53 protein-coding genes and 2 tRNA genes (2 of these 55 only partly in view) are annotated in these 56,796 nt (G+C 73.7%); 36 read left to right on the top strand and 19 right to left on the bottom strand.

Going from position 1 to position 56,796, the window contains the following annotated elements:
• Positions 1-389: the 3' end of a uroporphyrinogen-III C-methyltransferase gene (cobA, locus tag O7628_RS05735; RefSeq protein ID WP_278128878.1), read on the top strand. It extends 856 nt beyond the left edge of the window; only the last 389 of its 1,245 coding nucleotides appear in the window; its start codon lies beyond the left edge, outside the window; its stop codon occupies positions 387-389.
• 198 nt (positions 390-587) lie between these two features.
• Here cobA and otsB read toward each other — a convergent pair whose 3' ends face one another.
• The 4 genes from otsB to O7628_RS05715 form a co-directional block, all read right to left on the bottom strand.
• Positions 588-3,194 (bottom strand): trehalose-phosphatase, encoded by a 2,607-nt coding sequence (gene otsB / locus O7628_RS05730; protein WP_178066158.1) that lies wholly within the window; start codon positions 3,192-3,194, stop codon positions 588-590.
• Positions 3,191-4,591 (bottom strand): trehalose-6-phosphate synthase, encoded by a 1,401-nt coding sequence (locus O7628_RS05725; protein ID WP_074477581.1) that lies wholly within the window; start codon positions 4,589-4,591, stop codon positions 3,191-3,193. Before O7628_RS05725 ends, otsB begins: the two co-directional genes overlap by 4 nt.
• Positions 4,592-4,731: 140 nt before the next feature.
• Entirely contained in the window at positions 4,732-5,118 is a 387-nt protein-coding gene (locus O7628_RS05720; protein WP_278128873.1) for a hypothetical protein, read from the bottom strand.
• A complete protein-coding gene (locus tag O7628_RS05715; protein ID WP_278128872.1) occupies positions 5,115-5,393 on the bottom strand; it encodes a hypothetical protein in 279 nt (92 codons plus the stop codon). Before O7628_RS05715 ends, O7628_RS05720 begins: the two co-directional genes overlap by 4 nt.
• Before the next feature lie 207 nt (positions 5,394-5,600).
• Between O7628_RS05715 and ettA the strand changes: the two genes are divergently transcribed.
• From ettA to O7628_RS05695, 4 genes are all read left to right on the top strand, one after another.
• The gene (ettA, locus tag O7628_RS05710) at positions 5,601-7,277 is read left to right on the top strand and encodes an energy-dependent translational throttle protein EttA (RefSeq protein ID WP_074477584.1); all 1,677 of its coding nucleotides are present in this window, start codon (positions 5,601-5,603) and stop codon (positions 7,275-7,277) included.
• Positions 7,278-7,279: 2 nt separating this feature from the next.
• Positions 7,280-7,735 (top strand): thioesterase family protein, encoded by a 456-nt coding sequence (locus tag O7628_RS05705; protein ID WP_278128869.1) that lies wholly within the window; start codon positions 7,280-7,282, stop codon positions 7,733-7,735.
• Between the two features lie 71 nt (positions 7,736-7,806).
• Positions 7,807-8,544, top strand: coding sequence for a hypothetical protein (locus O7628_RS05700; RefSeq protein ID WP_278136232.1), 738 nt, complete (start codon positions 7,807-7,809; stop codon positions 8,542-8,544).
• 131 nt (positions 8,545-8,675) lie between these two features.
• The gene (locus tag O7628_RS05695; protein WP_074477590.1) at positions 8,676-9,260 is read left to right on the top strand and encodes a YbjN domain-containing protein; all 585 of its coding nucleotides are present in this window, start codon (positions 8,676-8,678) and stop codon (positions 9,258-9,260) included.
• Between the two features lie 58 nt (positions 9,261-9,318).
• Here the strand turns inward: O7628_RS05695 and O7628_RS05690 are convergent, their stop codons facing one another.
• From O7628_RS05690 to O7628_RS05680, 3 genes are all read right to left on the bottom strand, one after another.
• Positions 9,319-9,738: a globin gene (locus tag O7628_RS05690; protein WP_178066154.1), complete on the bottom strand. Its 420-nt coding sequence runs from the start codon at positions 9,736-9,738 to the stop codon at positions 9,319-9,321.
• 136 nt (positions 9,739-9,874) lie between these two features.
• On the bottom strand, positions 9,875-11,266 hold the full coding sequence (locus tag O7628_RS05685; RefSeq protein WP_278128866.1) for an MFS transporter: 1,392 nt from the start codon (positions 11,264-11,266) through the stop codon (positions 9,875-9,877).
• A 320-nt stretch (positions 11,267-11,586) separates the two neighbouring features.
• Positions 11,587-12,678: a mechanosensitive ion channel family protein gene (locus O7628_RS05680; RefSeq protein WP_278128865.1), complete on the bottom strand. Its 1,092-nt coding sequence runs from the start codon at positions 12,676-12,678 to the stop codon at positions 11,587-11,589.
• Positions 12,679-12,941: 263 nt separating this feature from the next.
• Here O7628_RS05680 and O7628_RS05675 point away from each other — a divergent pair, with 263 nt between their 5' ends.
• Positions 12,942-13,484, top strand: a complete 543-nt coding sequence (locus tag O7628_RS05675; protein WP_278128863.1) for an HNH endonuclease — start codon at positions 12,942-12,944, stop codon at positions 13,482-13,484.
• Positions 13,485-13,514: 30 nt separating this feature from the next.
• Here O7628_RS05675 and O7628_RS05670 read toward each other — a convergent pair whose 3' ends face one another.
• From O7628_RS05670 to O7628_RS05660, 3 genes are all read right to left on the bottom strand, one after another.
• Positions 13,515-14,405 carry a class F sortase gene (locus O7628_RS05670; RefSeq protein WP_278128862.1) on the bottom strand — a complete coding sequence of 297 codons (891 nt, stop codon included), beginning with the start codon at positions 14,403-14,405 and terminating at the stop codon, positions 13,515-13,517.
• A 12-nt stretch (positions 14,406-14,417) separates the two neighbouring features.
• Positions 14,418-14,894 carry a hypothetical protein gene (locus tag O7628_RS05665; RefSeq protein ID WP_278136231.1) on the bottom strand — a complete coding sequence of 159 codons (477 nt, stop codon included), beginning with the start codon at positions 14,892-14,894 and terminating at the stop codon, positions 14,418-14,420.
• Positions 14,895-15,235: 341 nt separating this feature from the next.
• Positions 15,236-15,670, bottom strand: a complete 435-nt coding sequence (locus O7628_RS05660) for an Lrp/AsnC family transcriptional regulator (RefSeq protein ID WP_043966285.1) — start codon at positions 15,668-15,670, stop codon at positions 15,236-15,238.
• 145 nt (positions 15,671-15,815) lie between these two features.
• Here O7628_RS05660 and O7628_RS05655 point away from each other — a divergent pair, with 145 nt between their 5' ends.
• The 12 genes from O7628_RS05655 to O7628_RS05600 all read left to right on the top strand — a co-directional run bounded on the left by O7628_RS05655 (position 15,816) and on the right by O7628_RS05600 (position 26,831).
• Positions 15,816-16,784: a tryptophan 2,3-dioxygenase family protein gene (locus O7628_RS05655; protein WP_278128859.1), complete on the top strand. Its 969-nt coding sequence runs from the start codon at positions 15,816-15,818 to the stop codon at positions 16,782-16,784.
• A 14-nt stretch (positions 16,785-16,798) separates the two neighbouring features.
• The gene (gene kynU, locus O7628_RS05650) at positions 16,799-18,079 is read left to right on the top strand and encodes a kynureninase (protein ID WP_278128857.1); all 1,281 of its coding nucleotides are present in this window, start codon (positions 16,799-16,801) and stop codon (positions 18,077-18,079) included.
• A complete protein-coding gene (locus O7628_RS05645) occupies positions 18,076-19,413 on the top strand; it encodes an NAD(P)/FAD-dependent oxidoreductase (protein WP_278128854.1) in 1,338 nt (445 codons plus the stop codon). Before kynU ends, O7628_RS05645 begins: the two co-directional genes overlap by 4 nt.
• Before the next feature lie 23 nt (positions 19,414-19,436).
• Positions 19,437-20,918 (top strand): 2-hydroxymuconic semialdehyde dehydrogenase, encoded by a 1,482-nt coding sequence (locus O7628_RS05640; RefSeq protein WP_278136230.1) that lies wholly within the window; start codon positions 19,437-19,439, stop codon positions 20,916-20,918.
• The gene (locus O7628_RS05635) at positions 20,915-21,709 is read left to right on the top strand and encodes a fumarylacetoacetate hydrolase family protein (RefSeq protein WP_278128853.1); all 795 of its coding nucleotides are present in this window, start codon (positions 20,915-20,917) and stop codon (positions 21,707-21,709) included. Before O7628_RS05640 ends, O7628_RS05635 begins: the two co-directional genes overlap by 4 nt.
• Positions 21,706-22,494, top strand: a complete 789-nt coding sequence (locus O7628_RS05630) for a fumarylacetoacetate hydrolase family protein (RefSeq protein ID WP_278128851.1) — start codon at positions 21,706-21,708, stop codon at positions 22,492-22,494. Before O7628_RS05635 ends, O7628_RS05630 begins: the two co-directional genes overlap by 4 nt.
• Positions 22,491-22,919, top strand: coding sequence for a RidA family protein (locus O7628_RS05625; protein WP_278128849.1), 429 nt, complete (start codon positions 22,491-22,493; stop codon positions 22,917-22,919). Before O7628_RS05630 ends, O7628_RS05625 begins: the two co-directional genes overlap by 4 nt.
• A gap of 56 nt (positions 22,920-22,975) precedes the next feature.
• Positions 22,976-23,500, top strand: a complete 525-nt coding sequence (locus tag O7628_RS05620; RefSeq protein WP_043966295.1) for a 3-hydroxyanthranilate 3,4-dioxygenase — start codon at positions 22,976-22,978, stop codon at positions 23,498-23,500.
• Positions 23,500-24,561, top strand: a complete 1,062-nt coding sequence (locus O7628_RS05615) for an amidohydrolase family protein (protein ID WP_278128847.1) — start codon at positions 23,500-23,502, stop codon at positions 24,559-24,561. Before O7628_RS05620 ends, O7628_RS05615 begins: the two co-directional genes overlap by 1 nt.
• A gap of 54 nt (positions 24,562-24,615) precedes the next feature.
• Entirely contained in the window at positions 24,616-26,079 is a 1,464-nt protein-coding gene (locus O7628_RS05610; protein WP_278128846.1) for an amidase, read from the top strand.
• A 73-nt stretch (positions 26,080-26,152) separates the two neighbouring features.
• The gene (locus O7628_RS05605; RefSeq protein ID WP_278136229.1) at positions 26,153-26,437 is read left to right on the top strand and encodes a hypothetical protein; all 285 of its coding nucleotides are present in this window, start codon (positions 26,153-26,155) and stop codon (positions 26,435-26,437) included.
• On the top strand, positions 26,424-26,831 hold the full coding sequence (locus O7628_RS05600) for a DUF5130 family protein (protein ID WP_278128844.1): 408 nt from the start codon (positions 26,424-26,426) through the stop codon (positions 26,829-26,831). Before O7628_RS05605 ends, O7628_RS05600 begins: the two co-directional genes overlap by 14 nt.
• 59 nt (positions 26,832-26,890) lie before the next feature.
• On the opposite strand, the gene O7628_RS05595 is transcribed toward O7628_RS05600, so the two are convergent.
• Both O7628_RS05595 and pepN read right to left on the bottom strand, forming a co-directional pair.
• On the bottom strand, positions 26,891-27,454 hold the full coding sequence (locus O7628_RS05595; RefSeq protein ID WP_278128842.1) for a Uma2 family endonuclease: 564 nt from the start codon (positions 27,452-27,454) through the stop codon (positions 26,891-26,893).
• A 90-nt stretch (positions 27,455-27,544) separates the two neighbouring features.
• Positions 27,545-30,100 (bottom strand): aminopeptidase N, encoded by a 2,556-nt coding sequence (pepN, locus tag O7628_RS05590; RefSeq protein WP_278128840.1) that lies wholly within the window; start codon positions 30,098-30,100, stop codon positions 27,545-27,547.
• Between the two features lie 222 nt (positions 30,101-30,322).
• Here pepN and O7628_RS05585 point away from each other — a divergent pair, with 222 nt between their 5' ends.
• The 3 genes from O7628_RS05585 to O7628_RS05575 all read left to right on the top strand — a co-directional run bounded on the left by O7628_RS05585 (position 30,323) and on the right by O7628_RS05575 (position 32,858).
• Complete coding sequence (locus O7628_RS05585; RefSeq protein WP_074477615.1) at positions 30,323-30,946, top strand: disulfide bond formation protein DsbA; 624 nt, start codon at positions 30,323-30,325, stop codon at positions 30,944-30,946.
• A 165-nt stretch (positions 30,947-31,111) separates the two neighbouring features.
• Positions 31,112-32,311: a DUF1015 family protein gene (locus O7628_RS05580; protein ID WP_278128839.1), complete on the top strand. Its 1,200-nt coding sequence runs from the start codon at positions 31,112-31,114 to the stop codon at positions 32,309-32,311.
• 79 nt (positions 32,312-32,390) lie between these two features.
• Positions 32,391-32,858 carry a ribose-5-phosphate isomerase gene (locus O7628_RS05575; RefSeq protein WP_074477619.1) on the top strand — a complete coding sequence of 156 codons (468 nt, stop codon included), beginning with the start codon at positions 32,391-32,393 and terminating at the stop codon, positions 32,856-32,858.
• 33 nt (positions 32,859-32,891) lie between these two features.
• Here O7628_RS05575 and O7628_RS05570 read toward each other — a convergent pair whose 3' ends face one another.
• Positions 32,892-33,215, bottom strand: a complete 324-nt coding sequence (locus O7628_RS05570; RefSeq protein WP_278128836.1) for a hypothetical protein — start codon at positions 33,213-33,215, stop codon at positions 32,892-32,894.
• 137 nt (positions 33,216-33,352) lie between these two features.
• The gene (locus O7628_RS05565) at positions 33,353-34,585 is read right to left on the bottom strand and encodes a GNAT family N-acetyltransferase (protein ID WP_278128835.1); all 1,233 of its coding nucleotides are present in this window, start codon (positions 34,583-34,585) and stop codon (positions 33,353-33,355) included.
• 109 nt (positions 34,586-34,694) lie between these two features.
• Between O7628_RS05565 and O7628_RS05560 the strand changes: the two genes are divergently transcribed.
• Together O7628_RS05560 and O7628_RS05555 are read left to right on the top strand one after the other, a co-directional pair.
• Entirely contained in the window at positions 34,695-35,249 is a 555-nt protein-coding gene (locus tag O7628_RS05560) for a hypothetical protein (protein ID WP_074477624.1), read from the top strand.
• A 282-nt stretch (positions 35,250-35,531) separates the two neighbouring features.
• Complete coding sequence (locus tag O7628_RS05555; RefSeq protein ID WP_278128833.1) at positions 35,532-37,412, top strand: propionyl-CoA synthetase; 1,881 nt, start codon at positions 35,532-35,534, stop codon at positions 37,410-37,412.
• Positions 37,413-37,554: 142 nt separating this feature from the next.
• Here the strand turns inward: O7628_RS05555 and O7628_RS05550 are convergent, their stop codons facing one another.
• The 3 genes from O7628_RS05550 to O7628_RS05540 all read right to left on the bottom strand — a co-directional run bounded on the left by O7628_RS05550 (position 37,555) and on the right by O7628_RS05540 (position 41,343).
• Positions 37,555-40,284, bottom strand: coding sequence for an Hsp70 family protein (locus tag O7628_RS05550; protein ID WP_278128832.1), 2,730 nt, complete (start codon positions 40,282-40,284; stop codon positions 37,555-37,557).
• Between the two features lie 89 nt (positions 40,285-40,373).
• Complete coding sequence (locus tag O7628_RS05545) at positions 40,374-40,736, bottom strand: pirin family protein (RefSeq protein WP_278128831.1); 363 nt, start codon at positions 40,734-40,736, stop codon at positions 40,374-40,376.
• Between the two features lie 43 nt (positions 40,737-40,779).
• Positions 40,780-41,343, bottom strand: a complete 564-nt coding sequence (locus tag O7628_RS05540; protein WP_278128830.1) for a YceI family protein — start codon at positions 41,341-41,343, stop codon at positions 40,780-40,782.
• Positions 41,344-41,453: 110 nt separating this feature from the next.
• On the opposite strand from O7628_RS05540, the gene O7628_RS05535 reads away from it, so the two are divergent.
• From O7628_RS05535 to O7628_RS05510, 6 genes are all read left to right on the top strand, one after another.
• Entirely contained in the window at positions 41,454-41,924 is a 471-nt protein-coding gene (locus O7628_RS05535) for a MarR family winged helix-turn-helix transcriptional regulator (RefSeq protein ID WP_278128828.1), read from the top strand.
• Between the two features lie 246 nt (positions 41,925-42,170).
• Complete coding sequence (locus tag O7628_RS05530) at positions 42,171-42,920, top strand: cellulose binding domain-containing protein (protein WP_278128826.1); 750 nt, start codon at positions 42,171-42,173, stop codon at positions 42,918-42,920.
• A gap of 272 nt (positions 42,921-43,192) precedes the next feature.
• Positions 43,193-44,632: an RICIN domain-containing protein gene (locus tag O7628_RS05525; protein ID WP_278128824.1), complete on the top strand. Its 1,440-nt coding sequence runs from the start codon at positions 43,193-43,195 to the stop codon at positions 44,630-44,632.
• Between the two features lie 46 nt (positions 44,633-44,678).
• A complete protein-coding gene (locus O7628_RS05520; RefSeq protein ID WP_278128823.1) occupies positions 44,679-44,900 on the top strand; it encodes a hypothetical protein in 222 nt (73 codons plus the stop codon).
• A gap of 66 nt (positions 44,901-44,966) precedes the next feature.
• Entirely contained in the window at positions 44,967-45,320 is a 354-nt protein-coding gene (locus O7628_RS05515; protein ID WP_278128822.1) for a hypothetical protein, read from the top strand.
• Positions 45,321-45,423: 103 nt separating this feature from the next.
• Positions 45,424-46,245, top strand: a complete 822-nt coding sequence (locus O7628_RS05510; RefSeq protein ID WP_278128820.1) for a helix-turn-helix transcriptional regulator — start codon at positions 45,424-45,426, stop codon at positions 46,243-46,245.
• A 43-nt stretch (positions 46,246-46,288) separates the two neighbouring features.
• On the opposite strand, the gene O7628_RS05505 is transcribed toward O7628_RS05510, so the two are convergent.
• Positions 46,289-47,929: a glycosyltransferase family 4 protein gene (locus tag O7628_RS05505; protein ID WP_278128818.1), complete on the bottom strand. Its 1,641-nt coding sequence runs from the start codon at positions 47,927-47,929 to the stop codon at positions 46,289-46,291.
• Positions 47,930-47,978: 49 nt separating this feature from the next.
• Between O7628_RS05505 and O7628_RS05500 the strand changes: the two genes are divergently transcribed.
• Positions 47,979-50,495, top strand: a complete 2,517-nt coding sequence (locus O7628_RS05500) for a CHAT domain-containing protein (RefSeq protein WP_278128816.1) — start codon at positions 47,979-47,981, stop codon at positions 50,493-50,495.
• A 693-nt stretch (positions 50,496-51,188) separates the two neighbouring features.
• On the opposite strand, the gene O7628_RS05495 is transcribed toward O7628_RS05500, so the two are convergent.
• Positions 51,189-51,262: transfer RNA gene (locus tag O7628_RS05495), tRNA-Gly, on the bottom strand.
• 254 nt (positions 51,263-51,516) lie between these two features.
• Here O7628_RS05495 and O7628_RS05490 point away from each other — a divergent pair.
• The 6 genes from O7628_RS05490 to O7628_RS05465 all read left to right on the top strand — a co-directional run.
• Positions 51,517-51,590 (top strand) — tRNA-Pro (locus O7628_RS05490).
• A 144-nt stretch (positions 51,591-51,734) separates the two neighbouring features.
• Complete coding sequence (gene tig, locus O7628_RS05485) at positions 51,735-53,087, top strand: trigger factor (RefSeq protein WP_278128814.1); 1,353 nt, start codon at positions 51,735-51,737, stop codon at positions 53,085-53,087.
• Between the two features lie 171 nt (positions 53,088-53,258).
• Complete coding sequence (locus tag O7628_RS05480) at positions 53,259-53,900, top strand: ATP-dependent Clp protease proteolytic subunit (RefSeq protein ID WP_074477688.1); 642 nt, start codon at positions 53,259-53,261, stop codon at positions 53,898-53,900.
• 14 nt (positions 53,901-53,914) lie between these two features.
• Positions 53,915-54,577, top strand: coding sequence for an ATP-dependent Clp protease proteolytic subunit (locus tag O7628_RS05475; protein WP_074477690.1), 663 nt, complete (start codon positions 53,915-53,917; stop codon positions 54,575-54,577).
• A gap of 209 nt (positions 54,578-54,786) precedes the next feature.
• Positions 54,787-56,082: an ATP-dependent Clp protease ATP-binding subunit ClpX gene (gene clpX / locus O7628_RS05470; RefSeq protein ID WP_043966350.1), complete on the top strand. Its 1,296-nt coding sequence runs from the start codon at positions 54,787-54,789 to the stop codon at positions 56,080-56,082.
• Between the two features lie 88 nt (positions 56,083-56,170).
• Positions 56,171-56,796 carry the 5' portion of a carbon-nitrogen hydrolase family protein gene (locus O7628_RS05465; protein WP_278128810.1) on the top strand. Its footprint extends 172 nt past the window's final position, so the window shows 626 of its 798 coding nt (coding positions 1-626); it begins with the start codon at positions 56,171-56,173; the stop codon falls past the right edge of the window.

Below are 56,796 nucleotides of genomic sequence, written 5' to 3'. Positions count from 1 at the left end.
TCCCCGGGGTGACCAGCTCGATCGCCGCCCCGGCGGCGGCGGGCGTCCCGGTGACCCACCGGGCGGTGGCGCACGAGTTCACCGTGGTCTCCGGGCACGTCGCGCCCGACTCGCCGGCATCCCTGGTGCGCTGGGAGGCCCTCGCGGGGCTGCGCGGCACACTGGTGATCATGATGGGGCTGAAGAACCTCGCCGCGATCGCCGGGACGCTGATCGGGCACGGGCGGCCGGCGGACACGCCGGTCGCGGTGGTGCAGGAGGGCACGACCGGCGACCAGCGCAGCCTGCGCTCGACGCTCGGGACGGTGGCCGCCGACGTGGCCGAGGCGGGCCTGCGGCCCCCGGCAGTCGTGGTGGTCGGCGACGTGGTGACCGCACTGGACGCCTGACCGACGCCGCCCGATGCCTGAGGCGGCCGTGCGCCGGCTCCCGCCCGGCGCTACCCGTGCCGGGCCCACGGTCGGGCGCGGGCGTGCGGTCGGGCGTGGGCGTGCGGTCGGGCGCGGGCGTGCGGTCGGGCGTGGGCGTTAAGAAGGGCCCCCTGCTATGCGGAAAGCGTTAACAGGGGGCCCTTCCTTACACCTCGGTCACTGCTTGAGCATGTTGTCCAGCAGCAGGGCGCAGCGGATCAGGCCGAGGTGGCTGTACGCCTGCGGGTGGTTGCCCAGCCCGCGCTCGGCCAGCGGGTCGTACTGCTCGGGGAGCAGCCCCGTCGGGCCCGCCGTGTCGACCATCTGGGCGAACAGCTCCTCCGCGTCGGTGCGGCGGCCGGTGCGCAGGTACGCCTCGATCAGCCACGCCGTGCAGATGTGGAAGCCGCCCTCGCGCCCGGGCAGGCCGTCGTCCCAGTGGTAGCGGTAGACGACCGGGCCGCTGCGCAGGTCCGCCTCGATCCGCAGCACGGTGGACAGGAAGCGCGGGTCGTCGCCGGGGAGCAGCCCCGACAGGCCGATCCACAGCGAGGACGCGTCCATGTCCTCGTCGCCGTACGCGACGCTGTACGCCTCGACGTCGGCGTGCCAGCCGTACTCCAGCACGTTGGCGCCGATCCGGTCGCGCAGCTCCACCCACTCGGGCCGGTCCTCGCCGCCGTGCTGCCGCACCACGTGCAGCGCCCGGTCGACGGTCATCCAGCACATCACCTTCGAGAAGATGTGGTGCCGCGGGGGGAGGCGGGCCTCCCAGATGCCGTGGTCGGGCTCGTGCCAGCGGCGGCGGACCGCCTCGACCATGTTCTCCAGCACCCGCCACTCGTCCTCGCGTACGGTGCCCCGGGCGTCGGCGACGGCGGCGATGAGGTCGGCGATCGGGCCGAACACGTCGAGCTGGAGCTGGTGGTTGGCGAGGTTGCCGACCCGCACCGGCCGGGAGCCGGCGTAGCCGGGCAGGGTGTCGATGACCGCCTCGGCGCCCAGCTCGTACCCGTCGACGGTGTAGAGCGGGTGCAGCCGCTCGGGGTGCCCGCCGGTGCGCTCGATGCAGCCGTCCACCCAGCGCAGCAGCGCCTCGGCCTCCTCGGTGGAGCCGAGGTCGACCAGCGCCCGTGCGGTCATCGCCGCGTCGCGCAGCCAGCAGTAGCGGTAGTCCCAGTTGCGCACGCCGCCCAGCTCCTCGGGCAGCGACGTGGTCGCCGCCGCGAGGATCGAGCCGGTGGCCTCGTGGCAGAGGCCGCGCAGGGTGAGCGCGCTGCGGGCGACCAGGTCCCGGGCGGTGGTGGGCAGCCGCAGCGAGGCCACCCAGTCCTTCCACGGCTGCTCGGCGGCGGCCTGCCGCTCGTGGACCGTCAGCCGGTGGTGCTCCAGGCTGTGCGTGCCGAAGCGCAGCTCCAGCACCACCTGACCGCCGGCGGCGGACAGGTCGACGACGGCCTTCGCCGTCTCGTAGCCGCCGTCGTTGTCGACCTGCCACTGCACCCCGGGGGAGTAGAGCGCGATCGGCTCGTTGGAGCCGAGCACCAGCAGCCCGTCGCCGACCGGCTGGAGCTGCGTGGCGACCTGGCCGAACTCGGGCCGGGGGGCGAACTCCACCCGCACCGTCCCGGAGCCGGTGAGCACCCGCACCAGGGCGGAGTCGCCGGTGACGACCGCCGGGCCGTCGGGGGTGGTCTCCCGGGCCGGCTTGTCCAGCCAGTCGGTGACGGTGAGGCCCGACCAGCGGGTCTCCACGGTCATCGTGCCGGAGCGGTAGCGCTGGCCGAGCGGGATGCCGCCGCGCTCGGGGGCGACGCTGAAGTGCCCGGCCGGGCTGCCGCCGACCAGGTCGGCGAAGATCGCCGCCGAGTCCGGCTTGGGGTGGCAGAGCCAGGTGACCTTGGCCTCGGGGGTGAGCAGCGCGACCGTACGCCCGTTGGCGAGCATCGAGTGCCGCTCGATCGGGACGGCCCGCTCCCCGAACAGCCAGTGCCGCCGGGTCTCCAGCAGCAGGCCCAGCGCGCGGGCGGCCTCGATCGGCTCGCCGACGCGGTAGTCGGCCTTCGTCTCGCCGAGGCCGATCTTGATGCCCATGTCGGGGCCGTGCAGGTTGCCGAACGCGTTCTCGTCGGTGACGTCGTCGCCGATGAACAGCACGGCGCTGGCCGAGAGCTGGGTGCGGAGCTGGTCGACGGCGGTGCCCTTGTGGGTCGCCACCACGGACAGCTCGATGACCTCCTTGCCCTGGGTGACGGTGACGCCGTCCCAGGTGGCGGGGCCGGCGCGGACCGCGTCGACGGCGGCGGCGGCGACCTGCGGGTCCACCCCGCGGGTGTGCACGGCGACGCTGGCGGGCTTGCGCTCCAGCCGGACGCCCGGGTGGGCGTTGGCGATCTCGCGCAGCTCGTCGCGCAGCCGGGTGCGCACGGCGATCAGCTCGGGGGAGAGCCGCTCGACGAAGCCGATGTCGAACTCGGAGCCGTGGCTGCCGACGAGGTGGACCTCGCTGGGCAGCCGGGAGAGCGCAGCCAGGTCGCGCAGCGCCCGGCCGGAGACCACGGCGACGGTGGTCTGCGGCAGCGCCGCGAGCGCGCGGACGGCGGCGACCGACTCGGGCAGCGGCACGGCCTTGCTCGGGTCCTCCACGATCGGCGCGAGGGTGCCGTCGTAGTCACAGGCGACGAGGAGCTGCGGGACCCGGGCTATCCGCCCGATGGCCGCCCGCAGCTCCGGATCCAGCACTCCCGCGGCCGGGGCCGCCCCGTCGTGGACGGACGTGTTCACGCAACCTCCGTATCAGGCACACCGAGCTCGGTGAGGAACGACTTCGCCCAGTGCCCCACGTCGTGGGTACGCAGGTGGCGCTGCATGACCCGCATGCGACGGCGGGCCTCGGGCTTCTCCACGTGCACGGCCTTGAGCAACGCGTCCTTGACCGCGTCCGGGTCGTGCGGGTTACACAGGAACGCCTGGCGCAGCTCTGTCGCGGCGCCGGCGAACTCACTGAGCACGAGCGCGCCGCCCTGGTCGGCGCGCGATGCCACGTACTCCTTGGCCACCAGATTCATTCCGTCTCGCAGCGGGGTCACCATCATCACGTCGGCGGCCACGTACATCGCCGCCAACTCACTGCGACTGTACGACTGATGCAGATAATGCACCGCCGGCACGCCGACCCTGCCGAATTCCCCATTAATCCGGCCAACCTCGCGCTCGACCTTGACCCGTAGGGCCTGGTAGTGCTCCACCCGTTCCCGGCTCGGCGTGGCCACCTGCACCATAACCGCGTCCGGAACTGTCAACTTTCCGTCAGCGAGAAGTTCGCGGAAAGCCTTGAGTCGGAGCTCGATGCCCTTCGTGTAGTCGAGCCGGTCGACGCCCAGGATGATCGTCCGGGGGTTGCCCAGCTCCTCGCGGATCTGCTTGGCCCGGGACTGGATCGCCGGGTCCTCGGCCAGCCGCTCCATCTCCCTGGTGTCGATGGAGATGGGGAACGCGCCCGCCTTCACCTGGCGGCCGTCGACCTGGATCATCTGCCCCTCGTAGCGCAGCCCGAGCAGGTGCCGGGCCAGCCGGACGAAGTTCTGCGCCGCCAGCCGCTGCTGGAAGCCGATCAGGTCCGCGCCGAGCAGCCCGCGCAGGATCTCGGTGCGGAACGGCATCTGCATGAACAGCTCGATCGGCGGGAACGGGATGTGCAGGAAGAACCCGATCCGCAGGTCGGGGCGCAGCTCGCGGAGCATCGCGGGCACGAGCTGGAGCTGGTAGTCCTGCACCCAGACCGTCGCGCCGTCGGCCGCGACCTCCGCCGCGGCCTCCGCGAACCGCGCGTTGACCAGCCGGTACGCCTCGCGCCAACGCCGCTTGTACGCCGGTGTCTCCACCGCGTCGTGATAGAGCGGCCAGATTGTCGCGTTCGACTGGCCCTCGTAGTAGCGCTCCAGCTCGTCGGCGCTCAGCGGCACCGGGTGCAGCCGGATGCCCTCCAGGTCGAACGGCTCGGGGGCGGGGCCGGTGCCGCCGGCCCAGCCGACCCACGTGCCCTGGTGTTCGGCGAGGACGGGGTGCAGGGCGGTGACGAGGCCACCGGGGCTGCGTCGCCACTGCCGCCCCTCGGGGGTGTTCACCTCGTCGACCGGTAGTCGGTTCGCCACGACGACAAAGGAACTACGGACGGTCACGTTCGGCCACCTCCGGGTGCTGACGGGTCCACCGCGCTGAGCGTACTGAGCGTAGCTGCGGCGTCTGGAGCCCCGTGCCGGAGTTACCTACCCGTCCCACGCTGGCCGAACCGTGAAGACGATCACGTCGCCCGCCCGGCTCACAGATCGATGATCGGCCATTCCTTCGGCAGCACTTCGCCCAGCACCTCGCGCCGGTCCGTCATGAGCGGCGTCGTCGCCCGGGCGGCCTCCATCGCCGCCTGCGCCAGGTCCGTGCTGCCCAGGGCCCGCGACCAGCCACCGAGGATCGCGCACATGTCGTGCTCGACGGGGGTGACGACCACCTGTTCGAGGTCGCCGAGGATGTCCAGGAGGGGCCAGCCGTCGCTGCTCACCTGCCGGTACGCGGCGGCCAGGCAGAGGGCGGGGACGACCACGACCTGGAGTTTGTCCGCGACCTTGGCGATCTGCTCGCCGACCGCCTCGGCCCCTTCGGAATAGGCGAGCAGGCAGGAGGTGTCGAGCACCAGGCCGGCCTCGTTCACGAGGCCAGCCGTCCGCGCGACGCCTCGCCCAGCAGCGCCGCCGCCTTAGCCCGCAGCTCGGGCGTGATCCTCGCCTGCGCCTCGTCGAGCCGCTGCCCGGCTTCGGTGAGACCCGCCTCGGTCAACCGGAAGCCGACCTGCCGCAGGGCCCGACGGGTGCGTTCCCCGGCCATCCGTTGCCGGACGCTCTCGGTGATGAACGCCGAGACGTTCGGCTCCTCGGCCAGCCGCTCCGCCACGTCGTCGGGAACGCTGATGGCGATCTTCTTGGTCATACCGCGAAAGCTATCCGGTTATACCGGGTGCGGCAAGGAGGCGCGCCGGGGTGGTCGCCGGGCGGGGTGATGTGGGCGCAGCTCGGCGTACCTGTCAGGATTGACGACGGCGTGCGTTGTGGCCGGCCCCCGGCCGGCGGTGGCGAGCGGCCCACCGAGCCCGCGCCCGTTCGTCGAGACCAGCAACCAACGGAGGTAGCCCGCACCGTGGCCCAGTACATCTACGTCCTGGAAAAGGCGCGCAAGGCGCACGGCGACAAGGTCGTGCTCGACAACGTGACGCTGAGCTTCCTGCCGGGGGCCAAGATCGGTGTGGTCGGCCCCAACGGCGCGGGCAAGTCCAGCCTCCTCAAGATCATGGCAGGGCTGGACAAGCCGAGCAACGGCGAGGCCCGGTTGATGCCCGGCTACACCGTCGGCATGCTCGCCCAGGAGCCCCCGCTCAACGACGCCAAGACCGTGCTCGGCAACGTCGAGGAGGCGGTCGCCGAGACCAAGGCCAAGCTGGAGCGGTTCAACAAGATCGCCGAGCAGATGGCGACCGACTACTCCGACGAGCTGATGGAGGAGATGGGCAAGCTCCAGGAGGAGCTCGACCACGCCGATGCGTGGGACATCGACTCCAAGCTCGAACTGGCCATGGACGCGCTGCGCTGCCCGCCGCCGGACGCCGACGTCACCCAGCTCTCCGGTGGCGAGCGCCGCCGGGTCGCCCTGTGCAAGCTGCTGCTGGAGGCGCCCGACCTGCTGCTGCTCGACGAGCCCACCAACCACCTGGACGCGGAGAGCGTCTCCTGGCTGGAGCAGCACCTGGCCAAGTACGCCGGCACCGTCATGGCGATCACCCACGACCGGTACTTCCTGGACAAGGTGGCCGGCTGGATCCTGGAGCTGGACCGCGGCCGGGCCATCGGCTACGAGGGCAACTACTCCACCTACCTGGAGAAGAAGGCCGCCCGGCTCTCCGTCGAGGGGCGCCGCGACGCCAAGATGAAGAAGCGCCTCTCCGAGGAGCTGGAGTGGGTCCGCTCCAACGCCAAGGCCCGGCAGACCAAGTCCAAGGCCCGCCTCGACCGCTACGACGAGATGGCCACCGAGGCGGAGAAGACCCGCAAGCTGGACTTCGAGGAGATCCAGATCCCGCCGGGCCCGCGCCTGGGCAGCACGGTGATCGAGGCCAACCACCTCAGCAAGGGCTTCGGCGACCGGCTGCTGATCGACGACCTGTCGTTCTCGCTGCCGCGCAACGGCATCGTCGGCATCATCGGCCCCAACGGCGTCGGCAAGACCACCCTGTTCAAGACCATCGTCGGGCTGGAGCAGCCCACCGGCGGCGAGGTCCGGGTGGGCCCCACCGTCTCGCTGTCCTACGTCGACCAGAACCGGCAGGGCCTGGACGGCGACAAGACGGTCTGGGAGGTCGTCTCCGACGGGCTCGACTACCTGATGGTCGGCAAGGTCGAGATGCCGTCGCGGGCGTACATCGCGGCGTTCGGGTTCAAGGGGCCCGACCAGCAGAAGCCGACCAAGGTGCTCTCCGGCGGCGAGCGCAACCGGCTCAACCTGGCGCTGACGCTGAAGATCGGCGGCAACGTCATCCTGCTCGACGAGCCGACCAACGACCTTGACGTCGAGACCCTCTCCAGCCTGGAGAACGCGCTGCTGGAGTTCCCCGGCTGCGCCGTGGTCATCTCCCACGACCGGATGTTCCTCGACCGGGTCGCCACGCACATCCTGGCCTGGGAGGGCGACGAGGCGAACCCGGCGAAGTGGTTCTGGTTCGAGGGCAACTTCGAGGCGTACGAGAAGAACAAGGTCGACCGGCTCGGCGCGGAGGCGGCCCGCCCGCACCGGGTCACCTACCGCAAGCTCACCCGCGACTGAGCATGGCGGACCGCTTCGTCTACCACTGCACCCTGCGCTGGTCCGACCTGGACGCGTACGGCCACGTCAACAACTCGCGCTTCCTCACCCTCTACGAGGAGGCGCGGGTGGCGCTGATGTTCGCCGGCGGCAAGGCGTGGGGGGTCGGCTCGTTCGCCGACGGGGTCGTCATCCGCCGGCACGAGGTCGACTACCTGCGCCCGGTCGACTACGCGCTGGGCCGGGCCACGGCCGAGGCCGCCCCCACCGTCCGGATCGAGCTGTGGGTGGAGGAGATCCGGGCCGCCCGGTTCACCGTCGCCTACGAGCTGTACGACGGCGACACCCTCGCCAGCACCGCCCGCTCGGTGCTGGTCCCGTTCGACCTGGCCGCCCAGCGGCCCCGGCGGGTCACCGACGAGGAGCGGGCCTTCCTGCTGTCGTACGCCCCCGGCGGCGCGGCCGGGCGGCCGGCGTGAGCGACGCACCGGCGCGCCCGCAGCGGCCCGGCCCGGCTGGCACGGACCCCGGCCCGGCCGGCGGGCACGGGCTGACCGGGGTGGCCGACGCGGGCGCGTTCCTGGCCCGGCTGGTCCGGCTCGACCCGGCCGCGCCGGTCCGGCTGCGCCCGGCCGCGCCGGTCCGGCTGCGCCCGGCCGCGCCGGCCGGTGGGCCGGACGCGGCGGGCGGCCGGACGGCGCTCTGGGCCCGGCTGCCGTGGGGCGTGCTGGCCGTCCGCACGGTGGCCGGGCCGGGGTGCGGTGACGTCACGGTGGCCGCCGGGGAACTGCTGGACACGCTGTCGTCCGGCGTGGGCGGCCTGCCCGTGCGGCGGGACGCGCAGTGGCGCTGGCCGCTGCCGCCGCCGGCCAGCCGGTCGGTGGAGCTGTTGCCGGCCGGGGAGCTGTGGCGGATCGCCGAGGCGGCCGCCGGCACGCTGCGGGAGGCCGCCGCGCACGGGGTGGCCGGCCGGGCGGTGGGTCAGCGGGTGCTGCGGGACGCCCTGCTCGACCACGTCGCGGTGGTGGTCACCCCGGACGACCCGCCCGGGCCCCCCGTCGAGATCGCCCAGCGGCTGGTGCAGGGGCTGGTGCGGATGGGCTTCCTGGGCCGCCCCGGCGACGGCGACACGGCCGCCGCGGGCCCTGGTGCGGGGGCCGGGGGCGGCGACGTTCAGGTGAGGACGGCCGGCCGGTGGGTCGGTCTGGTGGGACCATACGGAGCCGTGTGGTCGCAGAAGGTCGTGGATCTTGCCGTCATGCCGCTCGGGACTCATCCGAAAGTATGACCGGCGGTCGTTCTTCTGGCCTGGGGCTGCCGTTGGGGGGATGCCACAACCCGGCTGTCCGGGTACCGTCCATCCTCGGATCCAACGCACCGTAGGCGGCTGGATCCGCTGGGGAGTGAGGTGCGCGAGCGATGCCGTGGTGGTCATGGCGCCCCGGTCCCGCCATTGGCGGCGAACCGGAAACTCGAAGCGGGATCACAGTGGACAGCACCGTCCGGGTCGGACCACCGGCCCCACGTCAACCGGGCGACGACTGCCCGTCCGTCGATCGGCCGATGATCGCCGACATGTCGGCCACCATCGCGCCGGTCACCCTCCGCCGGGTCTGCGACGCGCTCGACCTGCTGGACGTGCGCTACCTGGCCGACGGCGACGGCAACCTGCTGGCCATGTGGGAGCGGCACGCGGTGCTGGTCACCCTGGAGGGGCCCGAGGACGAGATCCTGGTGATGCGGGCCCGCCCGCACGCCACGGTGCCACCGGACTGGGCCGACCGGGCCTACCGGGTGGTCAACGAGTGGAACCACACCCGACGGTTCTGCAAGGCATACATCGGTGACCCCACCGAGCGGGGGCAGCTGCCCATCTACGCGGAGCTCCAGGTGCCGCTCGGCGCCGGCGCGCACGACGCGCTGCTGGTGGAGATGCTCGACTGCGGGGCCGCGGTGGCCACCACCTTCGTGGACTGGCTGCACGACGAGGGTGCCCTGCTCTGATCCGCACGGTCCCGTCCGGGCCGCCGCCGACGGCGGCCCGGACGGGACCGCGGCAGGCTCAGGCCGGCCCGGCCGGGTCCTCCATGACGTTGACCATGAAGTAGGCGGCCCGCTCCAGATAGTCCCAGAGCGCCGTGGCGATCTCCGGCGGCAGCTCCAGCCGGTCGACGGCCCGTCGCATATGGTGCAGCCAGGCGTCGCGCTCGGCGGCGCCGATCCGGAACGGGGCGTGCCGCATCCGCAGCCGGGGGTGCCCCCGCTGGGCGGAGTAGGTGTTGGGGCCGCCCCAGTACTGCATGAGGAACAGCGTCAGCCGGTCGGCGGCGGGGCCCAGATCCTCCTCCGGATACATCGGCCGCAGCAGCGGATCGGCGGCGACGCCGACGTAGAACTCGTCCACCAGCTTGCGGAAGGTGGGTTCGCCGCCGACCGCTTCGAAGAGGGTCGCGGCACGCTCGGACTCACCGGTGGGATTCACCGTTCCATCCTGCCAGGTGCTGCCGGACCCGGCGGGGGCCTACCGGCCCGGCCACTGCCGACCTCGTCACAGCGGGATCACGGCGGCCCGGCGCGGCGGGAAGGCCGGGCGGCCCGCGACGGCAGCCCCCGGGTGGTCAGCTCACCGCCTGGCTGGCCCGGCCACGCTCGCCCGGCGCGCCGCCCTCGCGCCCGTCGCCCGGGGCGACGGGCCGGGGCCGGGGCTCGCCGGCACCGGCCGGTGCCGGCGTTGCGGCGTTGCCGGCGGCCTCCACCGCCGCGTCGATCGCCGTCCGCGTCGGCCACGCCGCCGCGGTGAGCAGCATCAGCAGCACGCCGGCCGCGCTCCACCCCCCGACCACCACCGGGATCGGGAAACGCTCGGCGAGCAGGCCGGTGACCAGCACGGCGAGGCCCTGGATCACCTGGACGCCGGTGGCCATCACGCCGAACGCCCGGGCCCGGTAGCCGTTGGGCAGCGCGCGGACGAAGAGACCGTTGGCGACCGGGAGCAGCCCGGCGACCGCGAAGCCGCACAGGCCGGCGAGCAGCGCCACCACCAGCGGCGGCGGGTCGAGCAGCGACGGCACCAGGACGAGCGGGGCGAGCACCGCCAGCGGCCGGATCAGCACGAGCCGGCGGGCCGGGGCGACCGCCCGGCTGACCAGCAGCCCGCCCAGGATGAAGCCGACCGGGTTGGCGGCCATGATCACGGCCTGGGCGACGCCGCTGTCCATGCCGTCGTCGACGCCCTCGCGGGCCCAGGCGGCGGCCAGCCCCTCCGGCACGATGGAGAAGAGCATGGCGCTGAAGACCAGCAGGGCGATCGCCCGCAGCACCGGGGTGCCGAACACGATCCGGAAGCCGTCGCCGGTCTCCCGCAGCAGGTGGCTGCGGTGGGCGCTGGTCATCGCCGGCGGCCGGTCCTGCACGCCGAAGCGGACCAGGGCCGCCGACAGGGCGAAGGTGGCCGCGTTGACCAGCAGGGCGAGGGTCGGGTCGAACGCGGCGAGGGCCGCGCCGATGAGATAGCCGAGCACCTGGGCGGCCTGGCCGGTGCTGCTGTTGAGCGAGAGCCCGACGACCAGCCGGTCGCCGGTCAGGATGAGCGGCATCAGCGCGGACCGGGCGGCCTGGCTGGGCGGGTTGGCCAGGGTGGTCGCGAAGAGCAGGCAGAGGATCAGCCACGGCTCGTTGCCCGGGAGGGCGACCAGCACCATCAGGGCCATCCGGATCAGGTCGCACGCCACCATCACCGAGCGGTAGCGGTAGCGCTCGGCCAGCGTGGCCAGCAGCGGGCCGCCGATCAACCAGGGCAGGAAGCTGACCGCGAACGCGGCAGCCGAATAGGCCACGGACTGCGTCTCGCGGTAGACCAGCACCGTGACGGCGGCCTTGGCGATGAAGTCGCCGATCCAGGAGAGCGCGCTGGCGGTGAAGACCGCCCTGTACTCCCGCTGGGCGAACACCTCGCGGAAGGTGGCCGGCCCTTCCTGGGAGGGTCGCTCGTCGGACACCGTGGCCTCCATCGTTCCCACGGTGGGCCACTCGTGATGGCCTGACCGGGAACCGTCGTCAGATCTACGGATCAGCGAGACGTGATCACGCTCCGGCAGGTGGCGTGCGTACCGGATTCTGCCCGATCGTCTGACAACTAGCTAGGGCGAACGGATTGATCGTCGCATCTCCGACTGAACGAACGGACGATACCCGAGGGGCCGCGAGGTCCGCGACCCCTGTATTCTCGGCCAACATATCCGCAGGTCATCGACGTTTCTCGGTGGCTCTGGCGGGTGGTGGCCCGCCCGCGGCGGTGGCGGCGGAGCCGGATCGGGGGCGGTGGGCCCGCTCAGGTGGCCCCGCCCTGGCCGGTCGCCGTGTCGTCCGGGGCCCGCAGCGGGACGCCCGGATAGAGGCGGGCGGCGGCGATCCTGGCGGTGATGCCCGAGTTCTCCAGCGCCTCGGCGAGCCGCCGGCGCAACTCCCGGCCCACCGCGAACTGCCCGTCCGCGGTGGTCTTCACCACCGTGCGGATCACCGCGCCGTCCACCGTCATCTGCTCGACGCCCAGCACGTCGGGCTGCTCCACGATCTCCGGGGCCAGGTCCGGGTCCAGGGCCACCGACGCGGCGGCCGTGCGCAGCACCGCCGTCGCCTCCTCGGTGCCGGCGAACCCGATCGGCAGGTCCACCACGACCAGCGCCCACCCCTGGCTCTTGTTGCCCACCCGGACGATCTCGCCGTTGCGGATGTACCAGAGCACGCCCCGGCCGTCGCGGACGGTGGTGACCCGCAGGCCGACCGACTCCACCACGCCCGTCGCCTCGCCCAGGTCCACCGTGTCGCCCACGCCGTACTGGTCCTCGACCAGCATGAAAAGGCCGGCGATCAGGTCCTTGACCAGGCTCTGCGCGCCGAAGCCGAGCGCCACGCCGGCGATGCCCGCGCTGGCCAGCAGCGGCGCCAGGTCGAAGCTGAACTCCCGCAGGATCATCAGCAGCGCGATGCCGAAGACGAACGCCGTGACCATGCTGCGCAGCACCGAGCCGATCGCCTCGGCCCGCTGCCGCCGCCGCTCGGGGATGAACTCGCCGGGCTCGTGGGCGGCGGTCGGCACCCGCTCGCGCAGCGGACGCAGCAGCGTGGGCACCCCGTCGGCGGTGGTCCGGACCAGCCGCTTGATCATCCGGTGCAGCGCCCACCGGGCGAGGAAGGCCAGCGCGAGGATCAGCAGCACCCGCAGCGGCTTGAGCAGGATCCAGTAGCTGCCCTCCGCGAACCAGGCCGAGCCGCTCGTCTCGTACAGCCACTCGCAGGAGGTGCTGCCCTGACAGTCCGCGCTCGGCGACGGGCCCGGGGACGCCCCGGGGGCCGCGGTGGCGGGCGCGGTGACGGCCACGACGTCGGAGAGGGTGGCGAGAAACAGGCTGCGGGCGCTCACCCTGCTTTCGTACCCCACCGCCCGCGACCGGCCGGCGGCGGGGCGCGTGCCCCCGGGCGGACCGTGCGGAACCGGTCATCCTGACACAACCGCCGAATGCTTCGAGGAGGGACCCCGGATTAGTACGTGCAATCCGGGGCCTTATCAGGGACGATTGGCGCAACGGACGTCGGTGATCCCGCCGACGCCGGCGTCGTTCCGCCCTGCGCGGATCGGCCCGGCGTGCCAGCGGCGGGAGCAGCTGGACCGGGAGGGTGAGCTCGATGCCTGACATACGACCCGCGGTGGGCTCTGGCGCGCTGGTTCTCAACGCCACCTACGAGCCGCTGTGTGTCGTGTCGGTGCGTCGCGCCGCCATTCTCGTGCTCTCCGCGAAGGCCGTCTGCGTCGCCGACGGCGAGGGGATCCTGCACAGCGCCCGCGACGCGCTCCCGGTGCCCTCCGTGGTCCGGCTCACCCGGTTCGTGCGGGTGCCCTACCGCGCCCACGTCGGGCTCTCCCGGCGGGCGATCTTCGCCCGGGACGGCTGGCGGTGCGCCTACTGCCGGGGCCCGGCCGAGACCATCGACCACGTCTTCCCGCGCAGCCGGGGCGGCCGGCACGCCTGGGAGAACGTGGTGGCCGCCTGCGCCCGGTGCAACCACACCAAGGGCGACAAGACCCCGGCCGAGCTGGGCTGGCGGCTGCACGTCCCGCCCGCCGTGCCGAAGGGGACCGCGTGGCGGGTGCTCGGGCACCGGGCCCCCGACCCGCGCTGGGCGGACTGGCTCGACCTGCGCGAGGCCGAGACCGAGGCGGCGGCCTGAGCCACCTGCCCTCCGGCGGCGCGGTGCCCGTCAGCCGGTGCGGGCCTTCACCAGCGACGCGTACACCACCACGTTGTCGGCGTACCCCGTCTCGCCGCCGACCCACGCGCCGCCGCAGGTGATCAGGCGCAGCCCCGGGCGGCTGAAGTCGCCGTAGACCTCGTCCACCGGCAGTCGGGCCTTGGCGTAGCGCCGCACCTCGTCGACCTCGAAGATCGCCACGGAGCGGTCGGCCCGGCGCACCTCGACCCGGTCGCCGGAGCGCAGCTCCTTCAGCTCGTGGAAGACCGCCGGCCCGGTGCGGGTGTCGACGTGGCCGACGATCACCGCCGGGCCGTACTGGCCGGGGGTCGGGCCCTGGTCGTACCAGCCGGCTTCCTGGGCACGGTCGGCGTCGGGCACCCCGATGCTGCCGTCCGCGGCGATGCCCACGTCGTGCACCGGGGCGTCGAGGCCGATCGGCGCGCTCGTGATGCCGACCGGCCGGCTGGCCGCCAGCACCGGGAACTTCTTCGGCGGGGGCCGCAGGCCGGCGATGAAGCGGTCCGGCAGGAGACTCTGCCCCGTCACCCGTTCGACGCCCAGCATCGCCACGATCAGCACCATCAGGGCGGCGACGAACAGCACCGGGAAACCCGGGCCCCGGCGGACCGCCCGCTGCCACCGCCGGGCGGCCGTACCGGATCGGGCCGCCGCGCCGACGGGCCCGGCGCGGCCGGGCGGCACGGCGGCGCGGCCGGGCGGTCCCACGGTGGTCACGCTGGCCGAGAAGGCCTGCCGGGCCACCCGGGCGAACCGGCCGCAGCCCCGGGCCACCAGCCGGGCCGCCGCCCGGACCGGCCTGCGCCGCGTCCGCCGGGTGCGGTCCCGCCGGTCGCGCTCGCGTCGGGTCGTGGCGGCGGCGCGGGTACGTCGGGCCATGACGGCTCCCGGTCAGGACCGCGTCCCGGTCTGCCGGCGGGAGCCGAACGCGCCGAACCCGGCCGCGACGGCCGCCGCCACCAGGCCGCCGACCAGCAGCAGCGAGCCCGTGCCCCGGCCCTCGCCGGCCGTGCCGCCGGCGCCGGTGTTCGGGCCCTTGCTCGGCTGCGTCATGTTCAGCACGGTGAGGGTGGTGGTCGCGGTGCCGCCGTTGGCGCAGCGCAGCTCGACCGGGTAGTCGCCGGCCTGCTTGTTGCCGGGCACGGTGACCGCCCCGGTCAGGAAGCCGTTGTTCGGCCGGAGCACGACCCGCCCGAACGCGTCGGACTGCACGTCGGCCTGCCGGTTGTTGTCGTTGTCGCAGCTCGCCCGGATGTCGACGCGGGTGCCGGCCGGCGCGCTGTTCGGGGTGACCTCGACGAAGGTGTTCTCCCCGGCTCGGGCCGGCGCGCCGGCGAGCAGGACGAACGCCCCGAGCACGCCGAGCACGGCCAGCGCGGCCCGCACGGTCGGCCCCACGCCCACGGCCCGCGCGCCGCGTCCGGCCGGCCGGGCCGGGGCCGGCGTGGGCGGCGTTGCCGGACGCATCCTGGCTGCCGGCGCGGCGCACATGGCCGGCCGGGCACGGTGTGACGTGGTGAGCCCCCGCATCGTTCCCCCCTCCCGGTGCCGAGGCACCGGAATCCTCCCCGGGACAAGTCCGCCCTGCATTCCCCCTGAGGTGGGGGCAAACCCGCCGGCGCCGGCCCGCGCGCCGGCTCGGCTGGTGCTCGGCAGGGTGTTAGGAGGGGGCCCTTCCTATGCAGAAAGCGTTAACAAGGTGCCCTTCCTTACAGGCGGGTGACGGGGTGCCAGGCGAGGGGGGTGGAGAGGACCATCGTGCTCGACGGCTGGCCGTACGGGGCGAGCCGGTCGATCACCCGCTCGAAGTCGCCGATCGAGCCGGCCGCCACCCGAAGCACGCTGCACGCGTCGCCGGTGATCCGGTGGATCTCCATGATCTCCGGCCAACCCGGCACGTCCGGGTCGTTGAGGATGCAGCGCGACCCGTAGCAGGACATCCGGATCAGGGCGACCACCGTGCGGCCGGCGCGGGCCAGGTCGACGTGGGCGTGGTAGCCGGTGATCACCCCCGACTCCTCCAGCCGGCGGACCCGTTCGGCCACGGCCGGCGGCGACAGGTGCACGCGGCGGGACAGCTCGCTGTAGGAGAGCCGGGCGTCGGCCTGGAGTTCCCGCAGCAGCGCCCAGTCCATGTCGTCCACGCCTGGCCTTCCTCTCCGAAAGGTGGATGGGGGTTTCGGCTTTGGCTTCGCAGGTCGAAGGGCGGCAGCGCCGTCGAATCGGCATTCCGTTCGGCCCGTCGACCGGGGCACCATGACGCTACCCGGCTCATGGAGGAGACGACAGGTGGAGCAGACGGACCTGCGGGTGCCCGCACCGGCCACGGCGGTCCGTCCGGCGACCCCGCGGCAGCGGGCGGCCCGGGCGGCCCGTAACGGCGGCGAACCGACCCTGGACTTCGCCGACCGGGTGCCCTACGACGCGTACGTGCACGCCAGCACCCTGCACCGGTTGCAGCAGCCGCTGAGCGACGACCCGGGCGAGATGTCCTTCCTGATGGTCAGTCAGATCATGGAGCTCTACTTCGGGCTGACCCGTCACGAGCTGCGCGAGGCCCAGCGCTGCCTGCGCGCCGACCGGGTGCGGGCCGCCCTGGCCCCGCTGCGCCGCGCGGCGCTGCACCTGGAGGGGCTCAACGCGGCCTGGAAGGGGCTGCGCTGGATGACCCCGGCCGACTTCAACCGGTTCCGCAACCTGCTCGGCGAGGGCTCCGGCTTCCAGTCGGCGATGTACCGGCACCTGGAGTTCACGCTGGGCCTGCGCGACGCGGCCCTGATCCGGCCGTTCCGCCGGCAGGCCGAGGTACACGCCGAGCTGCGCGCCACGCTGGCCGCCCCGAGCCTGTGGGACGACGTGGTCGCCCTGCTGGCCCGCCGCGGCTTCGCCGTGCCGGCGGAGGTGCTGGGGCGCGACGTCGCCGAGGAGCACCGGCCGCACCCGGCGGTGGAGGCCGCGTGGGTGGCGATCTACGACGACGAGGAAGCAGCCGACGAGGTGGAGGCCGGCGTCGGGGAGACGGCCGGCGAGGAGGCCGGCGGCGCGGGCGGGCCGGGCGACGAGCTGCGGCTGCTCGGCGAGGCGCTGGCCGAGGTGGCCGAGCAGTTCGGCGACTGGCGGTGGAACCACGTCAAGGCGGTGCAGCGCACCATGGGCGCGAAGGTCGGCAGCGGCGGCTCCGCCGGGCTGGCCTGGTTGCAGCGCAGCATGGCCCGGGTGGTCTTCCCCGAGCTGTGGTCGGCCCGGACGGCGATGTGAGCGGGAAGGACACGATGACCGTCGCGGAGAGCGAGGCGCACCGCCTCGACAAGGCCGACCCCGGGCACCGGCACCTGTTCCACGTGCCGCCGGCAGACGGCGGGCGCTACCCGGAGGCCGCGTACCTGGCCGGCAACTCGCTCGGCCTGCAACCCCGGGCCACCCGCGCCGAGCTGCTGGCCGACCTGGACGCGTGGGGCCGCCTCGGCGTCGAGGGGCACCTGGAGGGGCAGCGGCCCTGGCTGTCGTACCACGAGCTGTTGACCGGGCCCGTCGCGCGGCTGGTCGGCGCGCGGCCCACGGAGGCCGTGGTGATGAACTCCCTCACCGTCGACCTGCACCTGCTGATGGTCAGCTTCTACCGGCCGGCGGGGCGGCGCACCCGGATCGTCATCGAGGACTCCGCCTTCCCGTCGGACAGCTACGCGGTGCGCAGCCAGGCCCGCTTCCACGGCCTCGACCCCGACGCCGCCGTGCTGCGGCTGCGCCCGCGCCCCGGCGAGGACGCCCTGCGCACCGCCGACGTGACCGACCTGCTCGCCGCCGAGGGCGACACGATCGCGCTGGTGCTGCTCGGCGGGGTCAACTACCTCACCGGCGAGCTGCTGGACATCCCGGCGATCACCGCCGCAGGCCGGGCCGCCGGCGCGGTCGTCGGCTGGGACCTGGCGCACGCGGCCGGCAACGTGCCGCTCGCGCTGCACGACTGGGGCGTCGACTTCGCCGCCTGGTGCTCCTACAAGTACCTCAACTCCGGCCCGGGCGCGCTGGCCGGCGTCTTCGTCCACGAGCGGCACCTCGGCCGGGCCGACCTGCCCCGCTTCGAGGGCTGGTGGAGCACCGAGGCGGCCACCCGGTTCGAGATGGCCCCCACCTCCCGGCCCCCGGCGACCGTGGAGGCGTGGCAGGTGTCCAACCCGCCGATCCTCGCCATGGGCCCGGTGCGCACCTCGCTGGAGCTGTTCGACTCGGTCGGCATGCCGGCGCTCCGGGAGCGCAGCGTGCGGCTCACCGGCTACCTGGAGCGGCTGCTCGACGACGTCACCGCGACCCGCCCGCTGACCGTGGTGACGCCGCGCGACCCGGCCCGCCGGGGCTGTCAGCTCTCGGTGCGCGTCGGCGCGGGCAGCGCGGGCGAGCTGACCAAGCGGCTGCGCCACGAGCACGGGGTGATAGCCGACGCCCGGGAGCCGGACGTCGTCCGGTTCGCCCCGGTGCCGCTCTACTCGACGTACCACGACTGCTGGCGGGTCGCCGACGCGCTGGCCGCGACGGTCGCGGAGGTGACCCCATGAACCCCGAACGGGACGAGATCGCCGTCGTCGGGGCCGGGCTGGCCGGCTGCCTGCTGGCCTGCTTCCTGGCCCGGCGCGGCTACCGGGTGGCGCTCTACGAGCGGCGGCCGGACCCGCGCGCCGGCCGCGTCGAGCGGGGCCGCTCGATCAACCTGGCGCTGTCCGAGCGCGGGCTCGACGCGCTGCGCCGCATCGGCCTGGCCGAGCAGGTGCTGGCCGACGCGCTGCCGATGCGCGGGCGCATGATCCACCCCGTGACGGGGGAGCCGGCGTTCCAGTCCTACAGCGCCGCCGGGGACCGGGCGATCAACTCGATCAGCCGGGGCGCGCTCAACAACGCCCTGCTCACCGCCGCCACCGCGCTGCCCGGGGTGCGGGCCGCCTTCGACCACCGGCTCGTCGGCCTCGACCCGGCCACCGGAGAGATGACCTTCGAGACCCCGCGGGGCAAGACCACGGCCGCCGCGCCGGTCGTCCTCGGCGCCGACGGGGCCGGCTCCGCCGTGCGCGGGCAACTCCTCGCGTACGGGGTCCTGGAAGAGAGCCTCGACTTCCTCGACTACGGCTACAAGGAGCTGACCCTCCCCCCGCTGGGCGGGGAGTTCGCCCTCGACCCGGCGGCCCTGCACATCTGGCCGCGCGGCACGTCGATGATGATCGCCCTGCCCAACCCCGACCGCTCGTTCACCTGCACGCTGTTCTGGCCCACCCACGGCACGGCGAGCTTCGCCTCGCTGACCAGCCCGGCGGCGATCGAGCGGCACTTCGCCACCCACTACCCGGACCTGCTGCCGCTGGCCCCCAACCTGGTCGACGACTACCAGCACAACCCGGTCGGGGTGCTCGGCACCGTCCGCTGCACCCCGTGGCAGGCGGGCGGGCGGGTCGGGCTGCTCGGCGACGCCGCGCACGCCATCGTCCCGTTCTACGGCCAGGGCGCGAACTGCGCGTTCGAGGACGTGGTGGCGCTGGACCGCTGCCTCGACGAGTGCGCCGACGACTGGGCGGCCGCGCTGCCGCTGTTCCAGGCGCGGCGGCAGGACGACGCCGAGGCGATCGCTCGGATGGCCCTGGCCAACTTCGTGGAGATGCGCGACAAGGTGGCCTCCCCGGTCTTCCAGGCCCGCCGCCGCCTCGACCACGCGCTGGAGCGGGCCCTGCCCGGGCGGTACGCCTCCCAGTACGAGCTGGTCTCCTTCTCCACCACCCCGTACGCGCGGGTGCGGCGGCGGGTGCGCCGCCAGCAGGCGGCGCTCGGGGCGGTGGCCGCCGGCACGGCGGCGCTGCTGGCCGGCGCGGTCGGCGCGGCGTGGACCCGGGGGCGGCGGCGGTGAGCGTGACCTGGGATCCGGGCCTGATGGCCGGGCGGGCGGCCGAAGGGCCGCCGCTGCTGCGGCACTTCGTCGGCGGGGAGTTCGTCGCCGCGGGCCGGCGGTTCACCAAGCGCAGCCCCGTCACCGGCGAGCCGGTCTTCGAGGTGGTCGAGGCCGACCGGTCCACCGTCGACGACGCGGTGGCCGCCGCCCGGGCGGCGCTGCGCGGGCCGTGGGGCCGGACGGGGGAGCGGGACCGCGCCGAGGTGCTGCGCCGCGTCGCCGACGAGCTGGAACGCCGCTTCGCCGACCTGGTCACCGCCGAGGTCGCCGACACCGGCAAGTCCATCAGCCAGGCCCGCACGCTGGACGTGCCCCGGGCCGCGGCCAACTTCCGGGCGTTCGCGGAGATCGTGGCGACCGCACCGACGGAGTCGTTCACCACCGTCACCCCCACCGGCGGGCGGGCGTTGAACTACGCCGTGCGCAAGCCCGTCGGCGTCGTCGCCGTGATCGTGCCGTGGAACCTGCCGCTGCTGCTGCTCACCTGGAAGGTCGCCCCGGCCCTGGCCTGCGGCAACGCCGTGGTGGTCAAGCCCAGCGAGGAGACCCCCGCCTCGGCGACCCTGCTCGCCGAGGTGCTGGCCGCCGCCGGGCTGCCCGACGGGGTGTTCAACCTGGTGCACGGCTTCGGCCCCGACTCGGCCGGCGAGTTCCTCACCCGCCACCCGGGCGTCGACGCGATCACGTTCACCGGCGAGTCCGCCACCGGCGGGGCGATCATGCGGGCCGCCGCCGACGGGGTGAAGGCCGTCTCGTTCGAGCTGGGCGGCAAGAACGCCGGCCTGGTCTTCGCCGACGCCGACCTCGACGCCGCCGTCGCCGGGTCGGTGCGGTCCAGCTTCACCAACGGCGGCCAGGTGTGCCTGTGCACCGAGCGGATCTACGTGCAGCGGCCCGTGTTCGACGAGTTCGTCGGGCGGCTGGCGAAGGCGGCCGACGCGCTCGCGTACGGGTGGCCCGCCGACGAGGCCACCGTCAACATGCCGCTGATCTCCCACCAGCACCGGGACAAGGTGCTCGGCTACCACGACCTGGCCCGCGCCGAGGGGGCCGAGTTCCGGGCCGGCGGCGGCACGCCCGCCTTCGGCGACGCCCGCGACGGCGGCGCGTACGTGCGGCCCACCGTGCTCACCGGCCTCGGCCCCGACGCCCGCACCAACCGCGAGGAGATCTTCGGGCCGGTGGTGCACGTCGCCCCGTTCGACACCGAGGAGGAGGCGTACGCGCTGGCCAACGGCACCGAGTACGGCCTCGCGGCGACCGTGTGGACCCGGGACGTGGGCCGGGCGCACCGGGCCGGGGCCCGCCTCGACGCCGGCATCGTCTGGGTCAACACCTGGTTCCTGCGGGACCTGCGCACCCCGTTCGGCGGGGTCAAGGCGTCCGGCATCGGCCGCGAGGGCGGCGTGCACTCCCTCGACTTCTACTCCGAACTCACCAACGTCTGCGTGGACCTCACATGACCGTCGACATCGAAGCCGCCGCCCGGGAGCTGACCGAGGCCCGGTCCAGCGGCAGGCCCTGCCCGCCGCTGCGCGGCCGGCTGCTGCCCGAGGGGGACGTCGCGTCGGCGTACCTCGTGCAGCAGCGCCAGGCGCGGGCCTGGCACGGCCGGGGCGAACGCCGGGTCGGCGCGAAGATCGGCCTGACCTCCCGGGCCGTGCAGGACAGCCTCGGCGTGTACGAGCCCGACTTCGGGGTGCTGACCGACGCGATGGCCGTCGCCGACGGCGACGAGGTGCCGGTCGGGCGGCTGCTCCAGCCCCGGGTGGAGGCGGAGATCGCGTTCGTGCTCGGCGCGGACCTCACCGTCGGGCGGCCCACCACCGTCGACCTGCTGCGGGCCGTCGACCACCTGCTGCCGGCCATCGAGATCGTCGACTCGCGCGTCGCCGGCTGGGACATCTCCATCGTCGACACCGTCGCCGACAACGCCTCCAGCGGGCTGTTCGTGCTCGGCGCCGCGCCGCGCCGGCTCGCCGACGTCGACCTGCGGCTGTGCGGGATGGTCCTGGAGCACGCGGGGGAGCCCGTCTCGGTCGGCGCGGGCGCGGCGTGCCTCGGCAACCCGCTGCACGCCCTCGGCTGGCTCGCCGGCACCCTCGCCCGCGCCGGCGACCCGCTGCGCGCCGGCGACGTGGTGCTCTCCGGGGCGCTCGGGCCCATGGTGCCGGTGACGCCCGGCGCGGCGTACGAGGCGCGGATCTCCGGGCTCGGCTCGGTGCGGACCTGCTTCAGCGAGGAGAAGTCATGATCGGGGTGGACACCGCCGGCATCGCCGCGAGGCTGGGCGAGGCGGCCGACACGGCCACCGCCATCGGCCAGCTCGCCGCCGAGACCGGCCTCGACGTCGACGGCGCGTACGCGGTGCAGACCGCCCTCGTGCAGCGCCGGCTCGACCGGGGCGAGCGCCTCGTCGGGCTGAAGATGGGGCTGACCAGCCGCGCGAAGATGGCCCAGGTCGGCGTCGACGAGGTGATCTGGGGGCGGCTCACCGACGTGATGCGGGTGCCCGACGGCGGCACGGTCGACGTGGCCGACTTCATCCACCCCCGGGTCGAGCCGGAGGTGGCGTTCCTGCTGGACCGGGTGCCCGAGCCGGGCGAGCCCGTCGGGTCGTTCGCCGACGCGGTGCGCGCCGTGGCCCCGGCGATCGAGTTGATCGACTCCCGGTACGCGAACTTCACCTTCTCCCTGCCGGACGTGATCGCCGACAACACCTCGGCGGGGGCGTTCGTGGTCGGGCCGTGGTCGCCGGTGCCCGACGGGCTGGACAACCTCGGCGTGCTGCTGGAGGTCGACGGGCGCATCGCGCAGGTCGGCTCGACCGCGGCGATCCTCGGCGACCCGCGCCGGGCCCTGGACGAGGGGCTGCGCCTCGCCGGCCGGCACGGGGTGCGGCTGCGCTCCGGCTGGGTGTTTCTCGCCGGTGCCGCCACGGCCGCCGTGCCGCTGCGGCCGGGCGCGCACGTGCGGGCCGTCGTGGAGAAGCTCGGCGTCGCGTCGCTGCGGGCCGCGTCGTCCGGGGCGGCGTCGTGAGCGGGCAGGCGCGGGTGGTTGCCGGGAAGGCCGTGCCGCGCGGGGCGTTTCCGCATGTCAAGGTCGCGGGCGGCTTCGTCTTCGTCTCCGGTACGTCGTCGCGGCGGCCCGACAACACGTTCGCCGGGGTCGCCGTGGACGAGTTCGGCACCACCGACCTGGACATCCGGGAGCAGACCCGGGCGGTCGTCGGCAATCTGCGGGACCTGCTGCGCTCGGTCGGCGCGGACCTGGCCGACCTGGTGCAGGTCACCTCGTACCTGGTCAACATGAACGACTTCGGGGGCTACAACGAGGTGTGGGCCGAGTTCTTCGACGTGGACGGGCCGACCCGGACCACGGTGGCCGTGCACCAGCTTCCGCACCCGCACCTGCTGATCGAGATGCAGGCCGTGGCACTTCTTCCGGCGGAAGGCCGGTCGTGAGTCCGGAAGGTCGGCCATGAGTTCGGAAGGTCAGTCGTGAGTTCGGGAGGTCAGTCATGAGTGAGATCGCCGAGCCGTTCAGCTTCCCCGGCTGGATCGCCGAGAACCAGCACCTGCTGAAGCCGCCGGTGGGCAACAAGGAGATGTTCCCCGGCGGCGACGACTTCATCGTGATGGTCGTGGGCGGGCCCAACCAGCGCACCGACTTCCACGTCGACCCGTACGAGGAGTTCTTCTACCAGGTCAAGGGCAACATGCACGTCAACCTGATGACGCCGGAGGGGCCGCGTACGGTGCACGTGCGCGAGGGGCAGATGTGGATGCTGCCGCGCGACACCCCGCACTCGCCGCAACGCCCCGAGCCCGGCTCGATCGGCGTGGTCGTCGAGCGGGTCCGCGAGGAGGGCACGCTGGAGAAGTTCCAGTGGTACTGCCCGCAGTGCGGGGCGAAGGTGCACGAGGTGGAGTTGCAGGTCCGCGACATCGCCGCCGACCTGCCCCCGGTGTTCGGCGCGTTCTACGCCGACGAGGCCGCCCGCACCTGCGGCGAGTGCGGCGCGCTGCACCCGGGCAAGGGCTGATGACCGGACCCGCCGCACCCGCACCCGCACCCGGCCCCGCCGTCGCGGGGCGGCCCGTCGTGGACGTGCACACGCACGTCGTACCGAAGGGGTGGCCGGACCTCGGCGCGGCGTGCGGCGGGTCCGGCTGGCCCTGGCTGCGGGTCGACTCCGAGCGGGCCGCCATGATCATGGTGGGGGAGACGGAGTTCCGGCCGGTCGGGGCGGAGTGCTGGGACGCGCCGACCCGGCTGGCCGACATGGCCGCCGACGGGGTCGACGTGCAGGTGGTGTCGCCGACGCCGGTCTTCTTCGGCTACGACCGGCCCGCCGGCCAGGCGGCGAAGGTCGCCCGGATCTTCAACGACCTGACCCTGGAGGTCACGGCCGGCGGCGGCGACCGGCTCGTGCCGTTCTGCCAGGTGCCGCTGCAGGACCCGGACGCGGCCTGCGCCGAGCTGGACCGCTGCCTCGCGGCCGGGCACGTCGGGGTGGAGATCGGCAACCACGTCGGCGACCGCGACCTCGACGACGCGGGCGTGGTCACCTTCCTCCAGCACTGCGCGCACGTCGGCGCGCCCGTCTTCGTGCACCCGTGGGACATGCCGGACGGCCCCCGGCTCGACCGGTGGATGGCCCGCTGGCTGACCGGGATGCCTGCCGAGACGCACCTGTCGGTGCTGGCGATGATCCTCGGCGGGGTGTTCGACCGGGTGCCGGAGACGCTGCGGATCTGCTTCGCCCACGGCGGCGGCAGCTTCCCGTTCTGGCTGGGCCGCGCCGACAACGCCTGGCACCGCCGGGGCGACCTGGTCCGGGGCGCGTCGGCCGCCCCGCCCAGCGCGTACGTCGACCGGTTCTGCGTCGACTCGGTGGTGTTCGCCCCGGCGGCGCTGCGCCTGCTCGTCGACACGATGGGAGAGGACCGGGTGCTGGTCGGCAGCGACTACCCGTACCCGCTGGGGGAACGCCCGGCGGGCCGGGTGGTCCGCGAGGCCGGCTTCCTCACCGCCGGGCAGCGCGCCAAGCTCCTCTCCACCAACGCCCTGCGCTTCCTCGGCAGGCCGCCGCGCCTGACCTGACCGGCTCGGTCGTGTCGGGCGGCGGGGCGGGGCGGGGTCGGGCAGGATGGCGGGGTGGCCGAGCTGCACGACCTGACCGCCCTGGAGCAGGGCGCCGCGATCGCGCGCGGCGAGTGCTCCAGCGCGGACCTGGTCGAGCACCACCTGGCCCGGGTCGACGCGCTCGGCGACACCGTCGGCGCGTTCGTCACCGTCACCGGCGAGGCGGCCCGCCAGGCGGCGCGGGTGGCCGACGCCGCCCCCGCGCAGGGGCGCGGCCCGCTGCACGGCGTGCCCACCGCGATCAAGGACCTGACGCTCACCGCCGGGGTGCGCACCACGTTCGGCTCGGCGGCCTTCGCCGACCTGGTGCCCCCGGTCGACGCCGACGTCGTCCGGCTGATCCGCGCCGCCGGGCTGGTCAGCCTCGGCAAGACCACCACCAGCGAGCTGGGCTGCTCGCTCTACTCCGAGGGCCTGGTCGCGCCGCCGGCCCGCAACCCGTGGGACCTGGCCTACACGGCCGGCGGGTCCTCCGGCGGGGCGGCGGCGGCCGTCGCGGCCGGGCTGGTCCCCGTCGCCCAGGGCTCCGACGGCGGCGGCTCGCTGCGCATCCCCGCCTCGCTGTGCGGCCTCGTCGGCCACAAGCCGAGCCGGGGCACGGTCCCCGGCGGGCCGGTGGGCTTCGGCGCGTTCGGGCTGCCGATCAACGGGCCGCTGGGGCGCACCGTCGCCGACGTCGCCGCGCTGCTCGACGTCATGGCGGTGCCGGTGCCCGGCGAGCCCTACCTGCCGCCGCCCGCGCCCGACGGCGGCTACCTCGGCGCGGCCCGCGGCGCCGCGCCCGGCCGGCTGCGGGTCGGCCGGTTCACCGCCCCGATGCTCGCCGACGAGCCCGTCCACCCCGACTGCGTGGCCGCCGTCGACACCGCCGCCGCGCTGCTCGCCGAGGCCGGGCACGAGGTGGTGGACGTCCCCGCGCCGTTCGGCCCGGAGGTGTGGCCGCTGTTCGAGATCGTGTGGTATGTCCTGGCGCTCGCCCCCGTCCCGCCCGAGCGGGAGAGCCGCCTGCTGCCGCTGACCCGGCTCCTGCGCTCCCGCGGCGCGGAGATCTCCGCCGGCACGCTGACGAGCACCCTCGGCGAGCTCCAGGCGCAGGCGCGGCGGGCCGCCCACCGCACCGCCGGCTGCGACCTGCTGCTCTGCCCGACGCTGGCCGCGCCGCAGGCCGAGGTGGGCTGGTTCACCGCCGACGGCGACCCCGAGCGCGACTTCGACAGGCAACGGCGGTTCTCGCCGTACTGCGCCGTGTTCAACGTCACGGGGCAACCGTCCGTGTCGCTGCCGCTGGGGCGCACCGCCGAAGGGCTGCCCGTCGGGGTCCTGCTCACCGGCCGCTACGGCGCCGACGCGACCCTGATCGGCGTCGCCGCGCAGCTTGAGCACGCCAGTGGCGGGTGGGATCGCCACCCCGCAGTCTGGCGGGCCGTGGGCTCCGCTAACGTGAATACGAGCGGAGTCGGCGAGCCGATGTCATGATCGTCCAACCGACCCGGAAGTTCCTGGTCTCTCTTTCCGCCTGGGGGCGTTGGGATTGTCTGTTACCGAGACGTTGCTGGTCTTCGTCGGCATCCCGGCGGCCGTGGTGCTGGTGATCACCGCGCTGGCGTTCGCCGGCGGCCGTTCCTCCGGTGGCGGCGCCAAGCGCTACCGGCCGGGTCGACCCTTCGACTTCACTCCGGTCTGGTTCCTGGGCCGTCCGGAGCAGCTGGCCGACTCGGCCGGCACCGCGCTGGCGGCGGGCGCGCAGGCGCCGGCGCTGACCAGCCACAAGCTTGACCGGGCCGGCGTCGAGGCGCCGGCCGGTGGAACCGGAGGCGCAAGTGACCGTTGGTGAGAAGCAGGCCGAGGCGGGCACCCCGCCCGAGGTGCTGGACGGGCCGTTCTCGACCCGCCAGCTGCTGCGCATCGACGAGGCGCTCCGCCTGGCCGACCAGGGGACCGGGCTGGTCTTCTCGGTCTACGTCGGCGGGCTCGACGAGCCGATCCGCGCGCACGCCCAGCGGCTGCACCGCCAGCTCGCCGACCCCGACCGGTCCGTGCTGATCGCGGTGTCGCCCAACCAGCGCCAGCTGGAGATCGTCACCGGGCGGCAGGCCCGCAAGCGCATCCCCGACACCTACGCGAAGCTCGCCGCGCTCTCCATGGTGGCGTCCTTCGGCGGCGGCGACCTGGCCGGCGGCATCATCAGCGGCCTCGACCAGCTCGCCAGCCACGCCGGCCGGGCGTAAGGAAGGGCCCCTTCTTAACGCCTACTGTCGAGAAGGGCACCCTTCTCACCACGGCTGCGTCAGCGGGGCCAGCGGCCCGGGTCGAGCGTCATCGGCCAGGGCTCGGCGACCTCCACCGGGTCGTCGGGGCCGACGGTGCCGAGCAGGCGGTAGTGGTCGTCCTTGGCCAGCTCGTAGCGGTACACGACCGGCCCGAAGTCGCCCCGCTCGACCCGCCAGTAGGCGGGGATGCCGGCCTCGGCGTAGAGGGCCGGCTTCGTGAACCGGTCGTGCCGGCGGCTGCTGGGTGACTCGACCTCGACGACGAGCGCCACATCCACGGGCTCGGCCCACATCCGCTCCCGCGGGGCGGTCGGCCGCAGCACCGTGACGTCGGGGATCAGGTTGCCGCCCGGCACCCGCACGCCGATCTCGCGGATGACCCGCCAGCCCGGCGCAGCGGCCTGGCGCAGCGCCATCCGGATGTCGTCGGCCAGCTCGTGGTGGTCCGGTCCGGTCGGCGGGGTCACGTGCAGGCTCCCGTCGATGATCTCGTAGCGGTTCCCGTTCTCGGGCAGGTCGCGCAGGTCCTCCTCGCGCCAGCCGCGCCCCGGCGGCTGCCATCCGTACGTCGGCTGTGCCATCGCGTCCACCTCCTCACGCCACACTAAACGCCCCGGGGCCGGCGGTGGACTCGCGTCCACCGCCGGCCCCGGGCCGCGTACCACGTGGGGTCAGGCGCTGCGGGCGTCGCGCTCGCGGGCCTTCAGCGCGCGCACGACGGCGTCGCGGCCCTCGGCGACCAGCCGCCGCAGCGACGCCGGCTTGTCGCCGGCGGCGGCCAGCCACGCGTCCGTGGCGGCCACCGTGTCCTCGGAGACCTGCTGCGTCGGGTACGCGAGCTGCACGAACTCCTGCGCCGGCTCGCTGTCGCGCTGCGCCCAGACCTGGTCCACCACCTCGAAGTACCGCTCCCGGTACGGCGCGACCAGCTCCGCCTGCACGGCCGGGGCGAAGCCCTGCAACAGCGCCCGGTTGCGCCAGTTCGGCAGCGCGTCGGGGCCGGTGAGCTGCGCCCAGACCGCCGCCTTGTTCTCCGGCGTCGGCACCAGCGCGTGCGCGTACGCGGCCTCCCGCTCGCCGCTGGCGGTGCGGTCGCCGGCCAGCTCCGCCTCGATCTCGGCCGGCCCGCCGACGCCCTTGCTGATCAGCGACTGGAGGATCACCCAGCGCAGCTCGGTGTCGATGGCCAGCCCGGGGGGCACGTCCACCCCGCCCAGCCAGCCCCGGACGGTGGCCAGGTCCTCCGCCGAGCGGGACGCCTGCACGTAGGTGCGCGCCCAGGCGAGCTGGAGCCCGCTGCCCGGCTCGGCGGTGGCCAGCGTCGCCTTCGCGGCCCGGGCCAGCTGCGCCCAGCCCGTCGGGGCCCAGGCCGGGTCGGCGTACAGGTTGAGGGTGGTCACCACGGACTGCCGCAGGGTGGCGGTGACCAGGTTGATGTCGGTCTCGGCGGGCAGCCCGGCCAGCACCAACGCCAGGTAGTCGCGGGCCGACAGTTCGGCGTCGCGGACCATGTCCCACGCCGCCATCCAGCACAGGGCCCGCGACAGCGACGACTCGAACCCGGCGATGTGCTGCACCACCGTGGCCATCGACCGCTCGTCCAGGCGCAGCTTCGTGTACGTCAGGTCGTCGTCGTTGAGCAGCAGCACGTCGGCGGCCCGCACCCCGGCCAGGTCGGTCAGCTCGGTCGACTCGCCGGTCACGTCGACCTCGATCCGGTCGCGGCGCACCAGCCGGCCGTCGGTCAGGTCGTACAGGCCCACGCCGATGCGGTGCGTGCGCAGCGTCGGGTGCCCCGACGGGGCCTCCTGCCGCACCACGACCCGCTCGTAGCTGCCGTCCGCGCCGATCGTCACCTCGGGACGCAGCGTGTTGACCTGCGCGGTCTCCAGCCACTGGGCGGCGAACTTGCGCAGCTCCCGGCCGGAGGCCGCCTCCAGCTCCGACAGCAGGTCGTCGAAGGTGGCGTTGCCCCAGGCGTGCTTGCCGAAGTAGGCCCGCAGCCCGGCCAGGAACGGCTCCTCGCCGACGTACGCGACGAGCTGCTTGAGCACGCTCGCGCCCTTGGCGTACGTGATGCCGTCGAAGTTGACCTCGACGGCCTCCAGGTCCGGCATCTCGCAGTAGACCGGGTGGGTGGAGGAGAGCTGGTCCTGCCGGTAGCCCCAGTTCTTGCGGATCGACAGGAACGTCGTCCACGCGTCGGTGAAGCGGGTGGCATGGGCGTTGCACCAGTGGCTGGCCCACTCGGCGAACGACTCGTTGAGCCACAGGTCGTTCCACCAGCGCATGGTGACCAGGTCACCGAACCACATGTGCGCCAGCTCGTGCAGGATCGTGTTGGCCCGCTGCTCGTACTCGAAGTCGGTGACCTGCGAGCGGAAGATGTAGTGCGACTCGGCGTGCGTGACACAGCCGAAGTTCTCCATCGCCCCGGCGTTGAAGTCGGGCACCCAGAGCTGGTCGTACTTGGGCAGCGGGTAGCGCACCCCGAACTGCTCGTGGAAGAAGTCGAAGCCCTGCTTGGTGATCAGGAACAGGTCGTCGGCGTCGAGGTGCTGCGCCATCGACGCCCGGCAGTAGACCCCCAGGTCGATGCCGTCGTGGCTGTCGCGCACCTCGTGGTACGGGCCGGCGCAGAGCGCGGTGATGTAGGTGCTCATCCGCGCCGACTCCGCGAAGTGGACCGCCTTGAGCCCCTCGCCGGCCGGCTCCTCACGCGCCACCGGCATGTTGGACACCACCCGCCAGTGCTCCGGGACGGTGGCGTGCCAGGTGTAGACGCTCTTGAGGTCGGGCTGGTCGAAGCAGGCGAACACCTTCTGCGCGTCGGCCGTCTCGAACTGGCTGTAGAGGTAGGTCTCCCCGTCGACCGGGTCGACCGTGCGGTGCAGCCCCTGCCCGCTGTTGGAGTACGCGAAGTCGGCGTCCACCAGAAGGGTGTTCTCGGCGGCCAGGCCGGGCAGCGCCAGCCCCTTCTCCGCCGACCAGCCCGACAGGTCGAGCGGGACGCCGTTGAGGGTGGCCGACCGGACCGACTCGGCGGCGGCCTCGATGAAGGTGGCCGCACCCGGCTCGGCGCAACGGAACCGGACCTCGGTCACCGACCGGAAGGTGCGTCCGTCGGCCGCCTGCACGGCGGTCGACAGGTCCAGACTGATGTCGTACCCGGTCACCTCAAGCAGGCGGGCCCGCTCGGTGGCCTCCACCTGGGTCAGGTTGCGCACTCCCGGCACTGTTCGTCTCCATCCCACTCTCGCCGTGCGCCGCCGCGGCGCCAGCCCACCGCTCGCTCGTGGCGACCGGTTCCGATCCGAGTCTTCCATGCGAGGGCACCTCGCGGTGGTCGAGCTCACGCTCTCATTCCGCTACCGGTCGATGCGCCGTGGGGTGAGGATCGAGGGACGAGGCGCCGGCTTTCGGCCCTCCCGTCGCGAAGGGAACCTCACGTGACCGAGCGTGTCGCCGTCGACATGTGGTTCGACCCCATCTGCCCCTGGGCGTGGGTGACCTCCCGCTGGCTGCTGGAGGTGGAACAGGTCCGCGACGTGGACATCCGTTTCCACGTGATGAGCCTGTCGGTGCTCAACGAGGGCCGGGACGTGCCCGAGCAGTACCAGGAGCTCATGAAGGCCGGCTGGGGCCCGGTGCGGGTGTGCGTCGCGGTGCAGCAGCAGCACGGCCCCGACGCCGTCCGCGCCCTCTACACGGCGCTGGGCACCCGCATCCACCTCGGCAAGGAGGAGCTGGGCCGCGACCTGTACGTGGCCGCGCTCGCCGACGCCGGGCTGGGCCCGGAGCTGGCCGCCGCCGCCGACTCCACCGACCACGACGAGGCGCTGCGGGCCAGCCACGAGGCGGGCATGCGGCCGGTCGGCCAGGACGTCGGCACCCCGGTGATCCACGCGCCGGGCCCCGACGGCTCCCCGGTGGCGTTCTTCGGCCCGGTGGTCACCCCGCGCCCGAAGGGGGAGGCCGCCGGCCGGCTCTGGGACGGCGTCCTGCTGGTCGCCGGCACGCCCGGCTTCTACGAGCTGAAGCGCTCCCGCGAGGTCGGCCCGAGCTTCGAGTAAGGAAGGGCCCCCTCTTAACGCCTGCGGCAGAGAAGGGTTCCCCTCTCACCCTCGCCCGGGGCGCGCGCCGGCCCGCGCGCGCCCCGGGCGGGGGCCCCGCTCAGTTGGTGGACTCGGGTGGGGCGCGGGGGGTGGCGTAACCCCGCGGCGGTAGCGTCAGCGGACATGACGGTCGTGCATCCGATCGCCCGGGCCTGGATCACCACTGGCGGCACCGGCGCGCAGAACTACGACGAGTTCGCCGACGACGCGGAGATCACCGCGATCATCGAGGCGAACCCGCACAGTGCCCTCGGCATCGAGATGCCCCACCGGGCCCCGGAGAGCCTGGGCAGGTCGTTCCTCGACGCGCTGCCCGACGCGGTGACCCGGCTCGCCGAGGCGAAGGCCGACGGCAGCTACACCCCGGCCGAGCAGGTCGTCGTCCTCTACCGGATCAGCGCGCCGGGCGAGGAGACCGCGTACGGGCTGTTCGCCATGGTCGACACCGACCAGATCTCCACCAGCGCCGACGAGCCCGGCCTGGTCATCCGCAACGAGGACGTCTTCATCGCCAAGGTCCGGGAGCGGGTCGCGCTCGCCGAGGCGCTCGGGCACCTGCTCTCGCCCGTGCTCCTGCTCCAGACCGGCCGGGGCGACGAGCTGCACGCCGCGCTCGCGGCGGCGACCGAGACGGCCGGCGTGCCCGCCGCGACCGACACGGACCAGGCCGGCCGCACGCACGCCGTGTGGCTGCTCGGTCCCGGCCCGGAGCAGGACGCGCTGACCGCGCTCGCCGGCGGCGGCGAGCTGGTGGTCGCCGACGGCAACCACCGCAGCCTCGCCGCCCAGACCGGCGGCCTGCCGCGCTTCCTGGCCGTGGTGACCACCCCCGCGTCGGTCGCCATCCAGCCCTACAACCGGCTCGTCAGCGAGCTGACCGTCACCCCGGCCGAGCTGCTCGACCGGCTCCGCGCCGCCGGGGCCGAGGTCGAGCCGCTCGACGGCCCGGTCGAGGTCCCGACGGCCGGCGGCACCGTCGCGCTCCGGCTCCCCGACCAGGGGTACGCCGTGCGCCTGCCGCACGTCGACGGCGGCCGGCTGGAGAACCTCGACCACGCCCTGGTCGAGCGGGTGCTGCTGCGCGACGCGCTCGGCCTCGACCCCGGCGACAAGCGGATCACGTACGTCGGCGGCGACTACCCGGCGAGCTGGCTGACCGGCGAGGTCGAGGCGGGCCGGGCCGAGCTGGCCGTGCTGATCGCCCCGGTGACCGTCGACGACTTCGTCGCGGTGAACCTGGCCCGGGAGAAGATGCCGCGCAAGAGCACCTGGTTCACCCCGAAGGCCCGCGGCGGCCTCGTGGTGGCCGAGCTGCCCCGCTGACCTGGGATTCTGTGACGCAACCGGCTCCGCGCCGCCGCCCGCTCGTCGGCGCGTGAGCCGGCCTGACAGACTGCGCGGTATGCGCGTCTATCTGGGATCCGACCATGCCGGTTTCGAGCTGAAGGTGCACCTGGCCAGCCACCTCGCCAAGCAGGGGTACGAGGTGGTCGACGTCGGGCCGCACGTCTTCGACCCGGACGACGACTACCCGGCGTTCTGCCTGCACACGGGCACCCGGGTGGTCGCCGACCCGGGCAGTCTCGGGGTCGTCATCGGCGGTTCGGGCAACGGCGAGCAGATCGCCGCCAACAAGGTCGCCGGCGCCCGGGCGGCGCTGGCCTGGAACATCGACACGGCCCAGCTCGGCCGGGAGCACAACGACGCGAACCTCGTGGCCGTCGGCGCCCGCCAGCACACCCTGGACGAGGCGACCGCCATCGTCGAGGCGTTCCTCACCACGTCGTTCTCCGGCAACCCCCGGCACGCCCGGCGGATCGAGCAGGTCGCCGCGTACGAGCAGAGCCGCGAGCTGCCCGAGCTGCCCTGACCCGGCGCGAGGACCCGCCCCGCCCCGCGCAGCTCAGCGGCCGGAGCGGGGCAGGTCCTCGCGGGGCACCCAGTTGCGCCGGACGACGACCACCCGTTGCTCCGCCTCGGCCAGGTCCGCCTCGGTCGGTCGGGCGGCGTCCCGGGCCCGCATCGCCGCCCGGGGCCCCACCTGCGAGGAGCCGGGGCCGACCAGGCCGCGCAGGCCCCGGTCGCCGCCGTCCCGGTCGTCGCCGCCGGGGGCGGGCCGCCGGCGCGGCGGGTCGGCCGCCACGTCCTGCGTCCCCGCCGTGGCGGCGAGGGCCTCGCCGTCGGTGTGGTGCCTCGACCGGCGTCGCCGTCGCTCCGCGTCACCCATCCGTCGACCGTACCGCCCGGGGCCGCCCCCGCGCCCCCGGCCGGACCGGCCGATCGGCCGCCGGCCACGGCCGGACCAACCGGATCGGCCCGCCGCCCCGGCCAGGCCGGACGGTCCGGCCCGACGCGACCCGGGCGTCAGAAGACGCCCATCCCCGACGGTGCCCGGCGCCAGGAGAAGGCCGGGCCGGCGGCGGCGAGCGCACCGGGGCGCAGCTCGGCGACCCGTCCGGCGTCGGCGAGCGTGGTGATCCCCACCCCGCCCAGATACAGCTCGCCGAGCGCCCGCACGTCGCAGGCCAGGTCGGCCGGGGCGTCGGCGGGCACGCAGCGGGCCCCGTCCGGGCCCCCGGTCAGCCGCCAGCGCCCCGAGTTCTCCGGCAGCAGCTCGTCGGTCACCTCGACCACCACGTCGACGGCGGCGGCGTACCGGCGGCCGGCGAGGGCGGCCGGCACGTCCACCACCCGCACCCACAGCGCGTCGTCCACCCGGGGCTCCAGCCGGCGCGGCTCGTTCACCAGCCGCAGCAGCGGGTCGTCCACCGGCCCCTGATAGGACAGCCGGCGGGTCAGGTCGAGCGAGAGCAGCAGCCGCCACAGCGCCGCCCGGGCCGCCGGGTTCGCGGCCACCAGCTCCTCGACGACGGTCACCCCGCGCGGGCCGGCGGTCTCGTAGCCGCGCCGGGAGCGCCACAGCGCGTACCCGTCGATCTCGCCGTCCGGGGCCTCGTGCAGCAGCACCCGCCGCTCCGTCGCGCCGTTGCGGTGGCCGGGCAGGTCGCCGAGCACGTACCGCCACCACCGCTCGTCCCGGTCGGACCAGCCGGGGCGGTCGGCGCGCTGCCGGTCGTACAGCCGGGCCAGCTCGGCCCGCCGCGCGGCCGGGCGGTCCAGGCGCAGCCGGCCCTCGGCGGCGGTCGGGGCGGGCAGCCGCAGCTCGGTGGTGGCGCACTCGACGACGAGCTGCTGGGCGGCGAGGCCGTAGCCGAAGCGGGGGTAGATCCGGCCCTCGCTGGCCCAGAGCACGGCCACCGGCTCCCGGCCGGCGTCGCGGACCTCCCGGAGCTGCCGGCGCATGAGCCGGGTGAGCAGGCCCCGGCGGCGGTGGGTGGGCAGCACCGCGACCATGGTCACGTGGGCGGCCGGCACGACCGCCCCGGGCACGGTCAGCTCCCGGGTGTACGCCCCGGCGGACGCGACGAGGTCCGCGCCGTCGCGGACCACCAGGCTGCGCTCCGGCTCGAAGATGCTCCGCTCCGCGTCCCGCGTCTCGGCGTCGAGGGTGGTGTGGAACGCGACCTCGACCAGGCGGGACAGCTCGTCGAAGTCGTCGGGGCGGCCGACGGTGATCGGCAGGGCAGTATCCGTCATCCGCCGTGTCTATCCCATGGCGCACGCCCGGGCGAGCGGGTTTGCCGGCTGGTTACCCTCGGAGATGACGGACCGGCGACGCCGGCATCGGTCAGGGGGAGGACACGAGATGGCAGACCAGACACAGCCGTGGGCGGAGCGCACGGTCGAGGTGCCGCCGCAGCCGGGTGTCGGGGTGCCGCCGCAGCCCGACGCCTTCCGCCGGGGCGTGGCGTCCGTCGGCCAGCGCCGCCCGCCGCGCACGGAGCAGTTCCCGACCGTCGAGCACGGGGGCCACGGCGGTCACGACGGGCAGTGGTCCGACGTGTCGGCGCCCCGCCGGCCGCTGAGCTGGCACCTCAACCAGCTCCGGGTCGGCGGCGAGTGGAGCGCCGCGGGCGCCCTGTTCGCCTTCGTCTGCTGGGGCATCTGGGCCATCTCCGGGCGGGGCAACCTGGGCGCGCCGGTGCTCACCTTCCTGCTGAGCCTGCTGGTCGCCGCGGGCCTGTTCGGGCTGTCCCGGCTGCTCGGCCGGGTGGTCCTGGAACGCCAGCTCGGCCGGGTCCGGCGCAGCGCGCGCGGCGCCCACCTGGTGACGGCCGTCTTCCTGGTCGGCCTGGGGGTCGCCTACCTCCAGCAGACCGAGTGGGTGGTCTCCGCCTGGAACTGGGTCACCGGCAACTGAGCCCGCCGCGCCCGGGCGGTCGGCGGAAGGCCGGACCGCCCGGGCGTCGCCGTCGCGGCCCGCGCGACGCGGGCCGTTCCTCACCAGGCCGACGCCGCTTACCCGCCCGGCGGGCCTTCATCCGCCCCGGCGGGGCCGGGCTGCGCGGAGCGGACCGGCTGACCGTCCGGCCCGCGCCCGGCACCCGGCCGCCGCGCCGTTCGGCGACCCGGGGGGTACGTCCGGCGCAGCGGAGCCGGCCGGCCGTCGTTCCCACCCGCCGCCCCCGGCGATCATGGCCGGATGGGCGCGTATCGAGCAGCGTACGAGCGGAGCATCACCGACCCGACCGGATTCTGGCGGGACGCGGCGGCGGAGATCGACTGGCACCGGCCCCCGCAGCGGATCCTCGACGACACCCGGGCCCCGTTGTACCGCTGGTTCCCCGACGGCGAGCTGAACACCTGCCACAACGCCCTCGACCGGCACGTGGCGGCGGGGCGGGGCGACCAGCCGGCGCTGATCCACGACAGCCCGGTCACCGGCGTCACCCGCGCCTACACGTACGCCGAGCTGCTTGACGCGACCGCGCGGTTCGCCGGGGCGCTGCGGCGGCTCGGGGTCGGCCGGGGCGACCGGGTGCTGCTCTACCTGGCGATGGTCCCGGAGGCGGTGGTCGCGATGCTGGCCTGCGCCCGGATCGGCGCGGTGCACTCCGTGGTGTTCGGCGGCTTCGCCGCGCACGAGCTGGCCGTCCGCATCGACGACGCCCGGCCGAAGGTGGTCGTGGCCACCTCGTGCGGCATCGAGGTGGACCGGATCGTGCCCTACCACCCGATCCTCGACGCGGCCCTCGCCGAGGCCGAGCACGCCCCGCAGCGGTGCGTGATCGTGCAGCGCCCGCAGCACCCCGCCCCGCTGACCCCCGGCCGCGACGTCACCTGGGACGACGCCCTCGACGGCGCGGAGCCCGCCGACTGCGTCCCCGTCGCCGCCACCGACCCGCTCTACGTGCTCTACACCTCCGGCACGACGGGCCGGCCCAAGGGCGTCGTCCGCGACAACGGCGGGCACGCGGTGGCGCTGCGCTGGTCGATGGCCAACGTCTTCGACATCGGGCCGGGCGACGTCTTCTGGGCCGCCTCCGACGTCGGCTGGGTGGTCGGCCACTCCTACATCGTGTACGGCCCGCTGCTCACCGGGGCGACCACGGTGCTCTACGAGGGCAAGCCCGTCGGCACGCCCGACGCGGGGGCGTTCTGGCGGGTCGTCTCGCAGCACCGGGTGGCCGCCCTGTTCACCGCGCCGACGGCGATCCGGGCGATCCGCCGCCAGGACCCGGACGGCACCCGCATCGGCCGGTACGACCTGACCAGCCTGCGGACGCTGTTCCTGGCCGGCGAGCGGCTCGACCCGGACACCTTCGCCTGGGCCGGGGCGCGGCTGGGCGTGCCGGTGGTGGACAACTGGTGGCAGACGGAGACGGGCTGGCCGGTGGCGGCGAACCCGCGCGGGCTCGAACCGCTGCCGATCAAGGCCGGCTCGCCCTCGGTGCCGGTCCCCGGCTACGACGTGCGGGTGGTCGACTCGCGGGGTGAACAGGTGCCGGCGGGCGTCGACGGCTCGATCGTGCTCAGGCTGCCGCTGCCGCCGGGCTGCCTGCCGACCCTCTGGGGCGACGACGAGCGGTACGTCCGGTCCTACCTGAGCACCTTCGACGGCTACTACCTGACCGGCGACGGCGGCCGGTTCGACGCCGACGGCTACCTGTACGTGATGGGCCGCACCGACGACGTGATCAACGTGGCCGGGCACCGGCTCTCCACCGGGGCGATGGAGGAGGTGCTGGCCGGGCACCCGGCGGTCGCCGAGTGCGCCGTGATCGGCGTCGCCGACGCCCTGAAGGGCCAGGTGCCCAGCGGGTACGTCGTGCTGAAGGCCGGCGTCGACGTCGACCCCGAGGCCCTCGCCGCCGAGCTGGTGGCCCTGGTGCGGCAGCGGATCGGCCCGGTCGCCGCGTTCCGCCGGGTGACCGTCGTGCCGGCGCTGCCGAAGACCCGCTCCGGCAAGATCCTGCGCCGCACCATGCGTGGGCTGGTGGAGGGGCGCGACGAGCCGGTCCCGGCCACCATCGACGACCCGGCCACGCTCACCGTCTTCCGGGACCTGGCCAGCGCCGACTGACGGCCGCCCCGCCTGGGGGCCGCCCTGCCTGACGGCCGCCCCGCCTGGGGGCCGACCCGCCTGACGGCCGATCGACGGCCGCCCGGCTCCGCCCGCTCCGCACCGGCGGGCGGGGCCGGGCGGCGATCCACCGCTGCCGTCGTCAGGGCGTCGGGGCGAAGCGGTACAGCACGAAGTCCTTCGCCGCGCCGCACAGCAGCACGCTGGTGTTCCACGAGCAGGACTCGCTGCGCACGTCCTCGGCCAGGCCCAGTTCGACGGGGCCGGTGCCGTCGACGGCCAGCCCGGCGAGGCTGCGGTCGGCCTCGCCGCCGCTGAGCGGGTCGGCGAAGATCAGCACGTTGCCCGCGTCCAGCCGCACGGCCACCCCGCCCCGGTCGCGCAGCACCGCGCGGCCCGCCGGGTCGAACAGCGTGGACGTCGCCTCGGGGAACTGCCGCCGCACGATCAGGTGCGCGCCCACCGGCACCAGCTCCCGGGCCCCCGGCGTCGCCCAGCGCTTCGCCCTCTCGCCCTCCGCGACGGCGACCACCTCGGCGCGGTCCGCGTCGCCGGCCGGGGCCTCCAACAGGCACGCCCGGTGCTTGCCGCAGGCCACCAGCGCCGCCACCCGACGCCCGTCGTCGGCGGCGCTGTGCAGCACCGTCGGCTCGGCCACCCGGGTCAGGTCGTACCCGAGCAGCCGGTACCCGCCGACCCCGGCGTCGTCGACCACGTACAACCGGTCGTCCCGCGCGACCATCTGGTCGTCGAGGTCGGCGACGGCGGGCCAGCTGCGCAGCACCGTGCCCTCGGCCAGGTCGAGCAGCCGGGCCGAGCGGTCCGCGCCGATCTGCACGAGCCGGTCGGCCCGGCCCCGCCACGGGTCGCGGGGCGTCCCGTCGGGGTACGCCGGCCCGCCGGCCGCCTCGGCGGTCTCGACGGGCAGCACGGCGCTGCGGGCGTTGCCCGACGAGTCGCGCGGGTTGTCCTGGGCCCAGACCTGGTTCCCGTCGCGCATCCGCAGCCCGACGAGCCGGTTCCCGGCGGTGTCGACCAGCACCGCCACGTCCCGCCCGAAGATCACCCGGTCGTCGTCGCCGATGCTGCGGCTCCACCGCTGCTCGCCGGAGGCGGCGTCGCGCACCACCAGCTCGCGGGGCGCGTCGACGCCGATCGGGTCGGAGAGGGCCGCGACCGCCCCGGGCACGGCGACGAGCGCCTCCCACTGCTGCGCAGCCTGCGTGGTCTGCTTGCGCCACCGGGTGCGGCCGGTCCCCGCGTCGACCGCCACGATCTCCAGCCGGTCGTCCGGCAGCGGGTACGCCGCGTAGCCGGCGTCGCCGAGCAGCGCGGTGAGGGTCTCGGTCGGCCGGTCCTCGCCGGCCGGGACGCGCTCGACCTCGGCCAGGTTCTGGAACTCCAGCCCCGGGTAGCGGTCCCGGGTGAACCACAGCGCGGCCCCGACGCCCACCCCGGCGAGGGCGAGCACCGCCGCCACCGTGATCCACAGCGCGCGCCGCCGGCGGGCGGCCGGCGGCGACCCGGGGGCGGCGGGCGACCCGGGCGCGGTCGGCGACGCGGGCCCGGGCGGTGGCGTGCCGGGCGGGCCCCAGACGGTGACCGGCGCGCCGGCGGGCACGGTCGGCTGCGGAATGGGGGTGCCTGGCGGCGGAGCGGGGGCGGGCACGGCCGGTGGTGGAGCGGAGGCGGCCGGTGGCGGTGCGGGGGCGCCCGGCGGCGCGGGGGCCGGGCGGGGGGCCGGCAGGTCCGTCAGCGCCCCCTCGGCCACCGGCAGTTCCGGCTGCTCCAGCACGGTCGGCGCGACGCCCAGCTCGGCGTGCAGCATGCGGGCCACCAGCGGCATCCGGGTCGGGCCGCCCACCAGGAACAGGCCGGCGAGCCGGTCGGGGGTGAGGCCGGCGGCGGCGATCACCCGCCGGGTCTCGGCGACCGCGCGGGCCAGCAGCGGGGCGGCGACGCCTTCGACGTCCTCGCGGGTCAGCTCGACCACCGCCGGCAGGCCCGGCACGACCACCGGCGCGACCGTGGCCCGGGACAGCATCTCCCGCGCCTCGCGGACGCCCTCCCACAGCTGGTGCCGGTCGCGCCACTGCGGCGCGTCGGCCGGCGCGGTGAGCCGCTGCCACACCTGCGGGTCGGTCGCGGACACCCGCTCGCCCAGCCGGGCCACCAGGGCCGCGTCCAGGTCCAGCCCGCCCAGGTCGGGCACGCCCCCGGTGGCGGTCACGGTGAAGCCCGAGTCGCCCCACGGGTCGGCGCCCTCGTTGCGCAGCACCGCCACGTCGAGGGTGCCGCCGCCGAGGTCGAACACGGCGATCGAGCCGCCGACGGGCACCGGCTGGCGCAGCACCTGGGCGTAGTAGCGGGCGGCGGCGACGGGCTCGCGCAGCAGCCGGGTGCCGGGCGGGGTGGGACCGGACAGCGTGTGCTCGGCGGCCTGCGGCCAGCCGGCCCGCAGCAGCGCGTCGGCGAGGACCTGGCGGCGGGCGTCGTCCCAGGACGCCGGGCAGGTGAGCACCGCCGGGGGGAGGAAGCCGACTGCGGCGACGGCCGCCTGCCCCACCGCGTGCAGGACCGCGGCGAGCAGGTCGGCGGGGGCGTACCCGCGGTCGCCCAGCGGCACGGTCGGGGCGTCGATGCGGCGCTTCGGGTTCGGCTCGTAGCGCCCCGGGTCGGCCTGTGCCAGCCGCCGGGCGTCCCGGCCGACGTGCAGCCGGCCGTCGGCGTCGGCGTACACCCCGGAGGGGACGACCGGCTGCCCGTCGACCAGCAGCGGCCGGGTCCGCCCGTCCGGCCAGCGCAGCACGGCCACGGTGTTGGACGTGCCGAGGTCGACGCCGAGGGCGAACCCCTCGTGCTGGCCTGCCATCTGCCGTCACCTCCGCCGGGACGAGCCGCTGTCCGGCCCCGCATCGTACGCAGGGCCGGACAGCGGTCCCTCGCCACCGCCGGACGGGCTCAGCCGGCGACGGTGGCGTGCATCTCCCAGACCAGGATCTCGGCCGGCTCGGTGGCGGTGACCCGCTGCCCGCCGGTGGCGGTGAAGCGGACCGCGTCGGCGGTGCCGAGCGCGCCGGACCCTTCGAGGGTCACCGCGCCCCGGGGCACGAACAGGATGTCCCGGTGCGGGTGCGTCTCGAAGCCGGTGCCCGCCCGGACGACGTCGTCGTTGTTCACCAGCAGCAGCCCGTGGTGGGTGTTGTCGGCCGACCAGTGGTTGCCGAACGAGAACGAGTGCTTGGAGTCGAGCCAGGCGATATCCGTCTTGTACCGGTCGTCGGCCCGGCGGACGTCCACCCGGGGGGTCGGCGTGGCGCTCATGGGAGCTCCTCTCGAAGGCCGCTGGTGGGGAGGGGGAGCGGGATCAGGCGTTCTTGATCGCGGAGACCTCGAACTCCAGGGTGATCTTCTCGCTGACGAGGACGCCGCCGGTCTCCAGCGCCGCGTTCCAGGTCACGCCGTAGTCCTTGCGGTTGATCGTCACCGCGCCCTCGAAGCCGAGGCGCAGGTTGCCGAACGGGTCGTTGGCCGCGCCCTCGTAGGTGAAGGGGATCGTCACGGAGTTGGTGACGCCCTTGACGGTCAGGTCGCCGGTGAGGTCGAAGGTGTCCTCGCCGGTCTGCCGGAACGCCGTGGAGACGAAGGTGATCTCCGGGTAGGTCTCCATCGCCAGGAAGTCGTTGCTGCGCAGGTGCGCGTCGCGCTGGGCGTTGCGGGTGTCGATGCTCGTGGCCTGGATGGTCACCCGCACGTCGGTGCGGGCGGGGTCGGCCGCGTCGAAGGCGACGGAGCCCTCGAACTCGTTGAACGCGCCGCGCACCTTGGTCACCATCGCGTGCCGGGCGACGAAGCCGATGCGGGTGTGGCTCGGGTCGATGGTGTAGGTGCCGGTCAGCTGGGCGAGGTCGGTGCGGGTGGCGGTGCTCATCTCGATCTCCTCCGGAATCTCATGATGTGTCATGTACGTTGGCCTCAACCTGCATGACGCATCATTCATTCCGTCCATGACGTGTCATGCATCACTGGTACGCTGGGCCCATGGCCGGCACCCGATGGCTCGACGACGACCAGCAGCGCGCCTGGCGGGCGTACCTGCGCATGCAGGCCGAGGTGGCCGCGCGGCTGGGGCGGCAGTTGCAGGCCGACGCCGGCCTCTCCCTCGCCGACTACGGCGTGCTGGCCCAGCTCGCCGAGGCCCCCGACGGGCGGCTGCGCCCGTTCGCGCTGCAACGAGACCTCCAGTGGGAGCAGAGCCGCCTGTCGCACCACCTGGGCCGCATGCAGCGGCGAGGGTTGGTCGACCGCGAGGAGTGCCCCCAGGACGCCCGGGGCGCGTTCGTGGTGCTCACCGCCGCCGGCCGCGCGGCCATCGAGGCCGCCGCGCCCGCCCACGTCGACACCGTCCGGCGGCTCGTCTTCGACCGGCTGGACCCCGACGAGGTACGCGCCCTGGAGCGGATCGCCACCCGCGTCGTCGACGGCCTCGACGCCGAGCCCCGGCTGCCCTGACGGCCGCGCCGGAGGCTGCCCTGACGGCTGTCCGTGGCCGACCGGAACGGCTTATTGCATCGACGTTCATCGAATGGAAGGCTGTCGCTGGGTCGCGCGCCCGGGAGCCGGCGCGAAGCCCCGAACCAGCCTGGGAAGGTGCGCGGGGTGGCAGGGCCATCCGGTGCCGGGCCGCCCTCCCGGCGACCGCTGCCGACCGCTGCCCGCCTGCCGGTCGGCGCGTCCCCGCGATCCAAGGAGGTACGGATGTTCCGGATGCCCGGCGTGGTGCTCGCCGCCGCGACCCTGACCCTGGCCACCTGGGCCGGCGCGGCCGGTGCCGCCGCCGCGCCCCCCGCCGCGATGCAGACCCCGGCGCCGCCGATCCCCACCCCGACCGTGGCGTGCCCGCCGGCGCTGCCGATCTGGGGCCAGGTGACGGCGACCACCGCGACGAGCCTGACCATCACCTACGGGATGCTGCTCACCCCGCCCTGCGGCTACGACCCGCCGATGCAGGTGCACCTCTTCACCAGCCGCTCCGACGCGGAGCAGTGGCGCAACCCCGCCGCCCAGGCCCTCACCGGGCCCGAGCGCAACGGGACGGTGACCGTCGGCGGGCTGACCCCGAACACCGACTACTGGTTCCGGTTCAGCGAGCCCGACGGCAAGAGGGACCCGTACGTCATCGGCGGGCCGGCCCGCACCACCGACCAGTCGGTGTGCACCGCGACCGCCACCGTCGACAACCGGTGGACCGGCGGCTTCGTCGCCACGGTCACCGTGCGCGCCACCGGCAGCGCACCGGTCCAGGGCTGGCGCGTGAGCTGGCGGTGGCCCGGCGACGAGCGCATCTCGGCGGCCTGGAACGGCGTGGTGGAGACCACCGGCAGCGACGTCGTCGTCGGCAACGCGTCGTACAACGGGACGCTGGCGCCCGGTGGCTGGACGACGTTCGGGATGATGGTGTGGTCCAGCGGAGCGGCCGGCGTCCCCGCACTGACCTGTAGCCGGTAGTCGCCGGCCGGTCGGCTGCGCCGGCCTCGCCGGGGCGCGAGGTCGCCGGGGGCGGGGGCCGGGGGTGGGGGTCGTGCTCGATCCGGGAAACAGTGGCATCGTCCCGAGCGGGAGCCCACTCTGTCCGGGATCGGGCACGACCTCGCCCGCGCCGCCCCGGCCGCCGGGCGGTCCGTCCGGCGACCCGCGTCCCACAGTCCGGTTACCAGGCTGTTGCGCATGGGTGACTATCGATGGGTTAATGGTCGTCCCGGCCCAGAAGGGACGATCGGATGAGAAGCAACGGACGGCGCCTCCTGTCTCTCGGGGTGGCGCTCATCGTGACTCTGGCGACGACGCTCGGGCCGGGCACGGGTGCCCAGGCGGCACCGGTGACCGTCACCAACGGCACGCAGTTCACCGATACCAGCGGCGCGGTGGTGCACGCCCACGGCGGCGGTGTCCTCAAGGTCGGCGACTATTACTACTGGTTCGGCGAGAACCGCAACCCCGACAACACCTTCCGGGCGGTCTCCGTCTACCGCTCCACCGACCTGCGCACCTGGGAGTTCCGCAACAACGTGCTGACCCAGTCGTCGGCCGGCGAGTTGCAGCGCGCCAACATCGAGCGACCGAAGGTCATCTACAACGCCGGCACCGGCCGGTACGTGATGTGGATGCACAAGGAGAACGGGTCCGACTACAACGAGGCGCGGGCCGCCGTGGCCTCGTCGGCCACCGTGGACGGCAACTACACCTACCACGGCAGCTTCCGGCCGCTCGGCCAGCACATGTCCCGGGACATCACGCTCTACAACGACAACGGCACCGCGTACATGATCTCGGCCGCCAACGAGAACCGCGACCTGCACATCTACCGGCTCACCTCGGACTACCTCAACGTCGCCAGCCTGGTGGGCAACTTCTGGGCCGGCGCGACCCGCGAGGCGCCCGCCATGTTCAAGCGGGGCGGCACGTACTTCCTGCTGACCTCCGGAGCGACGGGCTGGAGCCCCAACCAGGCGAAGTACGCCACCGCGCCGAGCATCTCCGGGCCGTGGAGCGGCTGGACCGACGTGGGCAACAGCAACACCTTCAGCTCCCAGCCGGCCTACGTGCTGCCCATCCAGGGCACCTCCACCACCAGCTACCTCTACCTGGGCGACCGCTGGGCGGGAGCGTGGGGCGGCCCCGTCGGCGACTCGCAGTACGTCTGGCTGCCGATCGCCTTCCCGTCCAGCACCAGCATGAGCCTGACCTGGTACCCGTCCGTCACCATCGACACGGCCACCGGGACGGTCACCGGCAACTCGCCCGCCTACTACCGCGTCACCGCCCGGCACAGCGGCAAGGTGATGGACGTGGTGGGCTACTCCACGGCCAACAACGCCGAGATCAGGCAGTACACCTGGAACGGCGGCGGAAACCAGAAGTGGGAGTTCCAGGACGCCGGCGGCGGCTACGTCCGCGTCGTCAACGTCAACAGCGGCAAGTGCCTCGACGTCGCCAACGCCTCCACCGCCGACGGGGCCAACATCATCCAGTACACCTGCGGCAGCGGCGCCAACCAGCAGTGGCAGTGGGTCGCGATCGGCGACTACTTCCAGCTCCGGGCCCGGCACAGCGGCAAGTGCCTCGACGTGGTCAACGCCGGCACCGGCGACAGCGCCGACATCCAGCAGTACGCCTGCAACGGCGGCACCAACCAGCAGTGGTCGCGTACCGCGTCCTGACGACGACCCGATGGCCGGGAACGCCCTGGTCTGTCAGCATCGGCGGATGTCAGTGCGGGAACGGCCGGCCCGGCTGCCCGCCGCCTCCGGGGTGAGCCTCGTCGTCAAGTCCTCGGTGCTGTCCCCCGACCTGCTGCGCGCGCTGCTCGCGGGTGGCAGCCGCGTACTGGCCGTGCACGGGTCATGCCGCCGGGGCTGGATCCCGGCGTGTTGCACCGTCTCCTCCTGGCCTGATGCGACAGGAAACCCGTTCCGGAACGGGGTCTGATCGATCGATTCTGATGGCAGCGAGCTGGCCTCCCTGCCAGCCCTCACAACACGAGGAGAATCCAGGATGTCGAAGAGCAACCTGGCGGTTCGCCGCCGTCTCGCACGGGTCGCCGCGATCGTCGGCGCCGCCGGCGCCCTCGTGGCGGTGACGAGCATGCCCGCGGCGGCGGCGGGACCGTACATCAGCTCCAACTCCGGCGGCGCCAACATCCGCAGCTGCGCCAACACCGGTTGCTCGTCCAACGGCTACTACGGCAACGGTACGGGCGTCACGATGGTCTGCTGGGTCGATTCCCAGTGGGTCTACCCGCCGAACTCCAACTACGCGTCCAACCGCTGGTTCCGGGTCAACAGCCCGACGAGCGGCTACGTCCACTCGTCGCTGATCGCGAACCAGGTATCGACCCCCGCTTGCTGACCCTGGCGGTGGTCCGGCGGCTCCCGCCAGTCGCTGGACCACCGTCGAACAGGGGCTCACATTGATACAGTTACGACGTGTCTTGCGAAGGCGACGCTGCGCGATGACCGCGGTGCGTGACGACGGATGCGAGTCACTGACCAACAGTCCGGAGCGGCTGGGGGAGTGCCTCCGCCGGTTCCGGGAGCACGCCGGGCTGTCCCTGTCCGGGCTGGCCCGGAAGGTCAACTACAGCCGGGGCTATCTGAGCAAGGTGGAGACGGGTCGAGCGCCGGGCAATGTCCAGCTGGCCCAGCGCTGTGACGAGGCGTTGGGGACAGGCGGTGTGCTGGCCAGACTGGCGCAGGCGCGCGATGCGCGGCCGTCCCGGGGGGCCGCATCCGCTGACCGGACGTGGGACACGTCGACGGGATGGCAGCGACAGCCCCGCCCCGACGAGCCCACCACCGACCACCGGCCCGACGCACCACTGACCCGGGGCGAGCTGCCGATCCCCTCGGCGACCGCCGTGGCGTTCATGCTCGCGCTCGACGAGGCCCACAACGCCCTGCGCGCGGTGGCCCGCGCCGACCTGCCACCGTCGGCACGCCACGACGCGGCCAACGAGACGCTTCACAACGCCCGGGTGTACGCGATCCGCGAACGCCTGCTGGTGCTGGGTGCGGCACCCCTGGTGGCCGCGGCCGAAGTCGCGTTCCTGCGGCTCATCGCGATCCGTGACGCGATCCGGGCCGGCGCGCGCCTCGACGATGCCGACTACCACCGGGTCTACCACCCCTTCGCCGAGGGGCTCTGGGCCTTCCGGATGGCCTTGCGGGCCGACCTGGGACAGTCGCCGTTGACCCCGGAAGAGCTCGGCCGGGCGGACTGGTCCGATCGTGAACGGTGCCGCGACTGTGGCGAGCGCTACCGACCCTCCGCGTGACCGGGCTCGATGCTCTCGACGGCCGCTCGGCCGACGGTGGCAGTCAGGCGAGCGTATCCAGGACGGAGGCCGCGGCCTTCGCGCTGGTGACCCGCGCCGCCATAGTCCGCCGGACCCGCTCGGCGAGGGCGAAGGCACCTGCCGGGTCCCGCAGGATGCGAGCCGTCTCGAAGGCCCAGCGGCGGGTGTCGGTCGACTCGTCGTCCTCGACCGGCAGCACCGTCAACGCCGCGTCCTGCGGTGTCAGCGTTTCGTGGAGCAGCCTCCCCAGCCCGCTCCTCGCACTGACCAGCAACGGGGTGCCGGCGACGATGGCCTCGCGTCCGACGAGACCGAATGCCTCGGCGCGGGAGGGCATGAGCGCGAGGCACGCCCGGCGCAGGTCGGCCCGGAGATCGTCCGCACTGGTGGAGTAGGCCCGGGGGGTGACCTGCAGGCTGCGTCGGCCCGCCCACTGCAGGACCAGCTCCCGCACCCGACCATGCTCGTTCGGCGGCACGCCCCGCAGCACCAGTTCCGGCTCGGTGCCGCCGAGACTGAGCAACTCCACAGCCGCTCCCACCGCCCGTGCCGCCAGATCCAGCCCCTTCACCGACCAGTCGTCAAGCCGGCCCGACAACACCACCTGACGTTGCTGCCACAGCGGCGGGACGCGGAGGGTCTCGTCGTCGAGCTCGAAGCCCGGATCGACCCGCCCCGGAGCGGGGGCGTCGGGGTAGCCGGAAAGGTCGCGGCTGAGGAGATCGTGCAGCAGGGGACCCACGCCGAACGCACGGGTCGCGGTGCGGGCCAGCTCGATGTCCTCCTTCCAGCGTCGCTCGGCGATGGCGCCGCTGTCCGGCCGGTCACCGCGTTGCCATTCGATCTGATCCGACCAGGTGTGCACGATGTGTGCCCTGGCCGCCGCCGGGAAGTGGTCCTCGACCTGGACCCGGGCGTGCCCGCCGGTGATCCGGCCGTGTCCGATCACCAGGTCCGGTGCCCAGCCGCCGGCCAGCCGCGGACGCCGGGCCAGCGCGTCCCGCAGCCCGCCGGTGGTCGCCGCGGGTGCCGCCACCAGGGTGACCCCGACCTCGCGGGCGTGTGCGATCTCCTCCGGGGACGGTTCGAGGACGACGCAGACGACGTCCGCGCCTGCTCGGGCGAGCGCCGCGCAGAGCGACCGGTTGAACGTGCTCAGACCGCCCTTCGCGGAGAACCAGTCGGTATCCAGGGCCAGCACCCGGGGCGGCGGGCCGGCGAGCCGGCCGGTCGCCGGCGTCGGCGCGACGTCCCACCGGTCGCCGTGCCAGGTCAGCGGCCCGGCGGCGAGGCCGCCGGACAGGAACTTCCCCACGGTCTCGGTCGCCCGGTCCGGATCGCTGGCCCAGACCCGTACCGTCTGACCGGTGACGTCGATCTCCACCTCGACGAAACCCGGCGCGGCGGCAGCCGCCAGCCAGTCCCGCGCCGTCTGCGTGACCCGGGCGAGTTGGTGGGCGCCCACCGCGGCCAGGTCGTCGAAGAGGGTGATCACCGCGGCCGGCAGCAGCCGTTCCGGAACGAGACCGAGTTCGCCCAGGTCGAAGCCGACCCGGGGCGCGAGCCCGGCCTCCGCCAGCCGGGTGGTGAGATCCCCGCGGGCGGCCGCGTCGATCTCCTCGACGAACTTGACGACCGCCCGCCCGGAAACTGAGTGTGTCACGGCCCCCATGGTCTCATTCCACAGTCGACCTCGAATGGACGGTGGCGCGATGCTCGACTCCGCACGGCGATCGGCGCTTCTCGACCGCCTTGTCGATCCTGCGGTCGCGCTGCCAGCCGGCCACGACCAGCAGCCCGCCGCCGGACGACTGCACGCCGCAGGGCAGTGGCGGCAACTGGCCGAGCTGTACCAGGAACAGGCGACGGCGGCCTGGCGGCAGCGGCGTCCAGGGCTGGCGATCCGGCTGCTGCTCGCGGAGAGCCGGACCGCCCTACGCGCGGACGACCGCTCGCGCTGCCACGAGGCGGTCGCGTTCGCCGCCCAGTGGCACCGACTCAGCGGGGCATTCACCGCAGCGGAGCTGTGGAACCACGTCCTGTTGCGGGAGTCGTTGCCCGCCGGCACGGCGTGGCTCCACGCGTACGCCTGGCGGGAGATGGCGGCGCTGCGGGAGGTGGCGAGCCGGTACGACGTGGGGCTGTCCTACTGCGACGAGGGCATCGCGGTGTGCCGCCGGCACGCCGACGAGCCCCGCATTCCCCGGCAGCACGTCCGGGTCCTGATGCAGAAGGCGACGCTGCACCGGCATCGGGGCGAGCTGGAGGTCGCGCGGAACGTCCTGCACGAGGTTCGCGAGTTCGCCGATACCCGCGACCTCGACCCGTTCACCCGAGGACTGATCGCGCACCGGGAAGGGGGGTTGGAGATCGCGCTCGGGCGACCCGAAGCAGCGCTGGACGCATACCGGCGGGCCGCTGCGGCGTTCGCCGGCGTGAGCGAGGAGAACCTCCTCACCGCCCGGCTGCGCGAGGTGGCGGCGCTGCGTGAACTGCGCCGGCTCGGCGAGGCGCTGCGGCTCACCGACGACCTGGCAACCCGGTTCCGCGCCCACGGTGACACCTACCGGCTCGGTCAGATCCTGCTGGAACGGGCCGAGGTCCTGCAGAGCCTCGGCGACCCGGCCGCCGTCGCGGCCACCCTGCGCGAGGCGCAGCCCTACTACGAGGGGGCCGAGACGCTGGAGGCGCTGCGTTGGCACCGGCACATGGCCCGCAACCTCATCACCTCCCACGGCGACCCGGCGACCATCGCCGGACACCTGGCGGCCGTCCTGGGCCTGGCCGCCCGACCGCAACGGCGGGACCTCAACCGGACCATGCTCGCGCTGTACGACCTGCACCGGGCTCCACCCACGCAGCTACTGCCGCCGGCGCTGCGGCACGCCGCCGGTCGGGCCGCTCTCCTCGCCGCCGACCTGCAACGCGACTCGCTGCCCGACCCGGACGAGCGGTGGTCGACGCACGCCGCGCGGGAGGAGGTGTACGCGGCTGCGCTGCTGACACACACCGAACTCGGCGAGCCGGAGGCCACCGCGCGGATCGCCGAGACCGGACGCGCCGACCTGTTGAACCACCTGCTGACGGCCGGGTCGGCGGAGGCCGTCGCGCGTTCCCCGATCGCCGCGCCGCCCACCGACCGTGCGGCGGTCGACGAGGTCTTCGCGGTGGCCCGGCTCGCCGCCGCGTCGATTCGCTCGGGGCGACCGACCGGTCCGATACCGCTGCCGCCACTGCCCGGCCACCTGCCCACCCCGGCCGCCCTCGACGCGATGGCCGACGTCGTGGTGGTCATCACCCTCGGGCCGAGGTCGGACGGCTGGTGGTCGTCGGTGCTGACCCGGCCCCGCCACGGGGCGTGGCGGGCGACGCTACGTACCGCCTCCGCCCGCCTGGCGGCTCTGCTCGACAGCATGACCACCGGGGTCCCACCGGGACGAGGCGTGGCCCGCGACATCTGGGACGAACTCGGCGCGTTCCTCCTGCCCGATCCGGCCGTCTGGGCGGGCTCCCCGGAACGTCCCCGGTCGGTGATGATCGTTCCGGATCCGCGGCTGTGGCACCTGCCGCACGCGGCCCTGACGCGCGACCGAACGTACCTCTGCGACGTGGCCGAGGTCGTCCTCGCACCGAGCCTGCGCACCATGGAACTCCTCCTGGCCCGGTCCGCGACGACCGGCGGACCTCGCGTGCCGGCGACCGACCCGGCAGCGAGCCTGCTCGACCCCGGCCTGCCGAGCCACCAGGTGGAGCGGTCCGCCCTGGCCACCTGGCCGGGCGGCCACCGGGAGCTCGCCGCGCTGCCGGCAATCGACGACGGGCTCCGCCCCGCCCTGCTCTACCTGTCGGGCCACGGCGACCAGCCCGGTGCCACGGCGCTGTTCGGCCCCGACAGCGTCACGATGGACGCCCTCGCCCTGCGCCGGCTGCCCCGACTGGTGGTGCTGAACGGCTGCTGGAGCGGCACGGCGTCGAGCCGGTACGGGCACGACCCGCTGAGCCTGGCCGTCGGCGCGCTGATCGGCGGTGCCGACACCGTGGTGGCCGGTACCGGCTGGATCGGCGGCGTCGCGTCGGCGCACGTCGGCGCACGCTTCGTCCAGCAGGTCGGGCGGGGGACGCCGGTGGTGGCGGCGCTGCGCGCCGCGCAGCGGGAGATCCGTGCAGAGAACCCCGATCTGGGCCCGTTCGACTGGGCCGGTCTCTGTGTCGTCGGCACCGGGTCGTGACCCGTGCGCATCCCCCGGCCGGGCGTGGCGGTTTCCCGTCCCCTGTTTCCTCCTGTCGTCTCCTTGCTGTCGACGGGGCTGGAGACAGGAGGGCGTAGCGGGTTCGTCACCGTCGGTGGAAACTGAAGACGTGGAATGGATTTCCGTCATCGGCGCGGTCTGCGGAGCTGTCATCGCCCTCGCCGGCGCGGTGACCGTGGAGGCGCAGCACAGCCGCCAGGAGCGTCGGCGCAGCCGGGAGGCAGAGCGCCTCGGCTACTGTCTCGACTTTGCTGTCGCGCTCGACTCGGCCCACAGCGGGCTACGGGAGATCGCCCAGGACGACGACGATCCACCGCGCCGCTTCCGTCGCGCCAACCGCGTGGTCCACGAGGCAGACGTCTTCGCCGCACGGGAACGACTGCTCGTGGCCGGCACGGTGGAACTCGTCAAGGCCGGAGAGCTCGCCTACCAGAGGCTGATCGCCGTGCGCAACGCCGTCCGGTCCGGCGCGACCCTCTCCTCCCGGGAGTACCACCAGACCTACCACGGGTACGCCGAGGCGATCTGGCAGCTCAGGATGGCGGCGCGTGCGGATCTCGACCAGGCCCGGATGGAGCCCGTGGACCTCGCACGCCGGAGCTGGTCCGAGCGGGAGGGCTGTCACGGGTGCCTCGGGCCGGAGCGTAAAGCAGCCCTGCCGGCCGGGGGGTGTGGAGCGGGCGACGGGAATCGAACCCGCACCGTCAGTTTGGAAGACTGAAGCTCTGCCATTGAGCTACGCCCGCGTGCGCCCCGGTGCACGGGGCGCGCCGACAGCCTACCCGGTGCCCGGGTTCGGCGCGCATCCTGTCCGCGCGCACCCATGATCCACTTCATGCCGGGGAAGTGGCGGTATCCGCACCCCTGGAAACCGCCATGTCGCCGACATGTCGGCGACGGCCCGCGTCCTGCCCGGCGCCGGCCCGCGCAGCGCGCCAACGCGGCGTGTCCGGCCCCGGCACCCCTGCCGCGCCTCGACGGCATACACTTCTCGTCGCCACGGGGTGTGGCGCAGCTTGGTAGCGCACTCGCTTTGGGAGCGAGGGGCCGTGGGTTCAAATCCCGCCACCCCGACTGTCGTCCGCGGCCGGGGCGCCCCGGGAGCCGCCGGTTCCCGCCTGGTGTCCCGGGCGCTGCCGAGGGGCCGTTCAGGCTCGCCTACACTCGATGGGCTGAATCACGCCCAGACTCAACTGAGATCCGTCAAGGAGTACGCCTGTGAAGAGCACCGTCGAGACTCTGAGCCCGACGCGCGTGCGGCTCGCCATCGAGGTGCCGTTCGTCGAGCTCGAGCCGAGCCTCAAGAAGGCGTACCGGGAGATCGGTTCGCAGGTGCAGGTGCCCGGCTTCCGGCGGGGCAAGGTGCCGGCCGCCGTGATCGACCAGCGGGTGGGCCGGGGCACCGTCCTCAACGAGGCGGTGCAGGAGGCCATCCCGCAGAACATCCTCGCCGCGGTCCGCGAGCACGACCTGAAGACCCTCGGTCGCCCCGAGGTCGAGATCACCGAGTTCAACGACGGCGACTCCCTCAACTTCACCGCCGAGGTGGACGTCCGGCCCGAGATCACCCTGCCGGAGCTCGACTCGATCGAGGTCACCGTCGACGAGCTCCAGATCGACGACAGCGAGATCGAGGAGCAGGTGAAGAACCTGCGCGAGCGGTTCGCCACCCTGAAGACCGTCGAGCGGGCCGCCGTCGAGGGCGACTACGTGCAGATCGACCTGAACGCCACGGTCGACGGCGAGGACGTGCCGGGCGGCTCGGCGACCAACATCTCCCACGAGGTCGGCAGCAAGCAGCTCCTGCCGGGGCTGGACGAGGCCCTCGTCGGCCTCGCCGCCGGCGAGAGCACCACCTTCACCACCCAGCTCGTCGGCGGCGACTTCGCCGGCCGGGACGCCGAGGTGGCGGTGACCGTGCGCACGGTCAAGGAGAAGGAGCTGCCGGAGCTGGACGACGACTTCGCCCAGATGGCGAGCGAGTTCGACACCATCGACGAGCTGCGCGCCGACGTGCGTGAGCGGGTCACCCGGGGCAAGCGGGTCGAGCAGATCTACGCCGCCCGGGACAAGGCCCTGGAGCAGCTCGTCGAGGCCGCCGGGGTGCCGGCGCCGGAGGGTGTCGTCCGCGAGGAGGTCGAGGGCCGCAAGCAGGCCATGATCGACCAGCTGGAGCGGATCGGCGCGTCCCTGGAGGAATACCTCGCGGCCGAGGAGAAGACCGAGGAGCAGATCGACGCCGAGCTCAACGAGGCGGCGACCGACGGCGTCAAGATCCAGCTGCTGCTGGACACCCTGGCGGACGCCGAGGAGATCCAGGTCTCCGACGACGAGTTCGGCCACGAGATCGTCCACCGCGCGCAGCGCGCCGGGATGCCCCCGCAGCAGTACTACGACCAGCTGGTCCGCTCGGGCAGCGCGGCGGCCGTCTTCGGCGACGTGCGGCGCGGCAAGGCGCTGGCCTCGGTGATGGAGCGCATCAAGATCAAGGACACGGCGGGCAACGAGGTGAGCCTCGACGCCATCCGCGCCGAGAGCGAAGAGGCCCACGACCACGACCACGAGCACTGACATCTCGGGTGCGGCCGCCGTCCACCGGTTGCGGTGGGCGGCGGCCCGAGCCCTTTTCCGGGTACGTCCCGGAGGGGCTGCGCTGAGAGCGAAAAGCGCCCCGACCGGGACTCTGCCGCCCGGGCGAGCGGTTAGTGTCGGGTAGGACGGTACGGAGAGCGAAGGGCTGCCATGACCGACATGCACATCCCAGCGAAGCCGCTCCGGGCGATCGATGCCCGCGGTGGCGAGAACATTGGCAACCTCGACGACTCGGTCTACAACCGGTTGCTCAGGGAACGCATCATCTTCCTCGGCAGCGAGGTGAACGACCAGGTGGCCAACCGCATCTGCGCGCAGCTGCTGCTGCTCGCGGCGGAGGACCCGGACCGGGACATCTTCCTCTGGATCAACTCGCCCGGGGGCTCGGTCTACTCGGGCATGGCGATCTACGACACGATGCAGTACATCGACAACGACGTCTCCACGGTGGCGATGGGCATGGCCGCCTCCATGGGGCAGCTGCTGCTCTGCGCGGGCACCAAGGGCAAGCGCTACGCCCTGCCCCACGCGCGGATCATGATGCACCAGCCGTCCGGCGGCATGGGCGGCACCGCGTCGGACATCGCCATCCAGGCGGAGCAGATGCTCTACACGAAGCGGATGTTCCAGGAGCGGGTGGCCTTCCACACCGGCCAGACCCAGGCCCAGATCGAGGCGGACTCGGACCGCGACCGCTGGTTCACCGCCCAGGAGGCCATGGACTACGGCTTCATCGACAAGGTGATCACCGGAGCCGCGCAGGTTCCGGAAGGCGCCGGGACCCTGAGCTGACCGAGGAGCTGACGATGACCGACCTGAGCCTGCCGCCCCAGTTCGCGGCCGTGCACAACCGCTACGTCCTGCCGTCCTTCGTCGAGCGCACGTCGTACGGGGTGAAGGAGTCCAACCCGTACAACAAGCTCTTCGAAGACCGGATCATCTTCCTCGGCGTCCAGGTGGACGACGCGTCCGCCAACGACGTGATGGCGCAGTTGCTGACGCTCGAGGGCACCGACCCCGACCGCGACATCATCATGTACATCAACTCGCCGGGTGGTTCGTTCACCGCGATGACGGCGATCTACGACACGATGCAGTACGTCCGGCCGGACATCTCCACCGTCTGCCTGGGGCAGGCCGCCAGCGCGGCCGCGGTGCTGCTCGCCGCCGGCACGCCGGGCAAGCGGATGGCGCTGCCGAACTCGCGGATCATCATCCACCAGCCGGCCACCGAGGGCGGCTACGGGCAGGGTTCGGACATCGAGATCCAGGCCCGGGAGATCATGCGGATGCGGACGCAGCTGGAGGAGATGCTCTCCCGGCACTGCAACCAGCCGGTGGAGAAGGTCCGCAAGGACATCGACCGGGACAAGATCATGACGGCCGAGGAGTCCCGCGAGTACGGGCTGGTCGACACGATCCTCACCAGCCGCAAGAAGGGGCTGCTCGCCGCCAACGCGGCCAGCTGAGACGAGCATGGGGTCGGAGGTCGGCCGGGCGTGTCGCCGGCCGACCTCTGACACGCCCGATTTGGGGGTCGGAGAAACCCCCGCCAGCGGGTAACGTCGGGCCCGTACCGCTGCGTCGGGACGGTCCGGCGAGCGAACGGAGACGGACGGAGCGCAGCGTCCGCAGGTCATGGCCGGTGCACCGGCCGATGAGTGCAGGGAGAACGTAGGTGGCACGGATCGGTGACGGCGGCGACCTACTCAAATGCTCCTTCTGCGGCAAGTCGCAGAAGCAGGTTAAAAAGCTCATCGCGGGGCCCGGGGTCTATATCTGCGACGAGTGCATCGATCTCTGTAACGAGATCATCGAGGAGGAGCTGGCCGAGTCCGGCGAGGTGAAGTGGGAAGAGCTTCCCAAGCCGATGGAGATCTGCCAGTTCCTCGACAACTACGTGGTCGGCCAGGACCAGGCCAAGAAGGCCCTCGCGGTCGCCGTCTACAACCACTACAAGCGGATCCAGGCCGAGGCGGCCGGAGCGCCGGGTTCCGGCAGCGACGCCGTCGAGCTGGCCAAGTCCAACATCCTGCTGCTCGGGCCGACCGGGTGCGGCAAGACCCACCTCGCGCAGACCCTCGCCCGGATGCTGAACGTCCCCTTCGCGATCGCGGACGCCACCGCCCTCACCGAGGCGGGCTACGTGGGCGAGGACGTGGAGAACATCCTCCTCAAGCTGATCCAGGCCGCGGACTACGACATCAAGCGGGCCGAGACCGGCATCATCTACATCGACGAGGTCGACAAGATCGCCCGCAAGTCGGAGAATCCGTCGATCACCCGGGACGTCTCCGGCGAGGGCGTCCAGCAGGCGCTGCTGAAGATGCTCGAAGGCACGGTGGCCAACGTGCCGCCGCAGGGCGGGCGCAAGCACCCGCACCAGGAGTTCATCCAGATCGACACCACCAACGTGCTGTTCATCTGCGGTGGCGCCTTCGCCGGCCTCGACCAGATCATCGAGGCCCGCACGGGCCACGGCGGGACGGGCTTCGGCGCGCGGCTCCGCTCGGTCTCCGAGCGGTCGACCGACGACATCTTCAGCCAGGTCATGCCAGAGGACATGCTGAAGTTCGGCCTGATCCCCGAGTTCATCGGCCGGCTTCCGGTGATCACCAACGTCCGTAGCCTCGACCGGTCCGCCCTCGTGCGGATCCTCACCGAGCCGCGCAACGCCCTCGTGAAGCAATACCAGCGCCTCTTCGAGCTCGACGGCGTGGAGTTGGAGTTCGAGCCCCCGGCCCTGGAGGCCATCGCCGACCAGGCGATGCTGCGCGGCACGGGCGCCCGGGGCCTGCGTGCCATCATGGAGGAGGTCCTGCTCTCCGTGATGTACGAGGTGCCGAGCAACCCCGACGCCGCCCGGGTCCTGATCACCCGCGAGGTGGTCCTGGAGAACGTCAACCCGACGATCGTGCCGCGCGAGTTCACCGGCCGCCGGGCCCGCCGGGACCGCGAGGAGAAGTCCGCCTGACCCCTTCGCCCGGTGGGGAGGGGTCCACGACCCCTCCGCCGGCGGTGGAGGCTGTCGCGGGGGCCCCACCAGCCGTACGCTGAGGGTCATGCGTGTCGCCGTCTGCCAGCTGAACTCCCGCGACGACCGGGCCGCCAACCTCGCGGCCGCAGAGGCGTTGTTGGTCCGCGCCGCAGCGGCCGGCGCGGACCTGGCGGTCCTCCCGGAGTATGTCGACTATCTCGGCACGGCAGCCGGGATGCCGGCGCCCGAGCCCGTCGACGGCACCGTGGGCCGGTTCTTCGCCGACGTCGCCCGCCGGCTCGGCATCTGGGTGCACGCCGGGTCGTTCCACGAGGCGGGCCCGGACCGGGACCACACCTGGAACACGTCGTTGCTCTTCGACCGCACAGGCGCGCTCGCGGGGACCTACCGCAAGATCCACCTGTACGACGTGGAGATCCCCGGCCGGGTGTCATACCTGGAGTCGGCGACGGTGGCCCCGGGGGAGAAGCCGGTGGTGGTCGACGTCGAGGGGGTCAGGGTCGGCCTGTCGATCTGCTATGACCTCCGGTTCCCGGAGCTGTACCGGCACCTGGCCGCGGACGAGGGTGCCACGCTGTTGGTGGTGCCGGCCGCGTTCATGGTGCACACCGGGCGTGACCACTGGGAGGTCCTGCTGCGGGCGCGGGCCATCGAGAACCAGTGTTTCGTGGCCGCCGCCGGGCAGACCGG

This window comes from Micromonospora sp. WMMD956, from assembly GCF_029626125.1.
Lineage (GTDB): Bacteria > Actinomycetota > Actinomycetes > Mycobacteriales > Micromonosporaceae > Micromonospora > Micromonospora carbonacea.
This window is presented reverse-complemented; position numbering and strand designations above follow the sequence as displayed.

What these genes read in the sequence shown, in the direction of transcription:
- O7628_RS05715 (WP_278128872.1), bottom strand. Translation starts at nt 5,393, where the DNA reads ATGACCAAGAAGATCGCCATCAGCGTTCCCGACGACGTGGCGGAGCGG.
- O7628_RS05705 (WP_278128869.1), top strand. Translation starts at nt 7,280, where the DNA reads ATGGCGGACCGCTTCGTCTACCACTGCACCCTGCGCTGGTCCGACCTG.
- O7628_RS05695 (WP_074477590.1), top strand. Translation starts at nt 8,676, where the DNA reads ATGCCGTGGTGGTCATGGCGCCCCGGTCCCGCCATTGGCGGCGAACCG.
- O7628_RS05685 (WP_278128866.1), bottom strand. Translation starts at nt 11,266, where the DNA reads ATGGAGGCCACGGTGTCCGACGAGCGACCCTCCCAGGAAGGGCCGGCC.
- O7628_RS05675 (WP_278128863.1), top strand. Translation starts at nt 12,942, where the DNA reads ATGCCTGACATACGACCCGCGGTGGGCTCTGGCGCGCTGGTTCTCAAC.
- O7628_RS05670 (WP_278128862.1), bottom strand. Translation starts at nt 14,405, where the DNA reads ATGGCCCGACGTACCCGCGCCGCCGCCACGACCCGACGCGAGCGCGAC.
- kynU (WP_278128857.1), top strand. Translation starts at nt 16,799, where the DNA reads ATGACCGTCGCGGAGAGCGAGGCGCACCGCCTCGACAAGGCCGACCCC.
- O7628_RS05645 (WP_278128854.1), top strand. Translation starts at nt 18,076, where the DNA reads ATGAACCCCGAACGGGACGAGATCGCCGTCGTCGGGGCCGGGCTGGCC.
- O7628_RS05640 (WP_278136230.1), top strand. Translation starts at nt 19,437, where the DNA reads ATGGCCGGGCGGGCGGCCGAAGGGCCGCCGCTGCTGCGGCACTTCGTC.
- O7628_RS05635 (WP_278128853.1), top strand. Translation starts at nt 20,915, where the DNA reads ATGACCGTCGACATCGAAGCCGCCGCCCGGGAGCTGACCGAGGCCCGG.
- O7628_RS05630 (WP_278128851.1), top strand. Translation starts at nt 21,706, where the DNA reads ATGATCGGGGTGGACACCGCCGGCATCGCCGCGAGGCTGGGCGAGGCG.
- O7628_RS05620 (WP_043966295.1), top strand. Translation starts at nt 22,976, where the DNA reads ATGAGTGAGATCGCCGAGCCGTTCAGCTTCCCCGGCTGGATCGCCGAG.
- O7628_RS05615 (WP_278128847.1), top strand. Translation starts at nt 23,500, where the DNA reads ATGACCGGACCCGCCGCACCCGCACCCGCACCCGGCCCCGCCGTCGCG.
- O7628_RS05595 (WP_278128842.1), bottom strand. Translation starts at nt 27,454, where the DNA reads ATGGCACAGCCGACGTACGGATGGCAGCCGCCGGGGCGCGGCTGGCGC.
- O7628_RS05580 (WP_278128839.1), top strand. Translation starts at nt 31,112, where the DNA reads ATGACGGTCGTGCATCCGATCGCCCGGGCCTGGATCACCACTGGCGGC.
- O7628_RS05575 (WP_074477619.1), top strand. Translation starts at nt 32,391, where the DNA reads ATGCGCGTCTATCTGGGATCCGACCATGCCGGTTTCGAGCTGAAGGTG.
- O7628_RS05570 (WP_278128836.1), bottom strand. Translation starts at nt 33,215, where the DNA reads ATGGGTGACGCGGAGCGACGGCGACGCCGGTCGAGGCACCACACCGAC.
- O7628_RS05565 (WP_278128835.1), bottom strand. Translation starts at nt 34,585, where the DNA reads ATGACGGATACTGCCCTGCCGATCACCGTCGGCCGCCCCGACGACTTC.
- O7628_RS05560 (WP_074477624.1), top strand. Translation starts at nt 34,695, where the DNA reads ATGGCAGACCAGACACAGCCGTGGGCGGAGCGCACGGTCGAGGTGCCG.
- O7628_RS05555 (WP_278128833.1), top strand. Translation starts at nt 35,532, where the DNA reads ATGGGCGCGTATCGAGCAGCGTACGAGCGGAGCATCACCGACCCGACC.
- O7628_RS05550 (WP_278128832.1), bottom strand. Translation starts at nt 40,284, where the DNA reads ATGGCAGGCCAGCACGAGGGGTTCGCCCTCGGCGTCGACCTCGGCACG.
- O7628_RS05545 (WP_278128831.1), bottom strand. Translation starts at nt 40,736, where the DNA reads ATGAGCGCCACGCCGACCCCCCGGGTGGACGTCCGCCGGGCCGACGAC.
- O7628_RS05540 (WP_278128830.1), bottom strand. Translation starts at nt 41,343, where the DNA reads ATGAGCACCGCCACCCGCACCGACCTCGCCCAGCTGACCGGCACCTAC.
- O7628_RS05535 (WP_278128828.1), top strand. Translation starts at nt 41,454, where the DNA reads ATGGCCGGCACCCGATGGCTCGACGACGACCAGCAGCGCGCCTGGCGG.
- O7628_RS05530 (WP_278128826.1), top strand. Translation starts at nt 42,171, where the DNA reads ATGTTCCGGATGCCCGGCGTGGTGCTCGCCGCCGCGACCCTGACCCTG.
- O7628_RS05525 (WP_278128824.1), top strand. Translation starts at nt 43,193, where the DNA reads ATGAGAAGCAACGGACGGCGCCTCCTGTCTCTCGGGGTGGCGCTCATC.
- O7628_RS05520 (WP_278128823.1), top strand. Translation starts at nt 44,679, where the DNA reads ATGTCAGTGCGGGAACGGCCGGCCCGGCTGCCCGCCGCCTCCGGGGTG.
- O7628_RS05515 (WP_278128822.1), top strand. Translation starts at nt 44,967, where the DNA reads ATGTCGAAGAGCAACCTGGCGGTTCGCCGCCGTCTCGCACGGGTCGCC.
- O7628_RS05510 (WP_278128820.1), top strand. Translation starts at nt 45,424, where the DNA reads ATGACCGCGGTGCGTGACGACGGATGCGAGTCACTGACCAACAGTCCG.
- O7628_RS05500 (WP_278128816.1), top strand. Translation starts at nt 47,979, where the DNA reads ATGCTCGACTCCGCACGGCGATCGGCGCTTCTCGACCGCCTTGTCGAT.
- O7628_RS05480 (WP_074477688.1), top strand. Translation starts at nt 53,259, where the DNA reads ATGACCGACATGCACATCCCAGCGAAGCCGCTCCGGGCGATCGATGCC.
- O7628_RS05475 (WP_074477690.1), top strand. Translation starts at nt 53,915, where the DNA reads ATGACCGACCTGAGCCTGCCGCCCCAGTTCGCGGCCGTGCACAACCGC.